The sequence below is a fragment of the Aureimonas sp. Leaf324 genome, assembly GCF_001423245.1.
Lineage (GTDB): Bacteria > Pseudomonadota > Alphaproteobacteria > Rhizobiales > Rhizobiaceae > Aureimonas.
The window spans coordinates 1-55,622 of sequence record NZ_LMOH01000002.1; the positions used below are offsets into that span (position 1 = coordinate 1).

A 55,622-nucleotide genomic window follows, 5' to 3' on the forward strand; every position below is an offset into this window, starting at 1 on the left:
TCCGATCTCCGCTCCGCCTACGGCTCTACGGAGATCGGAACCGCGGCCGCACCCTCACGCCTCAGGGGTCAAAGTTGGACGCCGATCCGGGGTCAGTTTTGCAGGCCGTTTGACACGATACGCCCACGAGGGGATCGATCTGCCGCTCTCGACGCTGGCCGACTAGGTCGGCGCCTGCGTGCACGCTCTTCGGCCGCTTCACGACCTCATCGCCGCCCACGTCCTCGCCGCCGAGCGCCTGCACGGCGACGACACGACCGTGCCGATCCTGGCCAAGGGCCGGACTGCGACGGGCCGGATCTGGACCTATGTGCGCGATGATCGCCCTTTTGGCGGTCCGTCGCCACCGGCGGCCTTGTACTACGCTTCTCCAGATCGCACCGCCGAGCAGCCCGAGGCCCATCTGAAGGACTGGGCTGGCATCCTGCAGGCCGACGCCTATTCCGGCTATGGACGCCTTTACGCTGCGGGGCGAAGTCCGGGACCGCTGACCCAGGCTCTGTGCTGGGTACACTCCAAACGTAAGTTCTTCGAGCTTGCCGACATCGCGAAGAACGCCCGGCGTGGAAAGAGCGCGGCGTCGATCTCGCCCATGGCGCTGGAGGCGGTGAAGCGCATCGATGCCCTGTTCGCCATTGAGCGTGAGACGCACGGCTTGCCTGCCGCCGACCGTCTGGCGATCCGCCTGGAGCGTTCCACGCCGCTCCTTGCCGACTTCGAGGGGTGGATGCGCACCGAGCGGGCACGCCTGTCGCGCCATGCAGACGTGGCCAAGGCAATGGACTCCATGCTGATCCGGTGGGATGCCTTCACCCGCTTCACAACCGACGGACGCATCTGTCTGTCGAACAACGCGGCCGAACGAGCCCTACGTGGCATCGCGCTCGGTCGACGCTCATGGACCTTCGCCGGCTCGCAGCGTGGCGCTGATCATTGCGCCTTCATGCTGACGATGATCGCCACCGCCAAGCTTAACGATATCGACCCGCACGCCTGGCTCGCCGGCGTTCTCGCCCGCATCGCAGACATGCCACAGGCTCGACTGTCAGAACTCGTGCCGTGGAACTGGGCCGTAGCAACCCATCAGGATCAAGCCGTCGCTGCCTGACCGCGGCCTATGCCGGATGCGTACGAGGAGCCAGCCCGCGCTGCAAGAGTGTAGCCGAAAGCGGCTTCAGCCTCGCTCGTCATGCTGTCACTCATAACTAGCTCGAAAAAAAGGGTTTGTAACACCCGCTGACATTACCCGATCCAGTGTCAGCTGCGATTGCACTTCAGTTTCTCGATACATGTAATTCTTTGTCCGCGCACTACCAAGATTTATAAGCCTGCGAGTGATCTTGCTCTCACCGCATGTACCATTCAATGGAGCCAGTCATGATCCTCCTGCCGCAGATCAATACGACCACCGTGAGCAACCTCATCAACCCAATCGCAGGCGTCGCCAATGCCGGGCTTGCGAACGTTTTGAGTGCAGACAGCGGAACGGTTCTGGATGCAACACTCGGCAATCAGCCCTCTCTCCTCAACGATACGAGCCTGCTGAACGATCTCACGAATACGATTGCAGCCATCACTGACACCAGCGTTACGAACGTTGTGAATGTCATCGGCGGTGTAGTGCTTGAGGGGGAGACGATCCTCAGCAATCAGTCTCCGATCCCGACTGGTCCGGACCTATTGAATGAGCTGACCAACTTGGTCACTGGCGTTTCGGATGCCGGCCTCGCGGACGTGGTAAATGTGGTGAATGGAACAGCGCTAGAACTAGAGGCAACGCTAGGCAACCAAGCCTCGGTTGGGACTGATACGAACTTTTTAGCAAACCCAGTCAGCACGGTCGCAGTCCTTGTCGATGCGGACCTTAGTGACGTCGTGAATGGGGTAAGCGGAACAGCGCTAGAACTCGAAGCAACGCTCGGCGGTCAGATCCCAATTATCGATGCCAACGTTGATCTTCCAAACTCGGCTGAGTCGACCTCACCACTGGTTGGCATTGATCTAGGGCTCGGCAGTGCACCTAACACGGGCTCGCCAACCGCCCCCACATCGGGCGAGCCAGACAGCACTGCATCCGCTGGCACGACTATCTCCGTTGGTGTCGGGAGCACAGGCAGCGTTGACGCGTCGGCTGGCACGGGCGGTACCCCCAACACGCCACCCACAGGTGGTACGCCGAACGTGCCGTCCACGGGCGGCACTCCAAGCGTGCCGACCACGGACAACGTTCCGAACCTGCCGACGACTGGTGGCGTGCCGACCACTGGTGGCAATTCGTCGCCGACGACGCCAGTGACGACCCCCCATTCACATCTGCCTGGCGGCCATGGTGGTTCAGTCGGGTCGGAGAGTGCAGCTCATCTCACCAGTTCGGGCGCGTCTACCGGCGGCAAGATGATTATGGGACATGCCGGCGAGGGCATGCTTATGGGTGGCAACCAGAACGATATGTTCTTCGGTCACGATGACGGTCATCTGTTCCTCGGCAACCAGGGCAATGACATGGAGTTCGGCGGTGCTGGCAACGACGTTTTGCGGGGCGGCAAGGGCGACGATTTCGTTTCGGGCGGCCATGGCGATGATCATATCTGGGGTGATCTCGGCGACGACATTCTCGAAGGTGATGACGGCGCAGACACCTTCTATTTCACCCTGAATTCGGGCAACGACATCATCTCGGATTTCACCTACTCGGAAGGGGATCGCCTCGATCTACAGGGACAGAGCTACACCATGCACGATGTGGGCGGCTCGGCGGTGGTGCATCTATCAGGCGGCGGATCGATCACACTGGCTGGCGTATCTTCGGTAACCCTCGACGCGAATGCGTTCGCCTGAGACCTTCATCGTTAATAGAGGCTTAGTAGGCCCGCCCAGATCACCCAGGCGGGCTTATTCTACCTAGGCGGCCCTGCATCTTCAGAATGTAGGGCGCTTTCTGAGAATCGAAATCGAAGAGCGATCTGCATGACGTGCTGCTTGAGCTTGGAGCTCTCGGCCCCGAATCATGTCTGGGAGAGCAGTAGAGCGCGACGTCAAACACCGGCGGAAAGCCAAGCCATCAACCAATATCCCAAGGGAGCTTGGAGCGGCTTAGTGATTTTGGAGGCCTGCAGTTCGGGGTCCGTTCACTGGCTCTTCAGTTCGCGAATGACACACGAAGACCTATCAACACGATGATGATCTGATCCGCGAACAGCAGACGGCGAAGGGACGCAACAGTGCAGCAGGTTCGCGAATACGAGCAAGCGGATGGGGTCATCTCGCTGGCCAACCTCCTGGGGGCGCTGAGCTATGCCTTGGACCTTACCGAAGGCCAGCCGGTCGGCCACTGCCTTCGCTCGACCTGGATCGGCATGCGCATCGGCCGGGCGATGGGCCTGCCCGACATGCAGCTCTGGGAGCTGTACTACACCGTCATGCTGAAGGACCTCGGCTGCTCCAGCAATGCGGCGCGGATCTGCGAGCTCTACCTCTCCGACGACATCGCCTTCAAACGAGACTCCAAGACGCTGGGCGACAGCCTTCCGAAGGTCCTCGGCTTCATCCTGTCGCATACGGGCAGGCGATCCAAACTCGGCGATCGCCTGCGCGCCGTTCTCAACATCGTCCAGAACGGCGAGGCGATCGTCGACGACCTCATCCAGACGCGATGTCACCGCGGCGCCGAGATCGCGGCCAGCTTGCGCTTCCCGCCATCCGTTTCCGACGGGATCCAGGCGCTCGACGAGCACTGGAACGGCGAAGGACGGCCGGATCGCCTCGCGGGGCCCACCATTCCGATCTACAGTCGCATCGCGCTTCTCTCGCAAGTGATCGACGTCTTTCACACGGCCGCCGGCCCGGAGGCGGCGATCAGCGAAGCGCGGGCCCGATCGGGGACCTGGTTCGATCCGCATGCGGTGGCATGCTTCGAGCGCGTCGCGGCCGAGCCGGACTTTTGGGCGACGCTTGCATCCAAGGGTGTTGCGGATGCCGTGCTCGCGCTGGAGCCCGGCCGCAGTCTGATCGCCGTCGATGAAGCGTATCTCGACGACATCGCACGAGCATTCGCGCAGATCATCGATTCCAAGAGCCCGTTCACCTCCGGTCATTCCGAGCGCGTGTCGATCTACGCCGACATGATCGCCGCCGAGCTGGGATACGCGCCCGACCGCCGGCGCTGGCTGCGGCGTGCTGCCTTGTTGCACGACATCGGCAAGCTCGGGGTCTCGAACGCGATCCTCGACAAGAACGGCAAGCTCGACGAGGAGGAATGGCGCGAGATGCGCGCCCATGCATCGCTATCGGAAAGCATATTGTCCCGCGTTCCCGTGTTCCAGGAGATGGCGCGGATCGGCGGGGCCCATCACGAACGACTGGACGGGAAGGGCTATCCGCGGGGCCTTGGGGGAGAACAGATCGAACTCGACACCCGTATCGTCTCGGTCGCCGACGTCTTCGACGCGCTGACCGCCGATCGGCCGTACCGCGCTGCCATGTCCGTCGAGAAGGCCCTGTCGATCATGCACGCCGATGTCGGCGCGGCCTTCGATACGTTCTGCTTCGAAGCGCTGGAGCGGGCGATCGAGGCGATCGGAAGCGATCTGACACGCGCTAGACTCTCAGTAGCCACCGAACCTGAACTCGCTGCATAGTTCACAGTCGGGCTCGCCTTGCAGGTTTCCGGCAGATACGAAGGGGCAGCTATTGGCTGCTAGCCTTTCTGCCAACGGGATAACCCCTCAATCGCCGTATTTCATGTTTGGAACGGCCGATAGCCAGCTATCAGCGTCGTGCCGATCGACGCCACCGCTGTTTCCAGGGAATCACCTCACTGACGCCTCGTTCTCCCCAAGCGAAGAACGTACGGAAAGATACGACCTCCGCATCGTGTTTAGGAACTCTCAACGGGCGAGGGCGAGGGCTCGCCGACACCATGATAGCCGTCAACATATCCTGTGGTTGAGTGTTTACACCTAGTTTGAATGTGCAGATCATACTTAGACGGGTGTCAGCTAAGATGATCAGCCAATCATGGAAAAGAAGCACATCATCGTCGTTGAAGACGACGCTCTCCAGCGGGAAGTCATTTCTGAATACCTCTCCCGCTCGGGGTTTGACGTTTCGCAGGCGCCCGATGGCGCCGCGTTTCGTGAGCTCGTGCGTCAACGCGCCGTTGATTTGGCTATCGTCGACCTTCAGCTCCCCGATGCCGACGGTTTCGATCTGATCCGCCTGCTTCGAGACACTCAGCGCTGCGGCATCATCGTGCTGACCGCGAATGACGATCCAACGGACAGAGTCGTCGGACTCGAGGTCGGTGCCGACGATTTTGTCGTGAAGCCTCATCCTCCAAGGGAGCTTCTGGCACGCGTGCGAAGCGTTCTGCGACGCATCCCTGATACGGAAACGATTGCGACGCCACGCTTGGCTGCTGAACCACCCATTATGGATTTCGGAGGTTGGACCCTAGACGTCATGGTGCGCGGACTCCGTGGTCCCGCTGCCGAGCAGATCGACCTCACCGTCAGCGAATTTGCGCTTCTCAAGGAGTTGCTCGCCCATCCTGGCGAGGTAATGGAGCGAGATCAGTTGATGCGAAACGTGTTCCATCGGCCTTGGAGCTATGAGGATCGCAGCCTCGATGTCCTAGTCGCGAGGCTACGTCGCAAGCTTGAGCCAGCAGCAGGATCCATGCGGATCGGGTCGGTACGGGGGACCGGCTACGTCCTGAGCGGTTCGACGCTTCAGTAGTCGCCAGCCATCATCCGAAAATCAGCCAGCCAGCTGTTCCGAAGTGAGCTCCCTATCCCGGAATGCTGCGAGATCGGACGCTGCATGAAGGCATACGACGGAAGCTTGCCCGATCGCAGCCAGCGCAGCATTGAGTTCTCCACCTGTCTGGCATGCTTTTTCGAGACCACGACACGCCTCGGCGAGTGCCGTGAAGCCAAGAACTCCGGTCATCGATACGAGCGCGTGTGCCTCTTTCCCCAAGACCGCGTGGTCATCGATCATTCCTGCCAAGCTCGATAGTCGCTCGGCAATTTCATGGAGCGACTTCTGAACTCGCGCCACGCCAAGGAGGTCGATGACCTCTTCGAATGTCTCACGATCGAAGATGTCGGAATTGGGGGCCGCCGGCTCAGAGAGGCTGTCGGGGGAGAACGCCATCCATTGTTCGACCTTGGCCAACAAGGCTAAACGGTTGATCGGCTTTGCCAAATAGTCGTCCATCCCAGCTTTCCGAAAGGCCTCGACCCGATCGGACATCACGTTTGCCGTAAGGGCGATGATCGGCGTTGCCGGGCCGTCGCCCATCCTGCGACGCAGCTCCGTAGTTGCCGCTAGACCATTGAGACCCGGCATCTGGATATCCATCAGGATAAGTCCAAACCTCTCTCGTGCAGCGAGTTCGATGGCGCGGTTGCCGCTCTCCGCCTCCACAACGCTGTAGCCCGCCTTTTCCAGAATGGTTGTCGCGACCTCCCGGTTGACCGCCAGGTCCTCGACCAGGAGGATGCGACCTAAGGGCATGCCATGCTGCCCCTTAACTCGCGAAGACAGCTTCTGGTCTGTCAGCAAGGCGTGAGAAGCGTAGAGATCAGTGACCGGCTTCTGGATCTCCTTCATTGGCAGCGCCAGCTTGAAAATCGATCCCCGCCCCAACTGGCTTGTTGCCTCAAGGGTCCCGCCCATGAGCTCGGCTAGGGAGCGGGAGATAGCTAGCCCAAGCCCGGTGCCACCGAAACGCCGTTCAATGGAGCTGTCCGCCTGATGGAAGCGGTCGAATAGGCCGCCAAGCTGTTCTGGTGAGATACCGATGCCGGTATCGCAAACCTCGATCGTGAGGCCAGTATGGCTAGCGTGCGATGCCGCCAGGGTAACCGACCCAGCATGCGTGAATTTCACTGCGTTGTTCAGAAGGTTGAGAACAATCTGCCGCAAGCGAGCCATATCTCCCTGCACGAAGAACGGTATATCGGCATCGATCGACAGGTTGAGCTGGAGTCCTTTGGAATGAGCCTGCACCTCGACAAGCTCCAGCGTCGTCGAAAGAAGGCTTGAAGGATCGAATACGTCCTCGTTGAGAGTGACTTTGCCGGCCTCGATCTTCGACCAGTCCAGAATGTCGTTGATGACGGTTGTAAGCGCAGAACCTGCACTGTGGATCAGATTGATCCGACGGGACACATCGGGGGCTAGGTCGGGCTCATCCAAAAGCAGGTCGGCGAACCCGATGACGCTGTTGAGTGGGCTGCGGATCTCATGGCTGACGGTTGCCAGAAAATCGCTTTTGGCTTGTGCGGCTTTCTCGGCGCGTGCTCTCGCCTCCTCTAGCTGCTGGGTCCGGAACAGCACCCGATCTTCAAGGAGCGTATTGACCGTAAGAAGCTCTTCCGCCTTCTGGTCCCGGGCTCGAAAGGCGGAAGCAAGAACATCGGAGAGGGCCTTCACCTCGATGAAACGTGAGCCCGTTTCAATGCAGGAGATATCCGCTCCATCGCGCACTGCCGCAGCCTGATCCGCCAACCGAGAAATGGGACGTGCGATGGCGGTAGCGACCTTGCCTCCTACAAAGGCTGCGAAGGCAGCTAGGAGGATGCCCATCAGCGAGATTGCCCAAGTGAGCGCCGTCACAGGCAGGAAGGCCACCGTAGAGGGCTGGCGAGCGACGACTGACCATCCCAGCCCCTTGAACTGCGCCATTCCAGCTGTCGGTGCCGTAACCGTCACAAAGCCTTGCTGACCAGGATCGAAAACAGACCCCAACTCCGATCGAGGTCCGAGAAGGATCTTGCCATCATGCGAGATCACGAGAAGCTCGGAAGCATCCAGATCTGAAATCGTCGAGAGAACGGCGCGTCGAACTTCGTCGACCCAATCCCAACTCAAATGGGCTGCCAGCACTCCGATGAAGCGACCCTCGTCGTAAACGGGCGCGGTCACGTCGACGAACCGAAGCATTTCCGTCTTGTCCGGTGCCAGATAGCGCTGGAGCAGTTTGGCCTCGTGAACGTCGAGGGCAGCCGCGCCCTGTCGCCCTGCTGCGAACCAGGGTCGTGACGACACATCCTCTCCTTCGAGAAGACCACTCGTCGATACAAGAACGCGGCCATCCGGTCCCGCCAGGCCAATCCAGGCATAATTTGGCACGGCTCGCTGCAAACGCTCGAGGAACGCGCGCTGACCATCTCTGTCCTCACCGCTGAACAGGGTCTTCATTCCTGCCGCCGTGGTGATGTCGCCCAGGCGTTCGAACATGTGCAGATCGAGCCGTTCGCTCATCTGGTGCGCAGCCTGCGAAAGCTGACGCTCTGCAGCCTCCCTCAAAGCTGTCGATGCGCTTATAACCGTTGCACATCCGAGAACCGTCACCAGAACGATCGCGAAACCTGCAAAGATAAGAGAGAGGCGAATGCGGAGCGACATACGGAACCGGCCACACGTGAGAATAGAGCGTGCACAATGCCACGTTCTACCCGATGCGAGCCTTACGATCTGGCTGCGGTCACCCCTGCGGACGCCACCCCTCACAATCTATGACTGATCGATGTTGGATGCTAAGGCGGACCCATTCGCAGAAACCTCGAAAGCGTTACATGCAGTTACATTCTCGTCAAAACGTAACATATCGGCGGAAAAGGTGACGAGCGCATCATTGGATTTCAAAGTGAAACATTCCGGTCACTTGATGTCTTAATTTCCGATTTTTGCGAAAAGCATCACTTCATTCGCCGTTTGCATATTCGAATTCAGCAAACGATGCGAACGGAGACGACAATGGCTGGCTTGCTTCCGACGGGTACGACGACCTCGCCTTCACTCTTCAAAGTCGCATCTGCCACGACCTCGGCCGTTCAGGCATCTGGTTCGTCCTTTACGTCGACGATGACCTCTTCCGGCAATGTCGTTACTGCTCTCCAGACGTCGCAGCAGACCTTCAGCTCGTCCTTCACTCAAGCCCTTTACGGTGTGCAGGCGGGCCAGTCGTCCACGTCGACCTCTGGTGCAACTTCGCCGTCGACTACTTCGACTTCCCCAACGGGCACGACTGCACCTACGCCCGGCACGACCTCGACGACAACGCCGACGTCTTCGACGGCTCCTACCTCAACCTCTTCAACTCCTACATCGGGTTCTACCCCGACGGCCACGCCATCCACGTCGACGTCTACTGCTGCACCGGCCCAAAGCTCCACGACGTCCACAGCGCAGTCGAGCACCAGCGCGACGTCAAGCGGTACGGCCACAAATCAGAACTCTGCTGCGGCGCCGACTTCCTCTTCGTCCACGCCTTCGTCGACGACCTCGACCGCACCCCCAAGCACCACGACAAGTGCGCCTACGAGCGATGCGTCGACGAGCCCATTTTCATCTACCGCCTCGACCTCCGCGGCAGCTTCTTCGAGCACACCGACGAGTTCGTCGCCCACATCGTCGACTCCTATGGCTTCATCGACGCCGACGGCTGCTCCGGCTCCAACTTCTACCAACTCGACGACGGCTACTACTACGAGCACTTCACCCGCACCCGCTACATCGTCGCCGACTACCTCAACGGCGCCTGCGCCTTCGTCGAGCACGGCGTCAGTTGAGACTGGCACGTCGGCTCCGTCCTCTACGACCAGCTCGGCGGCTCCGGTTCCGGAACCCACCAGCTCGAGCCCGACGCAGCCTTCTGCTCCCGCATCGTCCACCCCAACGTCGCCGCAGACTTCCGCACCAACACCTTCTGAGCCGTCCTCCGCATCCGCGCCAGCAGCCCCTGTCTCCACTTCGGCCCGATCATCAGAAGCATCAAATCCCACTCAAGCTCCGCCCGCAGCGCCGGCAAGCGAAGCGCCGCCGGCAATTGCGCCAACGAGCACCGAAGCGCTGCCAATAGTGGGTGCTGTCAACGCCTCGGCGCCAGAAGCTTCGGCAGCGCCAGAGCAATCTGCGCTTGAAACCGCTCCCACTGCTTCTGCGAATAAACCCGCAGCTGTCGACCCCCTAGTAACGGCGCCGACGCGTCCTGAAATTGAGAAGCCGAAGGCGATCAGCGCTACGGTGCGGGCGATCCTCGACCAAATTTCCAAAGTGAAGCAGAGCAGAAAGCTGGAAAGTGATACGGAAATGGACCAGCTGCGCAGTATGGCTCAGAAGGTCAATGACGACCTGCACAACGAAGAGATGATCCAGCGCATCGGTGAAGCGATGGAGGCTACTGAAGCTGGTGCGTACTCCGAGCCGGCTGCTACCAATCAGCAGGCATCTTCAAGCAACGTGTACGCTCCCAGCAATCGGTCAGCCTCTCTTTCAAACAACGCGGCATTCGCATCGCAGATGCAGGCTTACCGCGAGAACGCTTAAATCCACCCAAAAACTGCGACGAAGAGGCGTCCAACCCGAGCGGTTTGGGGGCCTCTGCTGCCTCAGCGCAACTTCTGGCCCACGTAACCCGCCGAGATCCGCTCCGCGTATGCCTCCTGGAGCGACCGCTGCCCGAGAATGAGCGCCTTGGTCGCCACCATCGGATCGCCTCCAGCCACCCGCAGCGCGTCGCCGGCAGCCTCGTCGAGATCGTCCTTCAGAGGCAAGTCCGTGATCCGTTCGGCCAGCTTCGACATCGCCCATCTCCATGCGACACGCTCTGTGAATGATGACTCCGAAGACGGTTGAGGGGAAGCTTCTGTTCCTATTTTGTTCTAGTTCGTAAGGAAACAAACCGGAGCCGCCCCATGCTCGACCGCCGCCTCCCCAAGCCCGCCACAGTCGACGCCGAACAACTCGCGATCGATGCTCTCGGCTATATCGCCAGCGAGCCCGACCTGATGAAGCGTTTCCTCGACATCACGGGCATCGAAGCCGACGGGATCCGCCAAGCGGCCAGCCAACCCAGCTTCTTCGTCGGCGTGCTCGACTTCCTGCTGGCGAACGAGAACGACGTCGTCGCTTTCAGCCATGCGACCGGGACGCCGCTCGAAGCGGTTCAGATCGCAAGGGACAAGCTGGACCGCGGCCCGGCTGGCTGACGCCGTGGTCCAGCCGATCCGCAGTCTCCGCTGTGGGTCCCAGCGCGCCTTTTGCTGTGTTCTCACGCCGTTGGCCCTGTGTGGGGCATGCCAATCCCGTCGAAAAACCGTTTCCTGCCTAAGCGCGAGACTTTGAAATGAGAACGCGTTCAGGCGTGTGTTGGAAATGCAGGCGGAGCGTCATCGACGATTTCCTCTGCGGTTACGACGAACCGCTTGAGCTCACTAGGGCCGAAGGTCAGCGTCAGAGGAACGTCAGCGGCGTCGCGACCGCGCGCAACTAGGACGCGGCCAATCCGTGGGCTGTTGTTGCGTGGGTCGAACATATGCCAGCGCCCGCCGAGATAGACCTCGATCCACGCAGCGAAATCCTGCGGCGCGTGCGGCGGCGGCAGCCCGATATCACTGATGTAGCCCGTGCAATACCGGGCCGGAATGTTGAGGCACCGGCAAAATGTCACGGCGAGATGGGCAAAGTCTCGGCAAACGCCGCGCCCTTCGTTAAAGGCCTCCCATGCCGTCCGAGTGCTGCGCGAATGCTCGTAGCCGAAGGTCAGGTGCCCATTGACGAAATCCACGACGGCCTGCACCCGCGCCCAGCCTAGCGGCTGATGGCCGAACAGCTTCCAAGCTGTCTCTGACAGGAGATCGGTTTCGCAATAGCGGCTTCCCAGCAGAAACTGGAGTGTCTCGGCGGGCAACTCGTGAACCATGGTCTGGCTCGCGGAGGTTTCCGCTTGCCCGCTGTCCCAGCGACCGCTGTCACGGATGACCGAGCGCGTTCGCAAGGACACCATGCCGGCCGGTGCGAGAAAGCGGTTGCACCAGTTTCCGAATTCGTCGCGGTATCCTTCGACACGAACGGAAGGTGAAACCGCCAGTGCGTCAGGCGCTTCCAGGTCCGAGACGCGCGACGAATGAACAGCCAAAAGCGCGACGACCGGTGTCGGTTGCGGAAACTCGAAGGTCAGTTCGCTGCCGATAAGGATGCGCATAGCTTGTACTCCTGTCGTCTGATGATCATCGGGACGTATGAAGGAGCTGGGCCAGTCCAGCGCATACGCCATCTAGCAGTGTCGTCTGGATGCGATCAATCCACCGTATGCGGTTGCTTACCCGCTTGCCGCGGATCGAGACCGAATGCCGGTCCTGCGGGAATCGCGTCACCTACCGGTGCTAGGACTTCGTCGGGTACATTCGGCCGGCGATAAGCCGTCCTCACCGTCCGGATTCATTTTCCGGGCATCGATGACCCTGCCCAACGGCACGGTGATCTTCTGGAAGCAGTTCGGCAAACGGGCCTTCAAAATCCCGATCGGTCCGGACGATGAAGGTAAGAAGCTAACTTCTTAGCTTCTATCTGACATCAGGAAGGGGCTGGGAAACTGGCCCCTTTTTTGTCATCACAACGCCGTTCTCCGCGTCGAGCTCGTCGGACCGCTTACCCTCGTCGTGCGGATCCAACGGCAACGGCCGCGTGAATTGAAGCTGAACGGACCGGTTCAGCCTACCGAGGGCTCGCCGAGCCTAGAACCGTCATCACCGAAACAGGAGCGGTGACGACGATGACCGACGACTTCAACGAAACGCCCACCCCGACACCCGCTGCTGCGCCCCCCGCAGGAACGACGACCGTAGGTCGCCAGCGCCTGACCTCGCGCAACGCGATCCTCGGCGCCGGCGCCCTTGGTGTCCTGGCGCTTGGCTTTGCCGGCGGCGCTGCCGCCTGGAGCGCGACGCAGCACCGCGAGGCCACGTTCGACACCAGCCTTGCTACGACCCCGATCTCTCAGCTTTCCAGCGCTTCCGCAGTCGGTATCGCCGGCCAGGTTGCCGAGATCTACGGCAACAAGTTCGTGGTGAGTGACGGCGCCGCGAAGGCACTGGTCGAGACCGGCCGGGCCGGCGAGGGAGGCAAGCTGGTGACGGCTGGCGAGACCGTGACGGTGCAGGGCCGCTTCCGCGACGGCTTCCTCCATGCCAGCGCCATCCAGCACGCCGACCAGCGTATCGACGAACTCGATCCGCCGCCCCCGCCCCATCATGGGCCGAAGCACGGTCCGCGCGACCTCGGTCCTGCTGGCCCGGATGCGCCGGACGAGGCGAACTGATCGCCTTCGTGGACTGACCCCATCTGGGTCGGATCAATCCCTTTCCCCAACTGTCCGGCGAAACAGCTGGGCAGACCTAGGCCCCTTTGGCGTCCGTCCTGGAACGGCACCATGGCTCAAGGCTCGATCCGAAAGGCGCCGGATCGGAGCATCTTGCTCAAGGATCGACATCTCATGATCAAATCAGCTTTGCTCGCAACGGCTTTTGCCGTCGGGTTCACCTCCTTCGCGGCGGCGCAAAGCGCCCAATCGCCCGATGCTCCGCCCCCGCCGCCGGCCGCTGCAGCGATGGCGGGACCGGATGGCAACGCCCGTCCCGCACCGGCCGACCTGCCGCCTCCGCCCCCGCCGGGCGAGGCGCCGCGTCCCGGCGATCACCGCGGACCGCCGCCCCCGCCGCCGATGGGCAAGGGCGTCGAGATCCGGCTCGGTCGCGATGCGGGCATCCGGGTCAACTGCGGCGATGAGCCTATGGAGGCTTGCATCGCAGCCGCCAAGCCGCTGACCGACCGCATTCCCGATCTTACGCTGCCGCCGGCGCCGCCCGCGCCGGTCGGGGCGCCGATGCCCTCGGCAAACTAAGATCTAAAGGCCGGACGGCGGGAAACTGCCGTCCGGTCTTCGCGTTCGGCAACACGATCGTCAGCCATCTGACGAAAGAGCTGTTTCCGGTTCTGTGCCAAGCGATCAGTTCGGCTCGGTCGTGCGTTCGTTGATCAACATCCACGGCCGCCAAAGCGGCTTGCGCACGAGATCCCGATGCAACGCTTCCTGTCCCTCCTGACTGCCACCTCCTTGTCCGCCTGCGTCATGCTGGGGGCGCCCGTCGCCTCGCGGGCCCAGGCAGCAGGAGCGAGCGTCGAAAAAGTCGCGGACTTTCCGCATCAAGTGACCGGCGTCACCGTCTCGGAGGACGGGCGCATCTTCGTCAACTTCCCGCGCTGGACGGAGGACTCGCCCGTCTCGGTTGCCGAGGTCGCCAAGGACGGCTCGATCAAGCCCTATCCGAACGAGGACTGGAACTCGTGGCGCAACGCGCGGAAGGACGAGCTGGCTGCCGGCGACCACTTCGTCTGCGTCCAGAGCGTCGTCGCCGACAGGCGTGGCGCGGTCTGGGCGCTGGATGCGGGCGCGCCGGCGCAGAGCCTTCTCGTGCCGGGCGCGCCGAAGCTGGTGCGCATCGACCTCGCGTCCAACGCGGCGACCAAGACCATCGCCTTCGACGAAAGCGTCGCTCCGCAGGGCTCATATCTCAACGACGTTCGCTTCTCGTCCGACGGACGCCACGCGTTCATCACCGACAGTGGCGCGAAGGGGGCGCTTGTCGTAGTCGATCTCGAAAGCGGGAAAGCGGTGCGCGTCCTCGACGGCCATCCTTCGACGCAGGTGAAGAAAGGCCTCGTCGTCGAAGCGGACGGCCAGCCGTTGCGTCGGCCCGACGGGCGTGGCGTCGAGTTCTCGGCCGACGGTATCGCGCTGTCGAAGGACGGGCAGCATCTCTACTGGCAGGCGATCAAGGGCGACACGCTCTACCGGATCGAGACCGCGGCCCTCGTCGATGCGTTGATCGGGGGTGTCGACGCCGAGGCCAAGGTCGAGCCCTTTGGCAAGAACGGCGTCGCGGACGGATTGTTGATCGGCCGCCAGAGCGGCGACATGTACGTTACCGCCCCACAGGACGATGCGGTGAAGATCCGCGATCTATCGGCGGAGGCTTCAAGCGAACCGCGCATTCTCGTGAAGGATGAGCGACTGCGCTGGCCTGACACGCTGTCCGAGGGCCCGGACGGAACCATCTATGTAACGACCTCGCGCATTCAGGACAGCGCCTTCTTTAAGCCTGACGCTCCGGCGGCGTTGCCGACGCAGCTTTGGCGCGTCGTGCGCTGACGCTAGGCATCGCCCATGGCAGCGGAGCGGTCTGGCGCACGGACCGCTCCGCTTGCCGAGTGAACTCGTCACCCTCTCACGTCCACTGAAAGTCATGAAACGGAGGTTGGCGAAAGTTGCATCCCTGACAGCGTGGTAGGTGTCAGGTTCGCCGCAGCCGCACGCCGGCCCCGCCGCCGTTCTCGGGGATGAACTCTACGCCGGCGTCCTCGAGCGCGGCGCGGATCGCAGCTAACGCGTCCTGGCTGCCCGCGTACTTCTCATTCTCGAAGTTGGTGATCGTGTTCCGGTGCACCTTCGCGGCGTCCGCGAGGTCCTGAAGCGACCACTTAAGGGCTGCCCTCGCCATTCTCACTTGTGCAGGCTTCACAACCCATTAACCTTGTGCTATCTGAACAAGTGCAGATTACACAAGCCGCCCGCAGGGAGCAACGAAAATGCAGAACGGCCGCACCGCGCCGACCGGCGAAGTCATGTCCGGATCCGACCCGCTATTAACCCTCGTCCATGCCTTCGAGGCCGAGGTCGCGCTGTTCAACGCCGACGACGATCGGCCGGACGCGATCTGGGACGCGCTCTGGCTGCAACTCGCGCACCGCACGCCCGATTGCACGTCCGACGAGGGCGCCTTCGCTGCGCTGGCATTCGTTGCCCGTGAGCTGCAGGAGAACCTACCGAACGAGTTGACCAAGAGCATCCTCCAGTCCGTCCTGGACTACGCGCATCGCCGGCAGTGCGACGCCTGAGTCAATCGAAGGCGCTTTGATGAAAGCGACGGTCGGTGCGATGTCGGTGCCGGCCGTTGTTGTCTTTGGATCAGAGGAAAGCGCCGGGATATCGCCTATTTCAGTCGGCCGCGTGCTCAACGAGTTTCCGAACGGCCATGGCCTCAGGGCTGCCGCCGCCGCGAGCCAGGAAATCCTCGATAGAGCTCTTAGTTTCCGTCCCGCCGGATGCCGGATTGGCACGATGGATCACGGCGACGACTTCACCTGTTGGAGCTCGTTCTACCAACCAGTCGTCTCCATTCGACGATCGGTATGCCGTTTCGATAGGTGCCATGATCGGGTTTCTCCTCAGCCTGCAGCGATCAATGGATTGTCGGGGCTTCGCTTTCGGCAAACGACCCGATGCCCTGAAACTGCTTCGTCAGCACGAACTGTCGATGCGCTTCCTCAGCTGTGGGGAACAGCTCTTCCCATGTCGTGGAGCCACCTTCATGGTCGACAACCTCCAACGCCCATCCGTCCGTGCTCCCGACGATGCGGTAGATGTGCACCTGGACCGTGATGCCATCTTCGGTGACAACGCCGCCGAGAGGCGAAAACTCGAGTTCGGGGTTGTCTTGGGTCATTGGGGCATTCCGTCATCAGGCAGTCCAATCTGCCAGTGTTCACCAGACGCAACCAAACGCAGCGTTACAAGCGGTCGGCAACCAGCCGGTCCTACCGCCGTGGGGAGACTATATGCGCGAACATGCGCAATTCGCTTCCCAAGGGTTCTATTCGCAGTCCTCAACCCATCTATCAACTTGCCTGAGACGGTTTGCGAACGATCGGGCAGGTGAGGGTGATCGCCTCGTCGTCAAGCAAATTGCGCCAGCGTCAGGCCGCCAATTAGAATGAAAGCCAGCAAGAACAGGTAGAGCTTCAGGCGCCCGAACAGGTTGTCCCCACGAAGAGAACCTTCCAAACTTTCAGTGCCCCCTGATCGTCGCTTTGCACGCTGTCCATTTGTCCGCTCCGTTCAGGACGGCATATGGGCCGTCACGGAAATGAAGAGGCTCAAGACCCTTATCGATCCGGGAATGTTCGTTTGCCGTCTGCCTTCGAAGCCGACGACGCGGAGCGCGATGACGCCGAGGTATCGGACCTTGCTGATACCGCGGGCGACAGATTGCGATGAAGCCAATTCCGATCGTTCGGCTGGTTACCGAGCCGCTGGCCATCCCGTTGATTGGCGAGATGGCCGAAATCGATCAGGCGTCGGCCTTGGCGCGGGCCTTTGCCGGCCGCTTGGCCTTCGGCTTGGCCGTGGGCTCCGGCACAGCTGTCGGTTCCGACGCCGCAGCTTCGCCCGCCTCGGCCTCTGCCGGTGCGACGCGCTTACGTCCCAGGCCCAACGCCTTGGCCACTTCGGCGCGACGTTTCGAATAGTTCGGCGCGACCATTGGATAATCAGCCTTCAGCCCGTACCGCTCGCGATAGGTTTCGGGCGTAAGGCCATGCGTCGCGAGGTGACGTCGAAGCGCTTTGTAGGGCTTCCCGTCGATCATGCTGATGATGATGTCAGGATCGGCCAAGCTCTTCCGCGCGCTGACGGCGCCCTGGTATTCTGCTGGCGCTTCCTCAGCCGCGGGCGCTGCTTCGACCGGCGGATCGATCATGCCGACGAGGGCGGAGTGGCTGTTCTTCAGGAAGGTATGGACGTCTTCCGGTGCTACCCGCGTGTTCGGGTTTGATAGCCACGCAGTCGTGATCTCGACGGCCAACTCGACGGCGTTTGACTTCTCTTCCACACCAATTCTCCACAACCTAAAAGCGACAAGCTGCAGTAGGGACCGAATCAGTGATCTGCAGCGAGATGATTGGTGATAGTCGATAGGTGAAGCATGGTGCCAGCACGAATATTTCTACAGAGCCAAACCATAGGGTCTGATGTATGACTGACAGTATGACATTGCACAACGGCTGCGCAGGTGGCGCGATGAATTGAATTAAGAGACGAGGTCGCGTTTGCGGGGCCAGCTTTCTTCGTCGCTTGAGACTAGACGGGGTGGTTTCCGGACGGTCCGCTCCCCGCTGCCCATGGGCGGAAGCAGACGCTCAAGTCCAAACGTGGCGCCGCTGCGCTAGATCCGTTAGCCAGCGCCAGGACCTCCCCGGGATGACTGTCTGATCGGCCGCACGGTACGCCCTATGTGCGCGGGACAGGCAAGTTGGCTGTCGAGTTTCTGAGCGTCCCGTTCAAACTGACAGGATCGTCAAATTGTCGGACGGTCGCTCTCCCGGGACGAAGGCTTCAAACTGGATGACCATGGCCGAGACAATCATCGATCACGCAGCCATCCTTGCCGGCATTCCTCAGCCCTACCTGGTCCTTGATGCGGACCTGACCATCGTAGCCGCGACCGACGCCTACCTCAGGACCACGGACCGAACGCGTGAGGACATCGTCGGCCGTCACATTCTGGAGGCGTTCCCCGAGAACCCCGACGCGGTTGGCACGGTCGAGCAAGGGCCGTTGGAAGTCTCGTTGCGCCATGTTCTGAGGACTGGCGAGCCACACGAGATGGCTGTGATCCAGTACGACATCCCGCGGCCGGCGAGCGAGGGCGGTGGCTTCTACCAGCGGTATTGGACGCCGATCCATACACCGGTGAAGGACATTGCCGGCACCGTCCGATACATCGTCCAGAACCCGATGGACGTCACCGAAAGCGTCCTGCAAACCCGTGAAGCCGACGCTCGGCTGCGCATCGCCCTTCATGCCGCCGACCTCGGATCGTGGGAGTACGAACCGGAAACCGACATCTGGCGGCGAAGCGCGACGGTCGATGCGTTCTTCGGTGTCGGCCCCGGCGAGGGTGGATCCGTCGCGGCGCCCTTCTTCGCGATGATGCATCCCGAAGACCTACCCCGCGTCATGGGTGCCGTTCAGGAGGCTCTCGATAGCCCCGATCAGACGACCCTGCGTTTCGACTACCGCGTGGTGGATCGTGTGACCGGGGAAACCCGGCACATCGCCTCCCGCGGCGAGGTCCTCCGCACGTCAACAGGGAAACCGCGGTTGATCGGCGTCATGATGGACGTGACGGCCGATCGGATCCGCGAGGCCGCCTTGGCCGACGCGCTGAAGGCGCAGGAGAGCCTGTTGATGCAGAAGGACCTGCTCCTTGCGGAAGTGAACCACCGCGTGAAGAACAGCCTTCAGCTCGTGATGAGCGCCCTCAGTCTCCAAGCGAGACGGTTGACCAACCCTTCGATGGAAGCCCCGTTCAGGCAGGCAATCTCCCGCGTCCGTGCGATCACCTCGGTCCACGAGCGCCTTTACCGGACCGACAACCCTCTCGTTGTGGAAATGGCCGACTATCTCGACGGCCTTTGCGCCGACCTCGCCGCCAACTCGGAACTGCGTGACCTTCTCCAGGTTGACGTCGAGCCCGTGCACCTGAGGACGGAGCGGGCGATACCGATCGCCCTTATCGTCAACGAACTGGTGACCAACGCCTTGAAGTACGCGTATCCCGAGGGAACGTCCGGTCCGATCGTTCTGTCGCTGAGGACAATAGCGGACGGAATGCTGGAACTCAGCGTCGCCGACCAAGGGATCGGCTTCTCGAGCGAGACCACGTCGCAAGGCCTTGGCACGCGTCTCGTCAAGACGATGGCGTCGCAGATCGGAGGCCGCGTCGAGACGCAGCCGACCGAGAGGGGCTACCGATCGGCGGTGATATTTCCGAAAGATGCCCCCCAATGAGCCTGTGCATCATGATCGTCGAGGACGAGATGCTGCTCGCCTTGGACCTGGAGGACATCCTCGTAGAAGCGGGACATAAGGTCGCCGGACAGGCCTCAGACATGCACCAGGCACTTGCCCTTGCCGAACGCTTCGGCGAGCAGATCGACGTCGCCATCATGGATGTGAATCTCGCGCGTGGCTCGAACGGTGTTGAGACGGCCGCGGCGTTGCGCCAGCGCTGGAACATTCCTTCGCTGTTCGTCAGCGGGAACCTCGACGAGAAGACACGTGCGCTCGCTCTCGAATGGCAGCCGGTCGGCTTTGTCGGAAAGCCGTACTCCGAACGCGAGGTGCTGGCGGCGATCGCAACGGTTGCCGCGTAGGCAAGCAGTCCGGATCCGTGACTTCCATCGCGATCGATTGCAGGAGACGAGGTCTACGAGGCTGGCGGCGATCCTGAGAGGCTGGTTGCGCAGTCTGCAAACGTCCGATGATGCCCGCCATGTACTGGCACCAACGGCAACGCTCTGTCGCACGGCGTTGTCCAGTCCGTGGATCTTGAACGGGCTTCGGGCGGTATCGCCAACTGGTGACACCCTGACGTTTTCGCGATAGGGCGATCTAGCCGTTCGGCAAGACGCTGCACGAGGCTGATGCGAGAACGAAGCGAGCGGCACGGTGCTCCAAGTCCAGACCACTGACAGGCATTCCAGCCGTATCGAAGCCCTTCGCCGCAGCGGGCTCCTGACGCGCTCGCACAAGGGTGAATTCGAGCACCTGACGACGCATGTGCGCGACGTCCTCGACGTGCCGGTGGCTATCGTCACGTTGGTCGACGAGGACCGGCAGGTCTTCGCCGGCCACAGCGGCCTGCCGTCCCCTTGGGATGCCCGCGGCGAGACGCCGATGACGCACTCCTTCTGCCAGCATGTCGTCGACCGCAACGCGACCCTGAACGTCTGCGACGCGAACCTCGACCCGCTCGTCCGGGACAACCATGCCATCTTCGACATCGGCGTCGTCGCGTACCTCGGCGTGCCGCTGGCGCTGCCGGATGGCGAGGTCGTCGGGGCTCTCGCGGCGATCGACACCGCGCCCCGGGTGTGGACCGATGCCGACGAACGCCGACTGCACTCGATCGCCCGCACCGTCGAGAAGGAGATGGCGGTCCGCATCTCGGAAGCGCGCTGGCGCTCCCTCTTCGAGGGCCTGCACGAAGGCTTCATTCTCGGGCGTGTCGTGCGCGACGAGGCCGGTCGCATCGTCGACTGGCTGTACGAGGAGGTGAACTCGGCTTGGCACGACCTGACCGGCGTCCCGCACGGCTCGGTCGTCGGCCGCACGATCCGCGAGGTTTTCCCCGGCATCGAGGACGAGTGGATCGACGAGTTCGCCGACGTCGTCCGGACCGGGACGCCGGCGCGGTTCACTCGCCAGGTCGGGACGCTCGGTCGCTGGTACGACGGCGTGGCTCAGGCGATCGGCAGCGACCGCTTCACCGTCATCTTCCTCGAGGTGACCGATCGGATCGAGCAGGAGCGCCGACAGAACGCCCTCCTGAAGCTCGGCGACGACCTCCGGAACCTGTCGACCATCGATGACATCGTGGCCGCGGCCTCGGAATGTGTCGCATCGGGGATCGAGGCGGATCGGGTCGGCTTCGGCTCTGTCGACGAGCGATCGGAGACGGTGGAGATCCGTCCGCACTGGATCGCGGCTGGCATGACGAGCATCGCGGGGCTCCACGACTTCCGATCGTTCGGATCGTTCATCGACGAGCTGAAGCGCGGCGAGACCGTGGCCATCGCCGATGTCGAGACGGACTGCCGCACAGCGGGCGCCGCAGGCGCATTCTCGGCCATCCAGATCCGATCGCTTCTGAACCTGCCGATCCTCGAGGCCGGCCGCATCGTCCTGGTGGTCTTTGCGCACCGTCGGAATGTCCTTGCCTGGACCGAGTCGGAGCTACGTTTCGTGCGTCAGGTCGGCGACCGGACGCAGGCCGCCATCGGGCGCCTTCGCGCTGAGGAGGGACAGCGCGTCCTCAACCAGGAACTCGCGCACCGGATGAAGAACTCGCTCGCCATGGTGCAGGCCATCGCGACGCAGACCCTGCGCCAGGCTCGCACGATGGACGAAGGCCGCGAAGCCATCACCAGCCGACTCTCGGCGCTGGCGCGGGCACAGGACATCCTGACGCGGACGGACTTCACCGAGGCCAACGTGCGCGAGGTCGTCGATGCGGCCATGGCACCGCACAGGTCCTCTCAGGTCCACATCGAAGCCTATGACGACCGGATCACGCTGACGGCCCAGCAGGCGCTGGGCCTGTCGCTTGCGATTCACGAGCTGGCGACCAACGCGGCGAAGTACGGCGCGCTGTCCTGCCTGGAGGGCAGTGTCACGATGTCATGGGGCGAAACCGACAAAGCATTCTATTTCAAGTGGATCGAAGAAGGCGGCCCGACCGTTGCACCACCCGAACGTCGGGGGTTCGGCTCCAAGCTGATCGAGCGGATCGTCGCTTCGTACTTCGATGGCGAGGGCCGCCTGGACTTCGATCCGGCGGGTATCCGCTTCACTCTGACCGGCGCCCCAAAGGCCGTCGAGACCGCTGCACAGGCCTGACCGCATACATGGCTCAATCGTTCGATCCCGCCCGCTATGCCGTCCTCGTCGTCGAGGACGATGCGCTCGTCCGATTCGGAGCCGTCGACCTTTGTGAGGAAGCTGGCTTCACGACCTACGAGGCGCGCAACGCCGAGCAGGCTATCCGGCTCCTCGAGCGCCATTCCGAAATCCGCGTACTCTTCACCGACGTCGAGATGCCGGGATCGATGGACGGCCTGAAGCTGGCGCGGGCGGTCCGCGACCGGTGGCCGCCGGTCTCGATCATCGTGACGTCCGGGCGCATGCAGGTCGGGAAGGAGGATCTTCCCGAGAACGGGCTGTTCTTTTCCAAGCCCTATCCGCCGCGTGGCATCATCAAGGCGCTGAACGACATCGCCGCACAGATCATGAACTGACTGGACCAGACAAGACGCCCCAGTATGAGTATCGCTTTCTTCGAAGACCCTGAGAACCGGGTCATTCTCCAGATCTGCCGGTCGGCGCCGGGCTACATTCCGGTTGTGATCGGTGGCACGCTACACCCTGTCCGCGAAGCAAGTACCGACACGCATCGCGTGTCGTCCGACTTGTCGGTGGAAGATTACGTGATCGGGCTCGAGGTGCTTGGCTGCAAGGTCACCCACGGCGAGAACGACGACACTATTGTCCGGGAGCCTACCCTGTTCAGGAGCGATGCCTGGCAGGCGCGTGCGCGCCAGATTCAGGCGATCTTGTTCGTTCACCACCGGGAGCGACTTCGTCCCGCCCTGTCCGACTACCTGCGCGGGCGCAAGCGAACGGCGGGCTGATCGAAGCCTAACGCAGGCGCCGCAGGCGTGCCGCCATCAGGACCGTCAGTTCCCTGATGTCGGACGGCCCCGGCACATCTTGGCCATCCGACTGCTGATGCGCCAATTCCCGGTCCATCTGCTCATGAAGATCGCGGATCTTGCCGATCATGTTCCGACCATCGTCCGTCAGTTCGACGAACGTTTGACGCCGGTCTCCTTGCCGACCGGTGCGAGCCGTGTATCCACACTCCGTCAGCCGATCCAGCATCTTCGACACCGTCGACGGTCGGACCGAGATGATCTCGGCCAGGTTGGATACGGACTGCGATCCGTGCTCGTCGAGCGCGAGAAGAAGTTCATCTTGACCGGAGCACAGTCCGATCTCGGCGAGCTTCAGGCCCATCAAGGCGCGCGTGGTCTTCCCAAGGTGCAGCAGGGCTCCGATCATCGAAGCCTTGGTGCCATCGGCATGCGCGTGTGTATTAGCATTGGACACAGTGACCTCCTCCGTCCATTGGGCATCAACCATTCCGCCAGCAAAGGGTTCAGACAGGTCGCGGCTAAGGGGGTGGGCAAATCCCTATCGAAGACGCTACGCCGCATAGAGCAGCGCTCGCTTTGGGGTATCTAGCACGGACCATTCAGAGGCGCGAATGGGTCGGAAACCGATCGACCGTCTCCATCTAACCGCTTCCTGGCTTCGCAGGCGCTCAGTCAGCCCTAGGCGAACAGCTAATCGTCAATCTCTTCAAACTATCGTCCGCCTTACGATCGGCCATTGGCGCCGTCGTTTCTCCTAGGATCCAGGGAGCTCAGGATGCCGCTCTCGGACTCGATCACAGGCGTTCGCAGGACGGGGAATGACGTGGCCTTTACACGTATCCTGAAAGCGCAAGGTCGGATGCGCGCCGCCTTCATTCGCACCATGCTTGGCTACAGCGGCCCTCTGGTCATACTCCTGCTTGTCGGCTTCGCCGTCCTTTACGGCACCATGGTGATGACGCTGCGCACGGAAGCGTGGAACAGAGCGATCGTTTCCTCGGACAACCTGCTGCGGTCCCTGGATGGCAACCTTGCGCGAAGTCTTGGGGAATACCACGACACGTTCGAAATCTTGGCGACCGAGTTGGGCACGGCCGAGCACAACAAGCTGGCGGGCGGCCACGAGAGTGTCGCGGTGCGTGCTCATGGCGCCCTGATCAAGTCGACGGGCGACCTCTTTCTGTTCGACGAGACCGGAACGATCCAGGAGCGCTCCCATAACCTCTTGGCACGCGAAGCCCTCAAGCACCGGGACTTTCTGGAGATCCACCGACGCGATCCGTCATTGGCGGTTCGCATCGGCGCACCTTTCCGGGATCGAGCCAGCGGCAACACGGTCCTCTGGATAAGCCGCCGACTGAACCGGCCTGACGGCCGTTTCGCTGGCGTCCTCGCAGGCACGCTTGATACCGGCCGTTGGCGACAGGCGTTCGAAAGCTACTCGATCGGCCCCAAGAGCTCGATCAACCTCTTCCATGCCGACGGCACCCTGATGATGCGCGCTCCCTTTGTGGCGGACCGTATCGGATCCAATTTGGCGGGAACCAACAACTTCAAGCGTTTCGCCGCCGAGCCGTCGGGCACTTTCGTCGGGAAGTCGGCCATCGATGGCGAGGAGCGCGCTTACCATTTTGTCCGCATCGACGACACGCCGCTGATCCTCAACGTCGCCACCTCGACCGCCGAGATCTACGCGGGGTGGTGGCGAGGCACGCTTGTCAGCGGCGTCGTCGTCGCGATTCTTGCAGGGTTGGCAGTCATGCTTAGGCTGGTCCTGTCCCGTGAGTTGCGCCTGCGTCTCGCAAGCGAGGCACGTTATCGCGCCCTCTCGGACGTCGACGGGCTGACAGGCGTCGCCAACCGTCGTCGCTTCGACGAGGTGCTCGTCCTCGAATGGGCTAACGCAGCCGCATCGGGGCGACCCGTGTCGGTGATCATGCTCGACGTCGACCACTTCAAGCTCTTCAACGACAGATACGGCCACCAAGCCGGAGACGCGTGCCTGCGCACCGTCGCTGCGGCTTTGCGGAAGGCAGTCGGGCGCTCGGAAGACCTTGTTGCTCGATATGGTGGGGAGGAGTTCGTCGTCCTACTTCCCGGTACGGACGCAACAGGCAGCGCCGTGGTGGCCGAACGGATCCGAGCAGCGGTCCAGGAGAGCGCCATCTCGCATGCCGGCAATCCGGAAGCGGGTGTCGTCACGGTGAGCCTCGGTACATCGACGGCGGATCCGTCCAGGGACCGCGGCACGGTTCCCTCGCTTCTGGTCTCGTGCGCCGACCAGGCGCTCTACCGGGCCAAGCGGGCCGGCCGGAATAGGGGCGAGCATCAGCCATGCCTGTCGACGGAGACAGATGTCCCCGTCCGCGAGGACGAGAACGCGCGCCTTGCGATCGTGGAGCGGCGGCGCTCACATCTGCCCGTCCGGTCGTCCGCCAACTTCGACGAATTGGCCCGGATCGCCGCCACCGCGCTTGAAGCTTCAGTGGCCTTCGTTTCGCTTGTTGGCTCAGAGCGACAGGCTTTTATCGGCAAGGCGGGCTCGGACGCCGAGGGCATCCCCCGCGAGCAGTCATTCTGTGCTCACGCGATTGCCGGCAACGGCGTGCTTGTCGTAGCGGACGCAGGGACCGATCCTCGCTTCTCTGACAACCCCCTGGTGACGGGTCCCATGGGAGTTCGCTTCTACGCCGGAGCCCCTGTCGTCGACCCCCAGACAGGGCACGGCCTCGGTGCCGTTTGCGTCGTCGACACGGCGCCGCGTGCGGGGCTGACCCCGTTCCAGGAGCGCCTCCTCACAAGCCTTGCGGACGTTGCGGCGCAAAGACTGGTGTCTCGATCCGGGCCGATTCTCCCCGCTGATACTCGGAAGGCCAACACCAGTTCGGTCACGCCAGCGGCAATGCAAGAGCGACACGGATGAGTGTCGAAGTCGTAGCAGGAGCAGCGATCTTCGGCATGGCAATCGTCCGCTTAGGGGTGACAGCCAAGATGTTATGAGCGTCCCGGAAGGGTCGATAGCGGGAATTGCCAAAGACGGCCTAAGACGCCTTCACGATCCGGAACCCGTCGACTTCCTCAACGACCGGCAGGTTCGGCCAGCGCTGCATATCATGCAGAATGACAAGTCGACCGAGGTCGCCGCCGATCTCGCGGTTGATGCGATCAAAGGTCTTGAGCTGGTCCCAAACGCTGCCCGTCGCGTTAGCGAGGGGGACATAGACCCCATCATGGTTGTGGCCGCAGATGTTGCGCTTGGAGTAGACGCAGTCGCCCGAGATCACGAGCCGCCCGCGCGTCGTCTGGACGATCACGAACTGCTGGCCGACCGTGTGGCCGGCGCCAAGCCGAAGATGCAGGCCCGGCAGGAGGTCGTCGACGTCGCCCTCGACCAGGTTCAGACGGTGCTCCAGCGAGGCGTCGAAGGCGTGGCGCAGATCGTCCGGGTTGATGATCTCGGTGAGGTAGCCGAACTGGCGGGGCAGGGCGAGCGCCTCGATCCAGGACAGGAGCTCGGACTTCTGGATGTGGAGCCGAGCTTTCGGAAACTCGTGGATCGAGCCCATGTGGTCGAAATGGGCATGGCTGAGGACGATGTCGGTGACGTCGTTCGGCGCGACGCCGAGGGCGGCCAGCATGCGCAGCGGCGAGACCCAGGAGGGCACGCCAAACTTCTCGCTCATGGCCTCGCCCGAGCCCTCCTTCATGAAACCGGTATCCACCAGCACCACGTGGGTCCCGCTCCGTGCGAGCACAAAGGAGAAGGGAACGTCGACCGTACCCTCGTCGTAGGCGCCATGAACGAGGCCGGCGACAAGCTGGTCCTTCGAGCGGGCGAACTCGATGACGTGGACGTCCCAGTTCGGGCTATCGGTGTCGGGCATGGGGTCAGCTTTCCGCGATCGAGCGGCCGAGGCTCGAAAGCCCGACAGCTAGGATGAGAATGGCACCTTGCAGGACATACTGCGAGAAAGTGGGCGCACCGAAGATGTTGAGGCCGTTGAAGCCGAAGGCGATGATCAGCGCGCCGATCAGCGTTCCGAGGATGTGGAACTCCCCATCCCGTAACGTGGCGGAGCCCAGGAACACAGCGGCAAATGCCGTCAGGAGGTAGCTGTCGGCGGCGCTCGCCGTGCCACTGCCAAGGCGTGAGGCGAGGAGGATACCGGTCAGTGCGGCACAGACGCCCGAGATCGCGAAGCCGAGAATCTTGATGCGGTCGACATCGATGCCAGCGAGCCGCGCGGCTGCCGGATTGCCGCCGACTGCCTGGATCTCCTGACCAAGGGCCGAGCGCTCCACCAGAACCCAAAGGCCGCCAACCACGAGCGCCATGATGACGATATTGTTCGGAATACCGAAGAGCCAGCGACCCAGCGACAGCTGGAGGAACGCTTCCGGAACACCCGACACGATGGGTACGCCGGCGGAATAGGCGAAGGCGAGCCCTGTCAGGATCGTGCCGACGCCGAGCGTCGCGATGACCGAGTTGACCTTGATCTTGGTGACGATCAGTCCGTTGACGAGACCGATCAGGGCACCTGCGCACAGGACGATCAGGATCGCGAGCGGGATCGGCAAACCGTTGGAGACGATGAGGCCGGTCACGAGGATGCCGTGCAAGCTCGCCGCAAAGCCGACGGACAGGTCGAGTTCGCCGACCACCACTGCGAGCGTCAGCCCGGCCGCGATGATCATTGTGAGCGAGGCCTGGTTCAGGACGTTGGTGAAGTTGTTGAGGGTGGGAAAGGCCCGCGGGGAGAGAACTGCAAACGCCGCGATCATGACAAGGAGGCCGATGATCGTCGCATACCGCGCGAAGATGCCGAGCGCGGTCTTCGCCTTCGGAGACAGGCGGCGGGTGGAGACGCTGGTATTGGTCATGGTCTTGTGTCTCCGGCGTTGCGCCCTTCGGCGTAACTCGCCTCGATGATGGCGTTGCGGGTGAGGGCGGGTCCCGTCAGTTCACGCACGATCCGACCTTCCGCCATGACCAGCACCCGGTCGCAGAGATCCGGCAGTTCGTCAGGCTCGGACGATACGACGAGCACCGCCATGCCCTGGAGTGCGAGGTCGCGGATCAGGCTATGGATCTCACCACGGGCGCCGATGTCGACGCCGCGCGTCGGTTCGTCGAGGATCAGGATCTTGGGCTTGCGCAGCAGCCAGCGGCCAATGACGACCTTCTGCTGGTTGCCGCCGCTGAGACGCCCGACCGGCGCATGCCGATCCGGCGTCCGGATCGCCAGTTCGCGGATCATATCGTTGGACAACGTGCGCTGCCGGGCGGAGCTGATGAGCGGCAGGAGATTGCCCGAGACGATCCGAGACAGGCTGGACAGATGGAGGTTGAAGGCAACGCTCTTCGTGAGAATCAGACCTTCGCTGCGCCGCTCTTCGGGCACGAGGCCGAACCCTGCCTTCACGGCGTCCGTGGGGCGGCGAGGCGCGAACTGCCGCCCCTCAAGCCGCATCGTGCCGCCATCCGGTCGGTCGGCGCCGTAGATAAGGCGCATGAGTTCGGTCCGCCCGGCGCCGACGAGACCGCCGATGCCCAGCACTTCGCTACTATGAAGCTCAAGGCTGACATCGCGTACGCGCGGGCTCCGCGTCAACCCGGATACGGCGAAGACGACCTCGTTGCGGCGGATGTCGCCTATGGGCTTTTGGAGGTTCTCGACGGCGCCGCCGACGATCGCCTCGACAAGTGCGGACCGCGTCAGGTCTGCGCCCTCGAGCGTTGCCACTGACCACCCGTCGCGGAACGCCGTGACGCGATGGCAGAGGCGCAGAATCTCGTCGAGACGGTGGGAGACGTAGAGCACCGCGACGCCCGAGCGCGACAGGTCCTCGACGATGCGCAGCAGCGTCTCGGCCTCCGTCGCCGACAGCGAAGCGGTCGGCTCATCCATGACGATGAGGCGGGCCTTTCGCACAAGGGCGCGACAGATGTTGATAAGCCACTTCTCGGCGACCGACAGGCTTTTGACGCTGGAGAAGAGTGGCGCAGCGAGGCCGACGCGCCGCGCCACCGGCTCGACCTCGCGGGCGATCGATCGCCAGTCCACCATGCCAAAGCGCTGGCGTTTGGGCAGTCCAAGCATGATGTTCTGGAGAACCGTCATGCCGGGCACAAACGCCAGTTCCTGGTGGATGAACGTCATGCCGAGATCGGCCGCACGCTGGGGCGCGGAGATTGCGGTACGCTCGCCGTCGACCGCGATCCGTCCCCGGTCGGGCTGCGTCAGCCCGGCCAGGATGCGGATCAGCGTCGACTTGCCTGCCCCGTTCGCACCAACGAGGCCATGCACTTCGCCCGGCCGCACGGCAAGCGAAACGCCCTTGAGCGCCTGAACGCCGCCATAGGACTTGGCGACGTCCTCTGCGACGACGAAGGGCTCGGCATCGGCCATCGGTCGTCGCTCGGCCGGGCGCGGCGCGGCCTGCGGCATCACTTGCCGAGCGCCTCGGGGTGCTGCTTGACGAAATCGGCGACGGTTTCCTTCGTGACGAGAATGGCTGGCACCTCGGCAGCCTTCGGCGTCCAGTCGGCGCCGGCCTTCTTGATCTCGTCCAGCATTTCCACCATCCGCTGGCCTTCGGTGAAGCTGTCCTCCCAAGCGGTCGCGGTCATGTGGCCGTTCTGGACGTTCTCGATCGCCTGCGCGTTGCCGTTGACACCGTAGACCTTCACATCGTCCCGGCCCTGCTGGCGCAGCGCCCCGATCGCTCCGATCGCCGGATCGTCCCAGCAGCCCCAGATGGCAAGGTTGCCGTCGCCGGCCGGGTGAGAGGCGAGCCAGGCGTTCGCATACTGCGCGCCGTCTTCGAAGTAACCTGGAATGCGCACCTCATTCTTGGTGACGGTGATGCCGGGGCTGGCCTTCAGCATCTCGTCGAGAAGAACTTCGCGGTTCCGGCAGACCTCTCCGGTGCGATAGGTCAGAGCGAGGAGACTGCCTTGGCCACCGAGATCGGCAATCATCTTTTCGATCACGGGCTGGGCGATCGGCGCGCCCGATCCATTGGTCGCGGCGACCGATGAGCCGAGACCACCGCCCCAGGTGACTACGGGGATGCCCGCATCCTTGGCCGCGGCCAGACCCGCGCCGATCGACGAATAGGGAAAGACCATGTCGATGATGGCGCCGGCGCCGCGACCGGCGAAGTTCTGGATCGCTGAATTCGCCTGATCGGCACTGCCGGCGGCGTCGATGACGGAGACGGTCCAGCCGGCTTTCTCGGCGGCGGCGGTCGCGCCCGCGATATAGCGCACGTTGTTCGCTTCCGTGGCCGAGATCGAGACGATCCCGAGCAGCGGCTTGTCCTGCGCGACGGCAGGGGCGAGCGTCGCAGCGAGGCCTGCCGCGACAATAGCGATCGTTGAAGCGTTCATAGGATCCTCCCACAGTTGCTTCGGCTCCCGTTACCCTCCCGGCGAACAACAGCGAACCGTTTTGCCAATCTGTGCCGAATACGAGTGGCAATGCAAGTCCCATTGACGCCGGGGCGGCTTCAGATAACGGTATCGGACATGAGAGCGACTTCGGCGCATTGCTGAAACGGTTAGCTGCGGAGCATGTTTGGCAACAATCCGAGACGTCGCAAAAGTGGCTGGGGTTTCTACGGCAACCGTGTCGGCGGTGGTCAACGATACTGCCTATGTCAGTCCCTCGTTGCGGGCCCGTGTCCTGGCCGCGATCGTCGACCTCGACTACGCCCCGATGTCGGCCGCCCGCAATCTGAAGCGCGGCCGCAGCCAGCTGATTGCGTTGGCCGTATCGGATTTGAGCAATCCGTTCTTCGCCCGCATTGTCTGCGCCGCCGAGGCGGCGGTGGCCGACTGGGGTTACTCGCTGGTTCTCTTCAACAGCGATGAGAAGCCGGAGAACGAGCGGCGGATCCTCGCTCGAGTCCGAGCCCTGTCGTGCGATGGGCTTATGTTGGTTCCGATTGATGCGAGCCTGCGCCTTGATGGCCGCGATGGGGAAGGCGGCCGGATCCCGACCGTCCTGTTCGGGCGACGCGTTGCGGACGATCGCTGTGACACTGTTACAATCGATAATGTCTCGGCGGCTCGGCAGGTCGCCAACTACCTCCTTGATCTTGGTCACCGCCGCATCGCGACGATCACCGGACCGCTTCATCTAACCACGGGGCGAGGGCGTCTCGACGGCCTCCTGGAGGGAATGGCGGCACGGGGTCTGGAGCCTGAGCCTTCGCATATCCGCAACGGAGCGTTCCGAGAGGACGTCGCTTATTCGGTGGCTCGAGAGCTGCTGACGAGTGCTGACCGTCCCACCGCGATCTATGTCGCCAACGGTGTCATGGCGCTCGGTGTCATGCGGGCGCTTGCTGACCTTGGGTTGTCGTGCCCGAACGACGTGTCCATCGCGTCCACTGACACTATTCCGGGCATCGGCGGGCTGCGTCCTCGCCTGACGCGAACGGAACATCCGATTTCGGACATGACCAACGAGGCGCTGCGGCTGCTTGTCGACCGTATCGAACGGGGGCCGGCCGCAGATCCTCGGAACGTCGTGTTCCAGCCAGCTTTGATCCTAGGTGAAAGCTGCGGGCCGGTGCAGCAGACCTTCGGCGCTTCAGCATCCGTTTTGTAAACCGAAGGTCGGGGGTTCAATCCCCTCAGCCGGCACCACCCTAACCTACTGACATCATTGTGCAAATTCGATCGGATCGACACCATAACCGTGTCGCGGCGTGTTGCATGTATTTCCATCGGGTTTCGTTGATTTTCAGGGGTTCTCGCCGAGTTGCGGCTTGTTCGCGCGACATGGATGCGACACGTCGCGCCGGTCCGGGTAGCAAAATGGTAGCAGTACGTTCTCGGCGTGTTCCCGGTAGCGTGCACCGGATCAGGCACGTAATCTTTGTGGCGAACGGAGAGGGATACCCATGAGCCTGAGAGCAAGAGATGGCGACCGAACCGAGACGATCCAGCTTCGGGACGACGCCTCCCTCGACAACGTCCGTGAAGCCTTCAACGAATTGATCGCTTCTGCGGATGGCGCGGAGTTGCGTGGAATCGAGGTCAGCCAGTCGATCTGGCATCGCGGTATCGGCGATGAGTACCAAGGTGTTCCCTTAGCGCCTGCAGACGACCTTTATCCAGAAGTCGCTGTGCGCTCCGTGTTCGTGGGCAACGGTTGACGACAACCGAGGGAACTAGGCATGCTGAAATTCGCCGCCGGCGCCATCGTTGGTGCGATCCTTACAGCCACCACTGGCGCCCTAGCTGTGGTCCATGCTGAGGTGAACACGAACGGCGTGTTGAAGGGCTACATCGTGCAGGACAAGCGCGGGCGCGCGGTCTGCCGCGATCCGATGGTCTGGAACCAGTTCCGCGGCCCCGAGAGCTACATCAACTGCCAGTAGGAATTTCGACGTCACGGTACGATCGTGTAGGCCAAGTACGCCATAGCGCTTACGCGCTGCTCGGCATCAGCTGTTGTGCCCTCCTGTCGGCCAACCTTGCGGAGGCGGCGCCAAAGAACGCCTACGATGCCTGTGTTAGCCGCCTGTGCAATTCAACGACGCAGCGCGACTGCTGGGTGAAGGCTGGGGCGGCTATGTGCGATAGCGACCAGATCCAGTGCAAGGAACTGCCGGATCACGCGCCCGCAAAGGCGCTGCGCCACGTCGGCGATCGCTGGCAGGTCCAGACGAGCTATGGCAAAGGCTACGTGAGCGACCGCATGATGATGCTCGACGGCCGATCCTGTCCGGCGCTGCTCGACTGATTTTCCTTATGCGCGCGGCTCGGCGACGTAGATTGGACAGAGGCAGACCATGCCGGTCAAGCGGCTTCCCTGGCGCAAGTTCACGCCGGCGCAGATCGCGCTGATCGAGCGGCTGAGCGCGGCCGGCGGCAACGTTCTTGTCGACGAACTGCAGTATGGCGAGCAGCTGGCGCTGAACGAACTACGGCAGCTGAAGCTTGCTGAAATGCGGCTCGGCGCCTACTCGAAGCTCGAGGCGGTGCTGACCGCTGCCGGCGCCGCTCTACGCGACAAGGGGTTCACGACCGACCGCGTCGTTCTTCACGTCACGCCATCGCAGGCTGAGCTTCTGCGCTTCCTCGACGATGGCTGCCCCTCTGAGGAGAGCATCGGCAGCGAACCGAACAGCATGTCGGGGCAGATGAAGGACGTCTGCCGTCGTATGTGCCTTCGCGGTTGGGCGGAACGACACGGCGGGCGGGACGGCTTGCGCTGGGTCCGGCTCACGCCAGCTGGCCACGAGGTCCTGGCTGCCGTCAACGAGTGGGATCAAGCGATCCGGGAAGCTGGCGCAATTGAGAGGCATCAGCTTCACTGACCCTTACGCTCGATCGAAGATGCAGGCCTCGAGTTCACGATAAACCGCCATTTCCGGCGTCATGTGCTTAGACAACTCGATCTTAAAGGCGTCAGCGGTAATGCTGCCGACGATTCCGCAGATGCTCCGGATTCGGTTCGTATCATCCTTCAGGTTCTGGTTTGCGATATCCTGCACGAATGCGTCATAAGCCTCCTCGTTAAACTGCTTCTGGTTCGCCGCGCAGAAGGCTTTCAGCACTTCCTTATCGTAGAGGTAGTTCTCAATTTCCCAGCGCTTCAGGACACGATGATTTTGCCCATTCGTTCTCAGGTAGATTTGTCGATCGTTCTCATTGGTATCCCTGCCGGATGCCATGTCGCGATCCTTCAAAACCCAGATGTCGACGGCTGGGAACACCTTTCCAAGGACTGCCAAGGCGATGGCGCTCCTTTGATCGGGCTCAGTATTGCCGCCGCTCGATGTGAAAAAGGCTTCGGGCCGTCCCCTCGCGAAGATGTTGTTGAAGACCTGCGCATCCATGCCGCGCTCACGATTATTTGGGCCTGGTTCTGCCCGGCCTTCACAATAAACGATCGTTGAGGGGCTGATGAGGTGAGCGAGATCGTCGAGCGCGATCGAGAATAGGTCGCGCCAAGTACCCGGGCCAACCTCGACAGGGCGCAGCACGTGGGCTTCCGACGCTAAGCTATGTTCTGGCTTGAATTGAACTATCTGACATTTGTCATGCAACTTGAGCTGCAGGGCACGGATGAAGCCAATGCTGTGCGTCGTAATCCAAAGCTGACACCTCTCTCCAATGAGACGATCGATCTCAACAAGAAGATTACCTTGAATTGACGTGTTTATATGTAGCTCAGGCTCATCGATTAAAAAGACGGTATCATCGTAATCATCTTTGCGGAGATATAAATCAAGTAGAATGTCCACCACCTCCTTTTCGCCATATGATAGCACATTGAATTCAAATTCGTGCGGATGATCCGGCTTGGAAAAATACAGAGTTCCCTGACTTCCTTCAACGTTTCCAATTCCTGAAATTTCTAGATCTAGGCAGTTCTTCAGAGATTTGTTCAAATCACCGATGATCTTAGCCTTCGCCTCGCTTGGCTTGAGATCGTTGTCATCCCGATATTTATTGTACATCGCGTATAGGAGGCGGTAGTTTGCCTCCATTTTTCCATCGATCGCACCAGCATACGCTGCTCCGTACTGGTTTTGACGGATCGGATCGACAGCTCTCGTCTCAGTAATCTTGAGATTATTGTTGTATCGATATGGACTTCGAAAAGAAAATATGGTGTTTCCTTTATTCTCTTCGGCGCGTCTATGATATTGGGCTCCATAGTCCCCTGTTGTGAACATCACCTCTACGCTGGTTGCGTTGATAATGACATCTGAGCGCATCGAGTAGTAACTGTTTTCTCTGTTGAAATGTGTTCCAACATGGTTCCATTTGCTTGCGTGATGCATGAGCCCGTCTAGGACGCTACTCTTCCCGCAACCGTTTGGGCCGACTAGCGCAACAATGCGTTTTGGATTTTCGCCCAAATCGATAGTAAGGTCGTGGAAGCGCTTGTACCCATTCTTTAAACGAATCGATTTTATGAACATGAGATAGAATCGCTGCGACTTGAGCTAGGGTGCCCACAACCCTGGCACGAACGAGGGCGCCGCGAAATCGAACCAGGTAGAAGGTTCGTTTCATCGACAGGTTCGTACTAGTTATACCCACTCAGCACCTTGAACTCTAAGACATCCCCTTTCCCCCAGACCTGAGGAAAGCTCACACCTCTCTCGGCCGACCATTCGGCCGCACGACTATCGCAGGGTTCCGGTGCAGCCCGCCCTTCGCCATAGGCACCTCGCGGAACGTGAAGAAGATGTCGGCCTCGGCGTCGAAGCGGGTTGTGGCCACTGCGGCGATCGCCGCATAGACGCCTTTGGGCGCCTGCTTGGAGCGGGCAGGCAAGCCGTCCTTCGGGTCCAATTTCACGCCGTAGGGTACGTCCGAGGCGATCACGAACTCGGCCGCGTCCGGAATGTCACCGCCCGAGCCGAGCTGGATCAAGCGGCCGTCGGCGTACACGCTGTGTGAGGCGCGATAGGCGCCGGTCAGCCGTGGCGACTCCAGCTCGAGCTGTCGCAGGATCCACCGGAGCGCTGTAACTTCGGTGTTGAACTTGGCGACGATCGTGCCGTCCGGCTTCACGCTGCCAAGTGGCGCGCCCTGGCGGCCGTCGACCGCGATCTTCGGCTTCCCGCTCGTCCGGCCGGCCGCCGCCTCGTTCCTCGCCTTCGTGACGGCGATCTCTTCACGCGCGAACGACGCCAGCATCCGAGACCGGGCCGTCGGGCTCTTCATCTCGTCGACGAGAAGGGCGAGCTCGCGCGTGAAGGGATCGCTCACCCTCAGACGCTCGTAGGCTGGTGCTCGGGCAGCAGCGCACGGACCGCGTCGAAACGCTCCGTTATCGCCTGACGCCAGGCGTTGTCCTTGGGGTCCACGCCGTAGCCCGGGAAGACGAAGGCCACGACGAGTGTGGACAGGCCCTCGAACATGTCGTTCGGGATCGCGTCCATGCCGACTACCTTGCCGATCTCTCGGAGAAGCCGGTCGGTGAGGATCAACACGCGCGCCGCGTACTCGCCGCGGGCGGCGGTCCAGTATGCGAACCCTGCGTCTCGTCCTTCAGGGCCGAAGACCGCCGCCACGTTCGACAAGTACGCCTCGCAGGCCTCGCCGAACCGGGTCAGGTACAATGGGATGTTGTCGGCCAGGTCGGGCGTGTGACCGATCTCGAGGTCGTGCTCGATGACCTTCACCATCAGCTCGAACCAGACGCCGCCGTGCGCCTTGCCCATCTCGCGCGCCTCGGCGATCAGCCGCAGCCCTTCGGCGCGCTGCCGCGCCTCGAGGATCTCCGAAGCGCCGTCCAGCGACCGAGGCGGATTGAACTGCCCATCGGAGCAGCCCGTCCGACGCTTGGCCCGCACGACAGGCCCGGCCCAGCCGGAGAAGGAAGCCAGCGGCGGGGCTCCGACCATGGAGGATCCGAGCAGGCTGTTTTTGAGACTGGTCATCAGGCAGCGACCTTTGCCAGCTTGGCGGCCTTCCGGGCGCGCTTGGCAGCGGCTCGGTCGAGTTCCGGTGAATGGATCGCAGACTTCTGGAAGGGCTCCGGTTCGATCGGCACACCCGGTTCGTCCGCCCAGCGATGCACGACGCGCTGCGACACGCCGTCCTTCGAGACCTCCGTCAGCGTGATGTGCCCGCCGACGAGGGATATCGGCGTCGTGCCGGTGAACGCGCTCCCCATGTCCGCGGGATCGACCATCATGCGCCGTTGGGCCTCCATGATCGGGATGCCGTGACGGATCGGATCGAAGCGACGGACCGCGTCGTCGCCTTCGAGGCTGGCGCCGAGCGACCGGAGGTTCACGAACCATTCCTCGCCGGACGGGTATGGGCCGACGGTGAACTCGTCGATCTGCTCGACTTCGCCGACGGCATAGTCCGTGCCTTCAGCACGGGTCATGAAGTTGAGCGCCTTCACTCGCTGCTCATCGTCCGACCAGCCGACGACATAGAGATCGACGTCGGCCCAAGACGTGTAGCCGGCGTCGCGCGCACGCAGATCCTGCCACTCGCTGAGGTCGTCCTGAAGCCGAGCGGCGAGATCGTCGAAGGAGCGATAGCGAATGGAGAAGTCGAGCGCGAACTCGGCGACGACCTTCTGCAGGCCGCGGACGGCGATCGCCGCGTTCAGGTTCGGGATCGGCATCGCCTTGTTGCCGAAGCCCACGATATGGCCATCCGGCAGATAGAATGCGCCGTCGGTCATCAGGAAGGCGCGGTCAGGCCGCACGAAGACGTTGATTGCCGTCATGATCGAACTCCATTGCCCGCTCACGGTGGGCCTTCGGATTGGATTTGCCGCCGCCGATCGGCGACGCGATGATGCCGACACCGGCACCGAGTGCCATGCCGACCGGGCCAGCTGCCGAGCCGAGACCGAGCGCGCCACCGAACTGGCCGGCGAGCTCATAGCCGCCCATCAGGCCCGAGATACCGCCCATCAGCGGATTGCCCGATGAGTAGGCGTTGCCCGCGATGCCGGCGAGGCCCATGAGGGCGCCGAAGCCCGCCTGGCCGCGCGACATGCCGGGCGTCGCGCCCTGGCCGGCGTAGCCTGTGTCGAACCGCCCGGCGCCGTAGCTCTCGATGCCGTCTTCGACACCCTTCGACACGCCCTTCGCGAGATCGCGCGTCGTGCCGCCGAGGATGCTGTCGGCCTTCGCGAAGTGCGAGGCGAACTGGTGATCGACCTTGTCGCGGACCGAGCCCCACGTCCCGCCGTTTGCGGCGTCCGACGCGCCGTAGCGCCCCGGGCGGCCGGCGTTGATCGTCGAGTACAAGTCGTAGATGTCCATGCCGGGCTTGAAGCCGCGGTCCTGGAGATAGCCGACGACCGCGTCCATCTGGTCGGAGAGCGTCTGTCCGATCGCCGCGCCGTAGCGCTTCTGCTCGGTCGGGCCGAACTGAATCAGGCCGATGTGACGATCGCCCGCACCACCGCGGATGCTGGTCGAGAAGCTGCCGCCGGTCTCGAATGAGATAACGGCCGCTAGGTCGCGAGCCGTGGTCCCGATCCGGTTGGCACCATCCTTCAGGACGTCGGCGAGCGACGAACTGGCACTCGTCATCTTCGTGGCGGCCGCGGTCGCCGCCGGCAAGGCGTACTTGTCCGCGTAGGGATAGCTCGGCGACTGGTAGGCCGGGCGCGCCGTCGGGATCGGGACGTTCTGGTTGGCAGCGAGGCCACCGAGGATCGACACGACGTTGTTCCGGCCGGTCTGCCCGTCGCCGAACAACCCGCCGAACAGCCGCTCGAAACCGGCCGAAGCGAGCTTCTGCCCGAGGCCGGACAGTGCCTGCGCCAGGTTGTCGACAAGACTGCCGCCCTTACCGAGCGCTTCGATGATGCTGCCGAAGACGTCTGAGGCCACTTGGCCCATATCGGCCATCGCGTCCTGCTGGGCGCGGACCGAGTCGTTGAACCGCATTGCGGCGGCGAGCCGCTGCCCCTCGAAGCTGTCGAAGTCGAGATCGAGATTGCGGATGGTCTGGCGGATTTCCTGCTCGCTGTCCGTGAAGCCGAGGATCGACCGCTCGAACTCGACGTCGGCAGTGAACTCGGCGATGCGCTCGCGCTGACGCTTGGCGTCCTCGGCCGCCTTCTGCCGCTCGCGCTCGGCCGAGGTGTTCGTGCGGATCTTGTCGGTCAGCCGGCCGATCTCGTCGGCCTCCCGGTTGATCTGGTCGACGAGGGCCGGATTGATAGCGCCGGCCTTCGCGTCGTTCGCGGCGCGCTGCGCCTCGGTCATCGCGTCAAGCTTGAACCGGGCAGCGGCGATGGCGCCCTCGCTCTCGCCGTACATGTCGACCTGAAGCCGCAGCTCGGCGACGGACTTCTCGATGCTGGCCTTCTGTTCGGCCACGGCATCGGAATAGGACCGGGTCGCGGTCTCGGTCTTCGTCAGCGCGGCCGCCTGGTCCTCAAGCTGCTTGCGCAGATCGTCCGTCACGTCCGGGTTGATCCGGTCGCCGAAGCGACGCTCGAGCGCCGCGTTGTCCGGCCTGTCCTGGGCGGCCGGCTTCGGCAGGCGCGAGCGCGAGTTGACGATCGCATCCATGGCGGCCTGAAGAGCCTGCGTGTTCGTGGCGGCGTTCATGACGTCGGTGCCGAGACGGCGCATCTCGCCGGCCAACGCTTTGACCTCGTCGCTGGCGCCCGGCTTGATCTGGATTTGCGCCATGCGCTCGACGAACGCCTTGGCTTGTATCTCGCCCCGGCTGAACTGCCCGTAGAGCTCGCGGATCTCGGCCTGCGCGTTGCGGACCTCGCCGTTGAAGAGGTCGAGCACGGCCTTCGCGCTGCCAAGTGTGCCCATGTCGAGCCGGACCGCTTCACCACGGCCGAGGTTCTCGACGGCGCCCTTCAGTTCGTCCTTCGCGACCTTCAGACTGTCGACGAGTTGGCCGACCGCCATGCCCTCTGTGAGCTTGGCGCCGGCCGAATAGACGAGATCAGCAGCGCGACCCGCTTCGCCGAAGCTGTCGCGAACGGCGTCGACTGAGCGCTTAAACTCGTCCATCGAGTTCTTCGCGGCCTTGGCCTCGGGGCCATCCGACATGAGCCACAGCGCGCCGGCCGCCGCCGTCGTGGCGCCGAGGGCGATGCCCACCGGGCCGAGGGACGTGACGAACCCGCCAACCGCTGTCGCGATCGCGCCGATGCTGGATTTTATACCGCCGCCTTCCTGCAGCACTTGCGCGACCTGACCGGCCTGCGAAGCCAGGATCTGGAACGGCGACGCGCCCATCGCGAGCATCGTGCCCATGTCGTTCAGCTGGAAACCGAGGCCCTGCACCTGGCCAGACGTCAGCTTCACGTTCTGGTTCGCAGCCTCGGCGCCTTTGCCCATCTGGTCGAAGCGTTTGGCCGCGGTCGCGAGGATGACGTTGCCCTGCTCGGTCGTCAGATTGCGAAGGCCGATCTGGTGCGCGACGTCCTGTTCGACCTTCAGGTATCGGGTGGCGTTGGCGTACGTGTCGTCGTAGGCGCGACGGAGGTTTTCGGCACGCTTCATCTCTGCCGAGGCCAACTTGTTGACCGCCTCGGCAGCCTTCAGACTCTCCGTCTGCTGCTTACGCAGCGCGTCGCCGAACGGTTTCAGCTCGGCGGTCAGCGCCTTCGTCATCGAGGCCATCTGACGCTCGGCCTCAATGGCTGGCTTCATGCCAGCGGCCAGCGACTTGTAGGCGGCTGGGTCCATCTCGGCCTTCATCCGCTTCAGCGTCGCGGCCGCGCCCTCGGTCTGCTGCCCGAATGCCTCGACGTCGCGCGCACCTTTCTAGATACCGGACGTATCGGCGGTGACGATGAGCTTGCGGGTGACTGTCGCTGCAGCCATTAGCTGCGCCCCCCAACCTGCCGATCGTGGCTTCGGCCACTATCTGCACGCGAAACGACGCCAGCGTCGAAGTCGCCACGGCGGAAGACGCCCGGGAACGTTTGACCGGCCCGCGCGAGTTTCTCTGCCGCCGCTCGAATGGCGAACTCGTTCGGCGTCACGCCCGCACGGTTGGCGGCGTCATGAATGGCTTCCCGGAAGCCACTGGTGACGCGCGCACCGCTGAGAAAAAGCTGAGCTGTTGCCATGAGCCAAGACCTTCGTTCTGTTGAAAGTCATATGGTGGTGGCTGTTGCTATCGATTACTGGACATGTGCGGACATTACTATGCAATGGCACGCGAGGCAGAGCGATCAACAACTGATGCCAAGCGACAGGAAGTAGCGCGTAAGTGCTGGAGAGTCCCGGTGCCCCTCGCGAAGCAGGTCGAGCGCCTGCCGATCCCCATATCGCTTCGCCTCGAGCGCCACAGCAGAGATCTCCCATGGAGCGCCCAGCGATGAGCGTCGACCAATGCCATCCTCCTTGCACCAACGTCGGATCGTTTTCTCGTTTTTACCGGTGCGATAGGCCGCCTCCTTCAGCGAGATAATCTCTTCCGGGCGCATCAGGACAGGCGAGGGGAGCGTACTGGTGGTCATGGAGGGAAACTCTCCAGATGTTCGGGGGACAGATGCAGGTGCGGGCATGGGCAGCCGAACGCGCCAGCGGGCTAAATTCTTACGAGCAAAAAAAATCTGCGAATGAGGCCCCTGTCGGTAGACACCCCCACGACCGCCCTGACTTTCGATCCCCCCTCTCGTCGGGGTCGATCGATGGGCATCGACAGAGGGTGGCGGAGCTTCGACGACGGACGACATTGGAATCTCATCCGTCGTCGTCCGTCGGTCGTCCGTCACATCAAGGCACTGTTCTAATTGGGTTTTCGCCGTGACGGACGACGACGGACGACATTTCCCTACCTTCTCTAGGCAGTGCTCCTGTACGTCTCTACCGATCGCCCAAACAGCATCGTTCAAAGAGTTGTTGGGATGTCGTCCGTCATTTGGTCGCCCGAGCCCACGGAATGTTCCCGCGACGGTCCTTCTTCTGCCTCGTCCAGCCAAGGCGTGTCATCGCAGCGGTGATACGTGTCTGTTCCGCACGCCCTAGGCGCGACGTCGCTATGAAGAGCGCGTCCCGCGCCACGTCGCCGACAAGGACGGAGCCGGGCTGCTCGTCGAGGAACTTGGCAAGGTTCGCCTCCCAAGCGTCCTCTTCAAATCGAGCGTCTTGTTCCGGCGCGATGTGCTCGCGCTCGAACGTGGCGTCCGGCCACCACGGGTCGCCGGCTTCGAAGCGCACGACCGCTTCGGCGAAGAGCTGATCACGATCACGTGCCAGCGCGTCGATGTCGATCGCGCCTACGCCTACCGGCCAGAACCGACGACCTCCGCTCTCGTCCCGCAGATAGACTGAGGCGTTGGTCGTGCCGATGAAGATGCACTGCCTCGGCTGGTCAACCTCGAACTTTCCGTAGGGCGGACGATACCGTTCATGGGTGCGGGTGATGAATGCCTTCAGGGCGGCATGATCCGCCTTGCCCATCGCGGACATCTCGGCGACCTCGATCAGCCATTTCCCCGCGAGATGGATCGACGCATCTTTGCCCTGCCGAATGTCCGGAAGAGCGTCCGAGAACCAGGCGCCTGCCAAGACGGCGCAAGCCGTGGACTTCTTCGCACCTTGTGCGCCCTCGAGCACGAGCATGTGGTCGGCCTTCACGCCCGGCCGGCGGATACGTGCCACGAGTGCGATCAGGAACATTATGCCGATCGCATCGATGTACGGGCTTCGCGACGCGCCGAGGTATCTGCCCAGCCAACCGGCGAGCCGAGACGTACCGTCCCAGCGCAGACCGTTCAGATAGTCGCGGACCGGGTTGAACGATCGCTCCGACGCACGCATCGCCATCCCGCGCGTCGTCACACCCTCGCCAATGCCGCGCAGTCCTTCGCTCTGCAGGTAGCATTCGAGGACAGAGATGTCGGTATCGACGACGGGGCGCGGGGCAGCAAGGTCTGGCTCGTCCGGCAGGGCACGCATGAGCATGGGCCGCGCCTGCATTTCGTCGAAGGCGAAGCAGGCGCTGATCTTCGGATCCAACCGAAGGGCCGTGACGACATTCTTCAGGATTGAAAGTGGTTCACCGTTCTTGGCCTTGATAGCTGCGGCGAGCCACGCTTTCCGAGGAGCCGTAGAGCCCTCGACGTCCTCGAAATGTGCGGCGGGGTCGACTGGACCATCCAGCTTCGGCCATGCATCGTCGAGCGTCTTAGGCCAGCTGTCCCGGTCCAGGTACTTTTCGGCGACGCTATCAGGGAACGCCTCCCAGATCGCTCGCGCTTCCGCCTTGCTGAACCCGGCTCGCTTTATCTTTCCCGTGCATGAGAACCAGTGACTGGACCTGTCACGACCGGCCGGGAGGTTCTCGATGTCGTGTCGGACGTGCTTCGGAAGCCGCTTGAGGACGGCATCCGTCTCGTCGATCGTCAGTCGAACGTTGTGGCCTTTCACCGGCTTCGCAGCGACCGCGTCCGTCGTGCTTGGCACGGCAGGCAGCAGACCCGCAAACGCGTTCGGATCGAACGCAGCTCCCAGCGACACGATGTAGGTTGGGCTGTCGGTACGGCCGTGCCGCTCTCTCTTATCCTGCGAGGGCATATTCTGCGTGCCAGCAAGCCGGTACGGCTGCACGGGATTCCCCGTGTTGGCATCACCCCCCAGCTTCCGCAGCCGATCGCCGATGTCCTTCGCATTCTTTGCAGAAAGCAGACGATCGAAGACGAACCAACGATGTTCGTTGTCCGGCTCCGAGGATCGCACGACGAGTGAGGGAACAGCGAACGATGCCGGTCGCTCGCCATTGTAGGCGTCGACGTCGATGACGAGAGCAAACACGCCGATCGTGTCGCCTTCGGCTTGCCCGCGTTCCTTCGGACCTAAGCCGGGCCGCACGAGGCGCGGCTCGACGTAGCAGTTCCAGCCTTCCTGAGAATGGCGCACGGCAGCGCGGATCATCTGCTCGCGCTCACCCAGCACGAACCGTTCGAGGACCTGGAACAGCGGCTTTCCTTTAAAGTCGAGCCTGGTCCGATGCTGGCCGGTGATCTGCAAACGTCCACCGCAAGCGCCGTCGCTCGCCGCGGCTCTGGCCACGTCGTGGATCCAATGAACGAAGGCCGTAATCTGCTCGACGTCGGGCGTCAGCGCCTTGGCAACGCTCGCCGGGTAATCCATAATAAGTGCGGACAAGGGGTGTCATCCTCTCGCCGCCGCAACTCGTTGCGGCTGCATGTCTCGATTGGATGCCGAAGGGCAGCTTGGCGGCCTTCCCCTTCGGCGATAGCGTTCGGATGACGATCGCGTCTCCTGGGTTGAACTGACGGCTTTCCCAAGGGAAACCGTCAGTGGGTTTCCTAGAATTGGTTACACGCATAGGGCCGGGGTGGTAGTCGCCCCTCTGCTGACGTATCGACCTTTCAGGAGTCGTGGGGATCGAACGCCCGAGCGATCAGTCCTTGGGCACGGTGTCGCAGCAGCGGGAAGCTCGTATGCTGAACGATCATCTCCAGATCATCGACCGCTTCCTTTATCCCGTCGTAGTCATTGGTGGTTCGCGCAACGGCTAGATCGGTATGCACACGGTGCAGTAGGTCTCGCTCGGCGGCGAACTCCATCACCTTGGTCATCGCAACTGTTCCCGTGTGAGATTGTCGAAGAACCTCTGGGCTCTGAGCACCGCACGAGCACCGTGCGCATAGGTGCCACCGTCCAAGCGTTCAGCGCCCGCTTCGTCCAGGATCAGCGAGAACGTCCCGGACGGCATCGCTCGGTCGTTTTCCATTGCGACGAGCCCGCGGCACACGCCTACAAGTAGACCCTGCCGCTGATGCGAGTTGAGGTTCGGCACACATGCCTCGTCGGGCCAGCCAACGAGCGCGCGGAAGGCGTCCTCGAGATCTGTGCGACAGGAGCTAAACCCCGCTCGGTGGAGGTTGGCGATGAGGTCGGCTGCAGCCGAAGAACGACGGACCGCGCTCATGCCGTCACCTCGTCGCCCTCGATCTGCCGGCGAGCCACCTCGTCGACAATCTCCGTCAATCTTGCCCGAGCGCGCTTGCGGACGCTTTCGAACTGCGAGAGCCGAATGACATGCTCGAGGTCGTCGGTCGTTTCGATAAGGGCGCGCCGGTCGTAACCGATAGAGCCGATCCGACGCAGCCGGAGCTGCTGCATGGCGCGGGCTTCGGCGCGCTCGAAGATCCGTACCTCGTTGTCGTAGGCGGCGAGACGGCTCATGCCGCATCTCGGCAGTCCGATGCGAACAATTGCGCGGTCTTCTTGCCCTCGGTCGCCATCCGACAGCGGAACAGGTCGAGCAGGTATCCGCAGCCGAGATCGTTGAGCTCTCGCTCATCCAGCCGGGCGCGCATCAGGCTTATCTCGTCATCGACGAGCTCGGCGATGTCGTCAGGTCTGAACCGGTGGCGCAGGAAGCGATCCAAGATGCGGCCGGCCGCCGCCTTCGCGGCGCGATCGACAACCATGGCGCCGACGAGAGCCGACAGGCTTATGCCTCCTAGAACGGTGATCGCGCCCGGCTCGGCGGCCGACCGCTCGTTACTTCCGTTGTCGTCCAGAGACGCCAGCAGCGCCTCGATATTGGTGAAGGTTGGGCCGCCGCGCGCCTCGGGATCGGCGTCCCATTCAGCGATCTTGACGGCGTCTTGGTCACCTAGGTGCGTGCCGTTGGCGCTCATGCCGCCACCTCGTCGAAGAAGCGCTCCAGCGCCTCGCGTTTAGCGACCCAGCGGTGGCCGATCTGCCGTGCCGGCAGGGCACCGGACGCCAGCATCCCATACGTCTGGCGATCGGTCCGTCCGATCACCTTGGCGATGCCACTGATCCCCCAGACGAGATCGAATTCAGCGTCCACAGCTTTGCTCATCTTACACCTCCGCTTTCCTATGGTTGCGACTTGCACCTATTGTTAATAAGCGTGCGCTATGTTGATTGCAAGTCGCACTCACGGGATTTATGTTGATGAGCGATCGAGAACGTTACCCAAGCGAAGCGGCTGACAGGTTTCAGGTCCGAATGACGAGCGGGTTGCGCGATCGAATTCGGCAGGCCGCAGAAGCGAACAATCGTTCGATGAACTCTGAAATTGTCGCGACTCTTGAGGAGAAGTATCCAGCCCCAGAGCCGGCTACGATCGAGGAACTGGAGGCGGCAATTCGAGGGATCACGGAGCTCCTCGATCGAGCCGGGCCGAACGGCCAGGACGAGAGGATTCAGGAACTTGCTCGTCTGCTGGTGGAGCGTTGGTTCGAGCCACCCGAAGAGGCCGCCCCCAAGAAGAAGCGTGGGGAATTGGATCGAACCTGAAGAGGAGTGTGCATATGGCCGGCGTTTCGAAGCGAACTTGGAAGACGTCGAGCGGCGCACCGCGGCACAGCTGGCAGGTCGATTACGCCGACGAGACCGGCGCGAGGCAGCGGAAGCAATTCAAGCTGAAGAAGGATGCGGACGCCTTCCGCATCAAGGTCGAAGGCGGCCTCGCCGAGGGGACGTACCGCAGCAAGGCAGAAGGCACGACGGTTCGAGATGTCGTGCTCGCCTATCTCGAGCACGCCGAGGGCCGCAACGAACGCGGCGAGCGCTTCACGAAGGCGCACCTGCTCGTCGTGACCGGGCACATTCACAACTACATCTGCCCGAACCCGGAGCATCGCGCGAAGCGTAAGGTGAAGACCCAGGTCCGTGAGTTCGATGCTGGTCTCGCGACCATTCCTCTGTCGAAGCTCACGGCGGGTACGATCGGCGATTACCGCGATCGGGTTCGGGCTGCCGGCGTCGGGGTCGTCACGACGCGAAAGATCCTTACGACCCTCTCCGCGGTGCTGGCCTTCGCGGTCTCTAAAGACCTCGTCGCCTTCAACGCTGCGACCGGCGTTCGTGTGATCGGCCGACGCGATGAAGGAGCCAAGAAGATCGTCCCGCCTAGCAAGGCGGCCATGCGCTCGTTGATTGAAGCGGCTGGTCCTGACTTCAAGGTGCAACTCGTCTTCGCTGCTGCATCGGGTCTGCGGGCAGGGGAGCACCATGCGCTGCGCTGGCGCCATATCGACTTCAAGGCGAGAGAGGTCACGGTCGAGACCCGCGTGGACGCTTTCGGCAACGAAGACACGACGAAGACTGCCGCCGGCGTCAGGACCGTGCCCCTGGCCTCCACTGTCGTCACGATGCTGAAGGAGTGGCGCCTACGGTCGAAGTTCGCGAAGGACGACGATCTCGTTTTCCCGAGCCGGTCAGGCAGCTACGAAGGTCATCCGAACCTCGTGAAGCGTCGCTTCAATCCACTTTTCAAGAAGCTGGCAGCATCGCACGCGGCGGACCCGGAGAAGCATCCGCCGGCGCCCCAACGCTTCAACTGGCACGCTCTGCGACACTTCGCGATCTCAGGTTGGATCGAGGCAGACTTGAAGCCGAAGACGGTCCAGACCTTCGCCGGTCATTCGAGCCTTCAGGTGACCATGGATCGATACGGGCACATGTTCAAATCCGACGACCATGGGGCGGCGATGGATCGGATCACCAGCGGCCTGCTCTGAGCTCTACGGCACAAAACCGCCACACGGTACAGGTCTACGCCCTGTGGCACATAGGCTGCGATACGGGCTCATAACCTGAAGGTCGCAAGTTCAAATCTTGCCCCCGCAACCAAGTTCAAGCCCGCTGGATCAACCGTCTCGGTTCGATCCGGCGGGCTTTTTCGTATGTGTCGTCCGCTTCCGCTCCGTGGGCCCCGTTCGGGGCCGGGCGTCAGGCCGCGCCGATCGCCAGCCGTGCCGGATCCGGCCGTGTCTCCATCGAAGCGTTCGAGAACACGACGCGCATCACGAGGCCGGGCGCGGCGTCGCGCACCTCGATGTGCGCCCCGTGCAGTTCGGCGATCGAGGCGACCAGCGCCAGACCGAGGCCATGGCCGGGCGTCGACCGGCTGCGGTCGAGCCGGTAGAGGCGGCGGAAGATCTTCTCGCGCTCGGCGAGCGGCACGCCGGGCCCGTCGTCGGCGACTTCCAGCACGGTCTCGTCCGCCTCGCCCCGCACCGCCAGCGTGACCTCGCCGGGGGCGGGGACATGGGTGATCGCGTTCTCCACGAGGTTGGCGAGGAGCTGTGTCAGGAGATCGGCGTCGCCCTGAACCGTGCGGCCGGGGTCGATCCGGGTGAGGAGACGATGGCCGGCGTCGACCGCCACCTCGCCATAGGCGTCGGCGACGCGCTCGGCGAGGTCCGACAGGTCGACCGGCCGGAAGCGGGCCTTGCGTGCACCCGCGTCGATCTGGGCGATGCGCAGGAGCGCGTTGAAGGTCTCGATGATGGCGTCGGTCTCGGTGACGGCGGCGTCCACCGCGCGCTCCAGCCCGGCCCGGTCGTGCGTGCGACCGATCCCCTCCAGCCCCTGCCTCAGCCGCGCGAGTGGTGTGCGCAGGTCGTGGGCGATGTCGGTGGAGACCTGCCGCAGGCTTTCCACCAGCGTCTCGATGCGCGCCAGCATGACGTTGATGTCGGTCGCCAGCCGGTCGAGCTCGTCGCCGCGCCCGGACACCGGCAGGCGCAGGTCGAGCCGCCCCTCGACGATCCGCCGGGTCGTGGCCGCGATCGCGTCGACGCGCCGGCTGGGCCCGAGCCCCACCACGACGCCGCCGACCAGCGCCAGCGCCACCGTGACCATGCAGCCGGTGAGGATCGCCGAGAGGAGGATCGAGCGGATCATCTCCAGGATGTCGGAGCGGCGCGCCGCCATCACCCGGTAGTCGCCGAGCGTGATGCCTTCGGTGTAGAGCGTGTCGCCCCGCGCGCCCTCGGTGGCGTCGGGCGTGACCGGGTCGAGACGTGCGGCGCTCGGCCCCGGCGCCCAGGCGGACGCCGGCAGGTTGCCGACGATCCGCTGCCCGTCGGGCCCCAGCAGCAGGAAGAAGCGGTCGTCCGCCGCGCTGTCGATCCGCTCCTTCACCTCCTGGACGAGCCCGCCCTCGCCGCCCTCGCGAAAGCCGTGGCGGAAGAGCGCGAGATCCTCCGAGATCGAGGCGCGCACGATCGACTGCATCTGCGTGCTCGCCGCGACGTAGGTGACCGCCATGATGGCGACGGCCGACAGGCCGAACAGCAGCCCGTAGCCGACCGACAGGCGGAACGAGATGGTGCGGAAGCGGTCAGGCAGGCGCATCGATGAGATATCCCGATCCGCGCACCGTGCGGATCATCTCGGAGCCGAAGGGTCGGTCCACCTTGGCGCGCAGGCGGCTGACATGGGTCTCGACGACGTTGGTCTTGGGGTCGAAATGGAACTGCCAGACCCGCTCGAGCAGCATGGTGCGGGTGAGGACGCGGCCCCGGTTGCGCATCATGAACTCGAGCAGCCGGAACTCGCGCGGCTGCAGGTCGATCGCCTGGCCGGCGCGCGCCACGGTGCGCGAGATGAGGTTCATCTCGAGGTCGGCGATCGCCAGCACCGTCTCCTCGCGCCGCTCCGGGGTCGTGCGCCGGGCGAGCGCGTTGAGCCGCGCCATCAGTTCGGAAAAGGCGAAGGGCTTGAGGAGATAGTCGTCGGCACCCGCCTCCAGCCCCTCCACCCGGTCGTCGACGCCGCCGACCGCGGTGAGGAAGATCGCAGGCGTGCGCTTTCCCGCCGCGCGCATGGCTTTCAGGAGCGACAGGCCATCGAGGTCGGGCAGCATGCGGTCGACCACGGCCGCGTCGTAGGGCCGGGTCAGCGCCAGTTCCAGGCCGAGCGCCCCGCGCCCGGCATGGTCCACCTCGTGGCCCTCTTCGCGCAGGCCGTTGCAGACATAGGCGGCGGTGGACGCGTCGTCCTCGACCAGAAGCACCTTCACGCCGACGAACCCCTTTTCACGCGCGTGTCTTAGCGGGCTTCGCGCCCGGCTTCACGCAACCGTTTCACACTATACGAAACTGTATAGTCCCGGCGACGTCCCGCGGATCCGGCGGGTCTATGACGGCGCGACGACAGAGGCCCACCCCCGGACAGACGCCCATGAGACTTGCCAGACCTACCATCGGCAGCCTGCCCCTTGCGGCGCTGGCGACGGCCTATCTCCTGTTCGCGCTGAACGGGACGTTCTGGCGCAAGGGCCTCCTCTACTTCGCCGATCATCCGCTGCACCTCGCCGCGCTCGGGGTCGGCCTCTTCCTCCTGATGTTCTCGATCCTCGCGGCCGTCTCGCTGCGCTTCCTCCTGAAGCCGCTGGTGATCGCGCTGATCCTGATCGCGGCGGTCGCCTCCTACTATGTCGACAGCTACGGCATCCTGATCGACCGCGACATGATCGCCAACGTCGCGCAGACGACGCGGGCGGAAGCCGGGCACCTCCTGACCGTCGGCTTCCTTGTGCATCTCGCGCTGTTCGGGCTCGTTCCGGCCGCGCTGGTCGCCCTCGTTCGCGTGCGCCACCGCCCGTTCTGGCAGAAGGCGCGGCGTAACCTCGCGGTGATCCTGCCGAGCCTCGCGCTGACGGCGGTGATCGTCCTGTCGTTCTATTCGAGCTACGCCTCGACCTTCCGCACGCATCGCGACCTGATGGCGAGCCTCAATCCGGTCGCCTCCGTCACCGCGCTCGTCAAGTACGCCCAGCACTGGGACGGGGAGACGGTCTATGTCGTCGCGCCGCTCGGGACCGACGCGGTGCCCGGCCCCCGCGTCGCACGGGCCGACAAGCCCGTCGTCGTGGTCCTCGTCGTCGGCGAGACGGCGCGGGGCCAGCAGTTCTCGCTGAACGGCTACGAGAAGGACACCAATCCCGAACTCAGGACGCGCGGCGTCGTGTCGTTCTCGGACGTGTCGAGCTGCGGCACCTCCACCGCCGTCTCGGTGCCCTGCATGTTCTCCAACCTGACGCGCGCCGGCTATTCCGACGAGAAGGCGCGCTCGGTCGAAAACGTCCTCGACGTCGTCAAGCGCGCCGGCTTCGACGTGCGCTGGATCGACAACGACACGGGCGCCTACCATGTCGCCGACCGCGTGCCCTACACCTACCTGCCGGATGCCGGCGACCCGCGCTTCTGCGAGGGCGGCGAGTGCCATGACGAGATCCTGACCGACCGGCTCGACGCCGCGCTCGAGACCGTCACCGGCAACACCCTGATCGTCCTCCACCAGCTCGGCAGCCACGGGCCGACCTATTTCAAGCGCTACCCGAAGGCGTTCGAGCGCTTCACCCCGGCCTGCCAGACCGCCGAGTTCGCCAACTGCCGGCGCGAGGAAATCGTCAACGCCTACGACAACACGATCCTCTACACCGACCACAACCTCGCCGAGACGATCGACCGCCTGAAGGCGCGCACCGACCTCGACACCACGATGCTCTACCTTTCCGACCACGGCGAATCGCTTGGCGAGAACGGCATCTACCTCCACGCCATGCCCTACATTCTCGCGCCCGCGACGCAGACGCAGGTGCCGATGATCGCCTGGTTCTCCGACGGCTTCGCGCGGACGATGGGCGTCGACGCCCGCTGCCTCGAAGCGCGCCGCGCCGAGCCGCTCTCCCACGACAACCTCTTCCACACGCTTCTCGGCCTCACGGACGTGAAGACCAGCGTCTACGACACAGCGCTCGACGCCTTCGCGCCCTGCCGTTCCGCGGCGCCGGAGGTCTCGGCCCTTGCCGGGAGCGCCCGATGAGCCTCGAGGCCCCCGTCCAGCCCCTGCCGCCCGCGAAACTGCGCGGGCTCGCCCATCTCTTCGCCTCGACCCGCTACTCGCTGGCAGGCTTCCTGAGCCTCCTCGCCGAGCCCGCCTTCCGTCACGAGATCGTGCTCGGCCTCGTTCTCCTCGCGGCCCTCGCGCTCGCGGGGGCCACGACGCCGGTGCTCCTCATCCAGGGCGGGCTCCTCCTCGCGCTGGCGGCGACGGAGGCCCTCAATACGGCGATCGAACTCATCGTCGACCGGGTGTCGCCGGAGTTCTCGGCGTTCGCGGGACAGGCGAAGGACCTCGGCTCGTTCGCCGTGTTCTGCCTTCTCCTGGTCAACCTCGGTTTCGCCGGCTGGAGCCTCCTCGCCCTCGTCTGAGGTGGGGCGGCGTCCCGCCGCGGGATCGAAGAGCCCGGCTTCGTCGTTGCCCCGCCAAACCTTAAGGGTTCGAGGACGGCGGATGGGCATGCACGGGAGACGGGCCGTCCTGAAGATGGGGGCGCTGGCGCTGACGGTGGCCGCATTCGGCCGGCGCGCCGACGCGGCGCCGGTGGTTCTGACACGCGATCCGCGCCTTGCCGACGTCGTCGATCCCGATGCACGCCTCCTTGAGCTCTACGGCGAGGGGCGGTGGTGCGAAGGCCCCTGCTGGGCGCCGGCGCTCGGCGGCCTCGTGTTCAGCGACGTCCGGCGCAACCGGCTCCAGGTGCTGCACGACGACGGCACGGTGGACGCGCTGCGCGACCCGTCCGACAACGCCAACGGCAATGTCCTCGACGCCGAGGGACGCCTCGTCACCTGCGAGCATCGCACGCGGCGCGTGGTGCGGCGCGAGGCGGACGGCAGCCTGACGGTGCTCGCCGACCGGTTCGACGACAAGCCGCTCAATTCGCCCAACGACGCCGTGCTCGCGCCCGACGGCGCGATCTGGTTCACCGATCCCGTCTACGGCATCCGCCAGCCCGACGAGGGGCTGATGGCTGAACCCGAGCAGACCGCGCGGCGCGTCTATCGCATCGATCCCGGCGGGCGTCTCGACGCCATGATCGACACGATCGACCAGCCGAACGGCATCGCGCTCTCGCCGGACGGGCAGACGCTCTACGTCGCCGAATCCGGCGCGGCGCTGAACCCCGAAGGCCCGCGCGAAATCCGCGTCTTCGCGATCCAGGCCGACGGGCGGCCGGACGAGGGCCGGGTCTTCGCCACGCTCGACAGCGGCGTGCCGGACGGGCTGGCGGTGGATTCCACCGGCCGGCTCTACGCCGCCTGCGAGGAGGGCGTTCGTATCTACGACCCGGACGGGACGTGGCTCGGGCGCATCGCGACGCCGGGCCCCGCCGCCAACGTCGCCTTCGGCGGTGCGGAGCGCCGCCGGCTCTTCATCGCGTCCGGCACCTCCATTCACGCCATCGACCTGAAGGCGCGAGGGCTCGCCCTGTGACGCAGCCCCCACGGGAAGGATTCCCTATGACCATCGCCCGCCGACGCTTCCTCGTCTCCGCGCTCGCCGGGGCGGCGACGCTTCCGATCATCGGCCGTGCCGTGGCCCAGACCTCGCCATCCCCGGCCCCGGCCGCCCGAGGCGGCGCCGCGGCCGAGGCCGCGCGCGAGGCGGGCGCGATGGAACTCGCGATCCTTGCCGACGCGCCCTCGACCCCGACGGGCCTTGCGATCTCGCCGAAGGGCCGCGTCTTCGTGATGATGCCGCGCTTCACCGGCCGGGAGCCCTACACGCTCGGCGAGGTGGCGCCCGACGGCTCGGTCACGCCCTATCCCGACCAGGGCACCAACACGCTTGATCCCGAGCGCCCGCAGGCGACCCTCTTCCACGTGCCGAACGGCGTCTTCGACCGCGCGGGCAAGCTGTGGCTTCTCGATGCCGGCCTGCCCAACGGCTCGGGGCCCCCGGTGCCCGGCGGCACCAAGCTCGTGCAGATGGACATCGACACGGACGAGGTCCTGCGCGTCGTGCCGCTCGATCCCGGTGTCGAGCCGACCTCGTCCCTCAACGACCTGCGCATCGATATCGCGGACGGGCGGGCGCGCGCCTTCGTCACCGACCAGGGGCAGGACGGGCAGGGGGCGATCCTCGCCGTCGACCTCGACACAGGGCGCGTCGTGCGCCGGCTCGGGTCCCACGCCTCGACGCGTTCGCAGAAGGGCGTCCAGAAGTTCGTCGAGCACCGGCCGGTGCTGCGCGACACGGGGAGCGGAAAGCCGCAGCCTGTCCAGGGCGGGGCGAACGGCATCGCGCTCGGGCCGGACGGGCGGCGCCTCTACTGGGCGCCGCTGATGGGGCGCCGGCTCTACGCGGTCGACACCGACAGCCTTCTCGACGCCGCGCAGACCGACGCCAACGTCGCGGCCGGGGTCGAGGACCTCGGCGAGAAGGGGATGACCGGCGGGCTCGGCGCGGACGCAAAGGATCGCGTCTACCTGACGCTGCAGGAGCAGAACGCGCTCGGGCGCCGCCTGCCCGACGGCACCATCGAAGTGCTCGGTTCGGACCCGCGGCTGATCTGGGCCGATACGATCGTGATCACCGAGGACCGGTGGCTCTACGTGTCGGCGGCGCAGGTCAACCGCCGGCCGGAATACAATGGCGGCACCGACCTCCAGAAGCCGCCCTATGCGATCCTCCGCATCCGCATCGACGCCGGGCCCGCCTGATCGGTCCGGCACGGGCGCGGGAGGCCGCGAGGCCGCGAAGACCGATGCCGCGTCAGCCCTGGCGCCGGAGCCGCGTCGACAGGATGATCGAGGACTGGGTGCGCTCCACCCCGTCGATCGCCCCGATCTCGTCGATGCGCCGGTCGAGTTCGGCGATCGAAGGCGAGGCGACGATCGCGATGAGGTCGAAGGCGCCGCTGATCGAGTGAAGCTCGGTCACGGCCTCGACGCGCTCGATCGCCGCGGTGACCTGCGTCAGCGACTTCGGCGCGATGGTGATGAGGATGTGGGCGCGCACGAGGCTCGACGCATAGGCGTCCGACAGGCGCACGCCGTAGCCGGCGATGACACCGATGCGCTCCAGCCGCTCGAGGCGCGCCTGCGCGGTGGTGCGCGACACGGCGAGCCGCTTGGCCAGCGTCGCCACGGGCAGGCGCGCGTTCTCGGACAGGAGGGCGAGAAGGTCGCGGTCCTTTGCGGTCAGGTCCATCGAACTGGTCGCCTTGCCTATTCCTATCGTTGATATGCGTAGGATGTTGCGGCGGATTGCGCAATCCGCCGCTCGTATCCGCCGTCCCCGCCTTTACACTGCCTTGATGTCGAAGAGGCGAGGATGGGCATGATGAAGCGGGTGATGGTGATCGGTGCGGGCAAGATCGGCGGCGCGATCGCCCTGATGCTGGCGGCGACGGGCGACTGGCAGGTGATGGTCGCCGACCGCAGCGCCGAGCAGCTCGCCATGCTGGAAAAGCATCCGGCCATCGAGGGCCTCGCGCTCGACATCCTCAACCACGGCGAACTGGTCAGCGCCCTGAAGGGCCGCTTTGCCGTCCTGTCCGCCGCGCCCTTCCATCTGACGGGCCGGATCGCGGAAGCCGCGCGCGAGGCGGGCGTCCACTATCTCGACCTCACCGAGGACGTGGCGACGACGCGGATGGTGGAGCGGCTCGCGGACGGGGCGACGAGTGCCTTCATCCCGCAATGCGGCCTCGCGCCCGGCTTCATCTCGATCGTCGCCAACGATCTCGCCGCGCGCTTCGAGACCCTCGATTCCGTGCGCATGCGGGTCGGTGCGCTGCCGCAGTATCCGTCCAACGCCCTGAACTACAACCTGACCTGGAGCACGGACGGGCTCATCAACGAGTACATCGAGCCCTGCGAGGCGATCGTCGAGGGGCGGCTGATCGCCGTGCCGGCGATGGAGGAGCGCGAGGAGTTCTCGCTCGACGGCGTCACCTACGAGGCGTTCAACACGTCGGGGGGCCTTGGCACGCTTGCCAAGACGCTGGAAGGCCGCGTGCGGACGATGAACTACCGCACGATCCGCTATCCCGGCCATCAGGCGATCATCAAGGCGCTCCTCAACGACTTCAACCTGAAGAACCGGCGCGACGTCCTGAAGGACCTCTTCGAGAACGCGCTGCCGGCGACGATGCAGGACGTGGTGGTGGTGTTCGTCACCGTCTGCGGCTGGCGCGACGGGCGCTACCTGCAGGAGACCTACGCCAACAAGATCTATGCCGGGGTCGTCGCCGGGCGGCGCATGAGCGCCATCCAGATCACCACGGCGGCCGGCATCACGGCCGTGCTCGACCTTCTGGCCGAGGGGCGCCTGCCCCAGTCCGGGTTCGTCCGCCAGGAGGAGATCGCGCTTCCCGACTTTCTCGCCAACCGCTTCGGCCGGGCCTACGACCCGGCGGCGGGCGAGTTGCGCAAGGCCGGCTGACGACCTGCCTCAGCTGGCTTGAACAAGCGCCGCCTTCATGCGGCGCACCGCGTCGGCATCGGTTCGGCGCCGGCTCCCGCCGAAGCCGAGCCGCTGCGCGTTGGCGTCGCCGGGGCCGACGGTGGCCGAGCAGGAGCCATGGACCTCGCCGAGTGGCACACGGGCGAGAAGCGCGGCGACGTTGTCCGCCGACAGGCCGGACCCCGCCATGACGGCGAGGCGCCCGTCCGCCAGCGCAT

General features: G+C 63.8%; 56 protein-coding genes and 1 pseudogene (1 of these 57 running past the window's edge). 29 read left to right on the forward strand and 28 right to left on the reverse strand.

Features of this window, described 5'->3' with window-relative positions; translation table 11 throughout:
* The 4 genes and pseudogenes from ASF65_RS03150 to ASF65_RS03165 form a co-directional block, all read left to right on the forward strand.
* Positions 1-1,108 (forward strand): annotated as a pseudogene (locus tag ASF65_RS03150) (IS66 family transposase); the annotation flags it as partial.
* Positions 1,109-1,377: 269 nt separating this feature from the next.
* Complete coding sequence (locus tag ASF65_RS21165; protein ID WP_156369141.1) at positions 1,378-2,838, forward strand: hypothetical protein; 1,461 nt, start codon at positions 1,378-1,380, stop codon at positions 2,836-2,838.
* Between the two features lie 383 nt (positions 2,839-3,221).
* A complete protein-coding gene (locus ASF65_RS03160) occupies positions 3,222-4,637 on the forward strand; it encodes an HD-GYP domain-containing protein (protein WP_055885084.1) in 1,416 nt (471 codons plus the stop codon).
* A gap of 379 nt (positions 4,638-5,016) precedes the next feature.
* A complete protein-coding gene (locus ASF65_RS03165) occupies positions 5,017-5,736 on the forward strand; it encodes a response regulator transcription factor (protein ID WP_055885088.1) in 720 nt (239 codons plus the stop codon).
* A gap of 21 nt (positions 5,737-5,757) precedes the next feature.
* Here the strand turns inward: ASF65_RS03165 and ASF65_RS03170 are convergent, their stop codons facing one another.
* Positions 5,758-8,415 carry an ATP-binding protein gene (locus ASF65_RS03170; RefSeq protein WP_082505139.1) on the reverse strand — a complete coding sequence of 886 codons (2,658 nt, stop codon included), beginning with the start codon at positions 8,413-8,415 and terminating at the stop codon, positions 5,758-5,760.
* A gap of 281 nt (positions 8,416-8,696) precedes the next feature.
* On the opposite strand from ASF65_RS03170, the gene ASF65_RS03175 reads away from it, so the two are divergent.
* A complete protein-coding gene (locus tag ASF65_RS03175) occupies positions 8,697-9,581 on the forward strand; it encodes a hypothetical protein (RefSeq protein ID WP_055885093.1) in 885 nt (294 codons plus the stop codon).
* A 289-nt stretch (positions 9,582-9,870) separates the two neighbouring features.
* The gene (locus ASF65_RS21170; protein WP_156369142.1) at positions 9,871-10,338 is read left to right on the forward strand and encodes a hypothetical protein; all 468 of its coding nucleotides are present in this window, start codon (positions 9,871-9,873) and stop codon (positions 10,336-10,338) included.
* A 62-nt stretch (positions 10,339-10,400) separates the two neighbouring features.
* Here ASF65_RS21170 and ASF65_RS03190 read toward each other — a convergent pair whose 3' ends face one another.
* On the reverse strand, positions 10,401-10,595 hold the full coding sequence (locus ASF65_RS03190; RefSeq protein WP_055885100.1) for a hypothetical protein: 195 nt from the start codon (positions 10,593-10,595) through the stop codon (positions 10,401-10,403).
* 111 nt (positions 10,596-10,706) lie between these two features.
* On the opposite strand from ASF65_RS03190, the gene ASF65_RS03195 reads away from it, so the two are divergent.
* Positions 10,707-11,000 carry a DUF3572 domain-containing protein gene (locus tag ASF65_RS03195; protein ID WP_055885103.1) on the forward strand — a complete coding sequence of 98 codons (294 nt, stop codon included), beginning with the start codon at positions 10,707-10,709 and terminating at the stop codon, positions 10,998-11,000.
* A gap of 149 nt (positions 11,001-11,149) precedes the next feature.
* Here the strand turns inward: ASF65_RS03195 and ASF65_RS03200 are convergent, their stop codons facing one another.
* Complete coding sequence (locus tag ASF65_RS03200) at positions 11,150-11,995, reverse strand: transglutaminase family protein (protein WP_055885106.1); 846 nt, start codon at positions 11,993-11,995, stop codon at positions 11,150-11,152.
* A 570-nt stretch (positions 11,996-12,565) separates the two neighbouring features.
* Between ASF65_RS03200 and ASF65_RS03205 the strand changes: the two genes are divergently transcribed.
* From ASF65_RS03205 to ASF65_RS03215, 3 genes are all read left to right on the forward strand, one after another.
* Positions 12,566-13,111 (forward strand): hypothetical protein, encoded by a 546-nt coding sequence (locus tag ASF65_RS03205; RefSeq protein WP_162239444.1) that lies wholly within the window; start codon positions 12,566-12,568, stop codon positions 13,109-13,111.
* A 174-nt stretch (positions 13,112-13,285) separates the two neighbouring features.
* The gene (locus ASF65_RS03210; protein WP_156369143.1) at positions 13,286-13,693 is read left to right on the forward strand and encodes a hypothetical protein; all 408 of its coding nucleotides are present in this window, start codon (positions 13,286-13,288) and stop codon (positions 13,691-13,693) included.
* 228 nt (positions 13,694-13,921) lie between these two features.
* On the forward strand, positions 13,922-15,001 hold the full coding sequence (locus ASF65_RS03215) for a major royal jelly family protein (RefSeq protein ID WP_244486552.1): 1,080 nt from the start codon (positions 13,922-13,924) through the stop codon (positions 14,999-15,001).
* 142 nt (positions 15,002-15,143) lie between these two features.
* Here the strand turns inward: ASF65_RS03215 and ASF65_RS03220 are convergent, their stop codons facing one another.
* The gene (locus tag ASF65_RS03220; RefSeq protein ID WP_055885116.1) at positions 15,144-15,350 is read right to left on the reverse strand and encodes a helix-turn-helix transcriptional regulator; all 207 of its coding nucleotides are present in this window, start codon (positions 15,348-15,350) and stop codon (positions 15,144-15,146) included.
* Between the two features lie 88 nt (positions 15,351-15,438).
* Here ASF65_RS03220 and ASF65_RS03225 point away from each other — a divergent pair, with 88 nt between their 5' ends.
* Entirely contained in the window at positions 15,439-15,747 is a 309-nt protein-coding gene (locus ASF65_RS03225; RefSeq protein WP_055885118.1) for a hypothetical protein, read from the forward strand.
* A gap of 100 nt (positions 15,748-15,847) precedes the next feature.
* On the opposite strand, the gene ASF65_RS21175 is transcribed toward ASF65_RS03225, so the two are convergent.
* The 3 genes from ASF65_RS21175 to ASF65_RS03235 all read right to left on the reverse strand — a co-directional run bounded on the left by ASF65_RS21175 (position 15,848) and on the right by ASF65_RS03235 (position 17,519).
* Complete coding sequence (locus ASF65_RS21175; RefSeq protein ID WP_156369144.1) at positions 15,848-16,063, reverse strand: hypothetical protein; 216 nt, start codon at positions 16,061-16,063, stop codon at positions 15,848-15,850.
* 28 nt (positions 16,064-16,091) lie between these two features.
* Positions 16,092-16,355, reverse strand: coding sequence for a hypothetical protein (locus ASF65_RS03230; RefSeq protein ID WP_055885121.1), 264 nt, complete (start codon positions 16,353-16,355; stop codon positions 16,092-16,094).
* Between the two features lie 624 nt (positions 16,356-16,979).
* Entirely contained in the window at positions 16,980-17,519 is a 540-nt protein-coding gene (locus tag ASF65_RS03235) for a MucR family transcriptional regulator (RefSeq protein ID WP_082505140.1), read from the reverse strand.
* Positions 17,520-18,037: 518 nt separating this feature from the next.
* On the opposite strand from ASF65_RS03235, the gene ASF65_RS03240 reads away from it, so the two are divergent.
* From ASF65_RS03240 to ASF65_RS03260, 5 genes are all read left to right on the forward strand, one after another.
* The gene (locus tag ASF65_RS03240; RefSeq protein ID WP_162239445.1) at positions 18,038-19,480 is read left to right on the forward strand and encodes a histidine kinase dimerization/phosphoacceptor domain -containing protein; all 1,443 of its coding nucleotides are present in this window, start codon (positions 18,038-18,040) and stop codon (positions 19,478-19,480) included.
* The gene (locus ASF65_RS03245; protein ID WP_055885129.1) at positions 19,477-19,845 is read left to right on the forward strand and encodes a response regulator; all 369 of its coding nucleotides are present in this window, start codon (positions 19,477-19,479) and stop codon (positions 19,843-19,845) included. Before ASF65_RS03240 ends, ASF65_RS03245 begins: the two co-directional genes overlap by 4 nt.
* Positions 19,846-20,140: 295 nt before the next feature.
* Positions 20,141-22,090, forward strand: a complete 1,950-nt coding sequence (locus ASF65_RS03250; RefSeq protein WP_055885132.1) for an HWE histidine kinase domain-containing protein — start codon at positions 20,141-20,143, stop codon at positions 22,088-22,090.
* A gap of 8 nt (positions 22,091-22,098) precedes the next feature.
* On the forward strand, positions 22,099-22,488 hold the full coding sequence (locus ASF65_RS03255; protein WP_055885136.1) for a response regulator: 390 nt from the start codon (positions 22,099-22,101) through the stop codon (positions 22,486-22,488).
* 24 nt (positions 22,489-22,512) lie between these two features.
* The gene (locus ASF65_RS03260) at positions 22,513-22,881 is read left to right on the forward strand and encodes a hypothetical protein (protein ID WP_055885138.1); all 369 of its coding nucleotides are present in this window, start codon (positions 22,513-22,515) and stop codon (positions 22,879-22,881) included.
* 7 nt (positions 22,882-22,888) lie between these two features.
* Here ASF65_RS03260 and ASF65_RS03265 read toward each other — a convergent pair whose 3' ends face one another.
* Complete coding sequence (locus ASF65_RS03265) at positions 22,889-23,359, reverse strand: MarR family transcriptional regulator (RefSeq protein WP_162239446.1); 471 nt, start codon at positions 23,357-23,359, stop codon at positions 22,889-22,891.
* Between the two features lie 321 nt (positions 23,360-23,680).
* On the opposite strand from ASF65_RS03265, the gene ASF65_RS03270 reads away from it, so the two are divergent.
* Positions 23,681-25,828: a diguanylate cyclase gene (locus tag ASF65_RS03270; protein ID WP_156369145.1), complete on the forward strand. Its 2,148-nt coding sequence runs from the start codon at positions 23,681-23,683 to the stop codon at positions 25,826-25,828.
* A gap of 118 nt (positions 25,829-25,946) precedes the next feature.
* Here the strand turns inward: ASF65_RS03270 and ASF65_RS03275 are convergent, their stop codons facing one another.
* From ASF65_RS03275 to ASF65_RS03290, 4 genes are read right to left on the reverse strand one after another with little or no spacing between them, the layout of a single operon-like run.
* The gene (locus ASF65_RS03275) at positions 25,947-26,789 is read right to left on the reverse strand and encodes an N-acyl homoserine lactonase family protein (protein WP_055885146.1); all 843 of its coding nucleotides are present in this window, start codon (positions 26,787-26,789) and stop codon (positions 25,947-25,949) included.
* Between the two features lie 4 nt (positions 26,790-26,793).
* Positions 26,794-27,789: an ABC transporter permease gene (locus ASF65_RS03280; RefSeq protein ID WP_055885149.1), complete on the reverse strand. Its 996-nt coding sequence runs from the start codon at positions 27,787-27,789 to the stop codon at positions 26,794-26,796.
* Positions 27,786-29,318 (reverse strand): sugar ABC transporter ATP-binding protein, encoded by a 1,533-nt coding sequence (locus ASF65_RS03285; protein WP_244486546.1) that lies wholly within the window; start codon positions 29,316-29,318, stop codon positions 27,786-27,788. Before ASF65_RS03285 ends, ASF65_RS03280 begins: the two co-directional genes overlap by 4 nt.
* Positions 29,319-29,356: 38 nt before the next feature.
* The gene (locus ASF65_RS03290; protein WP_055885154.1) at positions 29,357-30,301 is read right to left on the reverse strand and encodes a substrate-binding domain-containing protein; all 945 of its coding nucleotides are present in this window, start codon (positions 30,299-30,301) and stop codon (positions 29,357-29,359) included.
* Between the two features lie 187 nt (positions 30,302-30,488).
* On the opposite strand from ASF65_RS03290, the gene ASF65_RS20690 reads away from it, so the two are divergent.
* The 5 genes from ASF65_RS20690 (at position 30,489) to ASF65_RS03310 (ending at position 33,243) form a co-directional block, all read left to right on the forward strand.
* Positions 30,489-31,526, forward strand: coding sequence for a LacI family DNA-binding transcriptional regulator (locus tag ASF65_RS20690; protein WP_082505156.1), 1,038 nt, complete (start codon positions 30,489-30,491; stop codon positions 31,524-31,526).
* A 295-nt stretch (positions 31,527-31,821) separates the two neighbouring features.
* The gene (locus tag ASF65_RS03300) at positions 31,822-32,076 is read left to right on the forward strand and encodes a hypothetical protein (RefSeq protein ID WP_055885156.1); all 255 of its coding nucleotides are present in this window, start codon (positions 31,822-31,824) and stop codon (positions 32,074-32,076) included.
* 21 nt (positions 32,077-32,097) lie between these two features.
* Positions 32,098-32,301: a hypothetical protein gene (locus ASF65_RS03305; RefSeq protein ID WP_055885157.1), complete on the forward strand. Its 204-nt coding sequence runs from the start codon at positions 32,098-32,100 to the stop codon at positions 32,299-32,301.
* Between the two features lie 194 nt (positions 32,302-32,495).
* Positions 32,496-32,666 carry a hypothetical protein gene (locus ASF65_RS21180; RefSeq protein WP_156369146.1) on the forward strand — a complete coding sequence of 57 codons (171 nt, stop codon included), beginning with the start codon at positions 32,496-32,498 and terminating at the stop codon, positions 32,664-32,666.
* Between the two features lie 49 nt (positions 32,667-32,715).
* Positions 32,716-33,243 carry a hypothetical protein gene (locus ASF65_RS03310; protein ID WP_055885160.1) on the forward strand — a complete coding sequence of 176 codons (528 nt, stop codon included), beginning with the start codon at positions 32,716-32,718 and terminating at the stop codon, positions 33,241-33,243.
* Positions 33,244-33,246: 3 nt separating this feature from the next.
* On the opposite strand, the gene ASF65_RS03315 is transcribed toward ASF65_RS03310, so the two are convergent.
* The 12 genes from ASF65_RS03315 to ASF65_RS03370 form a co-directional block, all read right to left on the reverse strand.
* Positions 33,247-34,857 (reverse strand): AAA family ATPase, encoded by a 1,611-nt coding sequence (locus tag ASF65_RS03315; protein ID WP_055885163.1) that lies wholly within the window; start codon positions 34,855-34,857, stop codon positions 33,247-33,249.
* Positions 34,858-35,029: 172 nt separating this feature from the next.
* On the reverse strand, positions 35,030-35,581 hold the full coding sequence (locus ASF65_RS03320) for a hypothetical protein (RefSeq protein WP_156369147.1): 552 nt from the start codon (positions 35,579-35,581) through the stop codon (positions 35,030-35,032).
* 74 nt (positions 35,582-35,655) lie between these two features.
* Entirely contained in the window at positions 35,656-36,327 is a 672-nt protein-coding gene (locus ASF65_RS03325; RefSeq protein ID WP_055885168.1) for a hypothetical protein, read from the reverse strand.
* Complete coding sequence (locus ASF65_RS03330; RefSeq protein ID WP_055885171.1) at positions 36,327-37,133, reverse strand: hypothetical protein; 807 nt, start codon at positions 37,131-37,133, stop codon at positions 36,327-36,329. Before ASF65_RS03330 ends, ASF65_RS03325 begins: the two co-directional genes overlap by 1 nt.
* On the reverse strand, positions 37,102-40,083 hold the full coding sequence (locus ASF65_RS03335; RefSeq protein WP_162239447.1) for a phage tail length tape measure family protein: 2,982 nt from the start codon (positions 40,081-40,083) through the stop codon (positions 37,102-37,104). The genes ASF65_RS03330 and ASF65_RS03335 overlap by 32 nt, the downstream gene beginning before the upstream one ends.
* 491 nt (positions 40,084-40,574) lie before the next feature.
* Positions 40,575-40,862, reverse strand: a complete 288-nt coding sequence (locus ASF65_RS03340) for a hypothetical protein (protein ID WP_055885175.1) — start codon at positions 40,860-40,862, stop codon at positions 40,575-40,577.
* 400 nt (positions 40,863-41,262) lie between these two features.
* A complete protein-coding gene (locus ASF65_RS03345; protein WP_244486548.1) occupies positions 41,263-43,515 on the reverse strand; it encodes a virulence-associated E family protein in 2,253 nt (750 codons plus the stop codon).
* Between the two features lie 227 nt (positions 43,516-43,742).
* Positions 43,743-43,952 carry a hypothetical protein gene (locus ASF65_RS03350; RefSeq protein WP_055885178.1) on the reverse strand — a complete coding sequence of 70 codons (210 nt, stop codon included), beginning with the start codon at positions 43,950-43,952 and terminating at the stop codon, positions 43,743-43,745.
* Positions 43,949-44,305, reverse strand: a complete 357-nt coding sequence (locus ASF65_RS03355) for a hypothetical protein (protein ID WP_055885180.1) — start codon at positions 44,303-44,305, stop codon at positions 43,949-43,951. The genes ASF65_RS03350 and ASF65_RS03355 overlap by 4 nt, the downstream gene beginning before the upstream one ends.
* Complete coding sequence (locus ASF65_RS03360) at positions 44,302-44,562, reverse strand: hypothetical protein (protein WP_055885184.1); 261 nt, start codon at positions 44,560-44,562, stop codon at positions 44,302-44,304. The genes ASF65_RS03355 and ASF65_RS03360 overlap by 4 nt, the downstream gene beginning before the upstream one ends.
* Positions 44,559-45,023: a hypothetical protein gene (locus tag ASF65_RS03365; RefSeq protein WP_055885187.1), complete on the reverse strand. Its 465-nt coding sequence runs from the start codon at positions 45,021-45,023 to the stop codon at positions 44,559-44,561. Before ASF65_RS03365 ends, ASF65_RS03360 begins: the two co-directional genes overlap by 4 nt.
* Positions 45,020-45,211: a hypothetical protein gene (locus tag ASF65_RS03370; RefSeq protein WP_055885192.1), complete on the reverse strand. Its 192-nt coding sequence runs from the start codon at positions 45,209-45,211 to the stop codon at positions 45,020-45,022. Before ASF65_RS03370 ends, ASF65_RS03365 begins: the two co-directional genes overlap by 4 nt.
* 95 nt (positions 45,212-45,306) lie before the next feature.
* Here ASF65_RS03370 and ASF65_RS03375 point away from each other — a divergent pair, with 95 nt between their 5' ends.
* Positions 45,307-45,651, forward strand: a complete 345-nt coding sequence (locus ASF65_RS03375) for an Arc family DNA-binding protein (RefSeq protein WP_162239448.1) — start codon at positions 45,307-45,309, stop codon at positions 45,649-45,651.
* 14 nt (positions 45,652-45,665) lie between these two features.
* Positions 45,666-46,877 (forward strand): site-specific integrase, encoded by a 1,212-nt coding sequence (locus tag ASF65_RS03380; protein WP_055885198.1) that lies wholly within the window; start codon positions 45,666-45,668, stop codon positions 46,875-46,877.
* A 211-nt stretch (positions 46,878-47,088) separates the two neighbouring features.
* Here the strand turns inward: ASF65_RS03380 and ASF65_RS03385 are convergent, their stop codons facing one another.
* A complete protein-coding gene (locus tag ASF65_RS03385) occupies positions 47,089-48,498 on the reverse strand; it encodes a HAMP domain-containing sensor histidine kinase (protein WP_055885201.1) in 1,410 nt (469 codons plus the stop codon).
* Positions 48,485-49,165, reverse strand: a complete 681-nt coding sequence (locus ASF65_RS03390) for a response regulator transcription factor (RefSeq protein WP_055885204.1) — start codon at positions 49,163-49,165, stop codon at positions 48,485-48,487. Before ASF65_RS03390 ends, ASF65_RS03385 begins: the two co-directional genes overlap by 14 nt.
* A gap of 161 nt (positions 49,166-49,326) precedes the next feature.
* On the opposite strand from ASF65_RS03390, the gene ASF65_RS03395 reads away from it, so the two are divergent.
* The 4 genes from ASF65_RS03395 (at position 49,327) to ASF65_RS03410 (ending at position 53,657) form a co-directional block, all read left to right on the forward strand.
* Complete coding sequence (locus ASF65_RS03395; RefSeq protein WP_055885206.1) at positions 49,327-50,973, forward strand: phosphoethanolamine--lipid A transferase; 1,647 nt, start codon at positions 49,327-49,329, stop codon at positions 50,971-50,973.
* Positions 50,970-51,362, forward strand: coding sequence for a diacylglycerol kinase (locus tag ASF65_RS03400; RefSeq protein ID WP_055885209.1), 393 nt, complete (start codon positions 50,970-50,972; stop codon positions 51,360-51,362). Before ASF65_RS03395 ends, ASF65_RS03400 begins: the two co-directional genes overlap by 4 nt.
* 82 nt (positions 51,363-51,444) lie before the next feature.
* A complete protein-coding gene (locus tag ASF65_RS03405) occupies positions 51,445-52,428 on the forward strand; it encodes an SMP-30/gluconolactonase/LRE family protein (protein ID WP_244486549.1) in 984 nt (327 codons plus the stop codon).
* 26 nt (positions 52,429-52,454) lie between these two features.
* Positions 52,455-53,657: an L-dopachrome tautomerase-related protein gene (locus tag ASF65_RS03410; RefSeq protein WP_055885211.1), complete on the forward strand. Its 1,203-nt coding sequence runs from the start codon at positions 52,455-52,457 to the stop codon at positions 53,655-53,657.
* 52 nt (positions 53,658-53,709) lie between these two features.
* Here the strand turns inward: ASF65_RS03410 and ASF65_RS03415 are convergent, their stop codons facing one another.
* Positions 53,710-54,147 (reverse strand): Lrp/AsnC family transcriptional regulator, encoded by a 438-nt coding sequence (locus ASF65_RS03415; RefSeq protein ID WP_055885214.1) that lies wholly within the window; start codon positions 54,145-54,147, stop codon positions 53,710-53,712.
* Between the two features lie 132 nt (positions 54,148-54,279).
* On the opposite strand from ASF65_RS03415, the gene ASF65_RS03420 reads away from it, so the two are divergent.
* A complete protein-coding gene (locus ASF65_RS03420; protein WP_055885447.1) occupies positions 54,280-55,383 on the forward strand; it encodes a saccharopine dehydrogenase family protein in 1,104 nt (367 codons plus the stop codon).
* 9 nt (positions 55,384-55,392) lie between these two features.
* Here the strand turns inward: ASF65_RS03420 and ASF65_RS03425 are convergent, their stop codons facing one another.
* Positions 55,393-55,622, reverse strand: the 3' end of a protein-coding gene (locus ASF65_RS03425) for a copper homeostasis protein CutC (protein ID WP_055885217.1). It continues 496 nt past the right edge of the window; only the last 230 of its 726 coding nucleotides appear in the window; its start codon lies off the right edge, out of view; it ends in the stop codon at positions 55,393-55,395.

What these genes read in the sequence shown, in the direction of transcription:
- ASF65_RS03420 (WP_055885447.1), top strand. Translation starts at nt 54,280, where the DNA reads ATGAAGCGGGTGATGGTGATCGGTGCGGGCAAGATCGGCGGCGCGATC.
- ASF65_RS03300 (WP_055885156.1), top strand. Translation starts at nt 31,822, where the DNA reads ATGAGCCTGAGAGCAAGAGATGGCGACCGAACCGAGACGATCCAGCTT.
- ASF65_RS03215 (WP_244486552.1), top strand. Translation starts at nt 13,922, where the DNA reads ATGCTGGGGGCGCCCGTCGCCTCGCGGGCCCAGGCAGCAGGAGCGAGC.
- ASF65_RS03380 (WP_055885198.1), top strand. Translation starts at nt 45,666, where the DNA reads ATGGCCGGCGTTTCGAAGCGAACTTGGAAGACGTCGAGCGGCGCACCG.
- ASF65_RS03325 (WP_055885168.1), bottom strand. Translation starts at nt 36,327, where the DNA reads ATGACCAGTCTCAAAAACAGCCTGCTCGGATCCTCCATGGTCGGAGCC.
- ASF65_RS03290 (WP_055885154.1), bottom strand. Translation starts at nt 30,301, where the DNA reads ATGAACGCTTCAACGATCGCTATTGTCGCGGCAGGCCTCGCTGCGACG.
- ASF65_RS03305 (WP_055885157.1), top strand. Translation starts at nt 32,098, where the DNA reads ATGCTGAAATTCGCCGCCGGCGCCATCGTTGGTGCGATCCTTACAGCC.
- ASF65_RS21175 (WP_156369144.1), bottom strand. Translation starts at nt 16,063, where the DNA reads ATGGCACCTATCGAAACGGCATACCGATCGTCGAATGGAGACGACTGG.
- ASF65_RS03195 (WP_055885103.1), top strand. Translation starts at nt 10,707, where the DNA reads ATGCTCGACCGCCGCCTCCCCAAGCCCGCCACAGTCGACGCCGAACAA.
- ASF65_RS03310 (WP_055885160.1), top strand. Translation starts at nt 32,716, where the DNA reads ATGCCGGTCAAGCGGCTTCCCTGGCGCAAGTTCACGCCGGCGCAGATC.
- ASF65_RS03375 (WP_162239448.1), top strand. Translation starts at nt 45,307, where the DNA reads ATGAGCGATCGAGAACGTTACCCAAGCGAAGCGGCTGACAGGTTTCAG.
- ASF65_RS03410 (WP_055885211.1), top strand. Translation starts at nt 52,455, where the DNA reads ATGACCATCGCCCGCCGACGCTTCCTCGTCTCCGCGCTCGCCGGGGCG.
- ASF65_RS03370 (WP_055885192.1), bottom strand. Translation starts at nt 45,211, where the DNA reads ATGAGCAAAGCTGTGGACGCTGAATTCGATCTCGTCTGGGGGATCAGT.
- ASF65_RS03275 (WP_055885146.1), bottom strand. Translation starts at nt 26,789, where the DNA reads ATGCCCGACACCGATAGCCCGAACTGGGACGTCCACGTCATCGAGTTC.
- ASF65_RS03335 (WP_162239447.1), bottom strand. Translation starts at nt 40,083, where the DNA reads ATGGACCCAGCCGCCTACAAGTCGCTGGCCGCTGGCATGAAGCCAGCC.
- ASF65_RS03395 (WP_055885206.1), top strand. Translation starts at nt 49,327, where the DNA reads ATGAGACTTGCCAGACCTACCATCGGCAGCCTGCCCCTTGCGGCGCTG.
- ASF65_RS03315 (WP_055885163.1), bottom strand. Translation starts at nt 34,857, where the DNA reads ATGTTCATAAAATCGATTCGTTTAAAGAATGGGTACAAGCGCTTCCAC.
- ASF65_RS03270 (WP_156369145.1), top strand. Translation starts at nt 23,681, where the DNA reads ATGCCGCTCTCGGACTCGATCACAGGCGTTCGCAGGACGGGGAATGAC.
- ASF65_RS03400 (WP_055885209.1), top strand. Translation starts at nt 50,970, where the DNA reads ATGAGCCTCGAGGCCCCCGTCCAGCCCCTGCCGCCCGCGAAACTGCGC.
- ASF65_RS03205 (WP_162239444.1), top strand. Translation starts at nt 12,566, where the DNA reads ATGACCGACGACTTCAACGAAACGCCCACCCCGACACCCGCTGCTGCG.
- ASF65_RS03200 (WP_055885106.1), bottom strand. Translation starts at nt 11,995, where the DNA reads ATGCGCATCCTTATCGGCAGCGAACTGACCTTCGAGTTTCCGCAACCG.
- ASF65_RS03355 (WP_055885180.1), bottom strand. Translation starts at nt 44,305, where the DNA reads ATGAGCGCGGTCCGTCGTTCTTCGGCTGCAGCCGACCTCATCGCCAAC.
- ASF65_RS03340 (WP_055885175.1), bottom strand. Translation starts at nt 40,862, where the DNA reads ATGACCACCAGTACGCTCCCCTCGCCTGTCCTGATGCGCCCGGAAGAG.
- ASF65_RS03240 (WP_162239445.1), top strand. Translation starts at nt 18,038, where the DNA reads ATGGCCGAGACAATCATCGATCACGCAGCCATCCTTGCCGGCATTCCT.
- ASF65_RS03405 (WP_244486549.1), top strand. Translation starts at nt 51,445, where the DNA reads ATGGGCATGCACGGGAGACGGGCCGTCCTGAAGATGGGGGCGCTGGCG.
- ASF65_RS21165 (WP_156369141.1), top strand. Translation starts at nt 1,378, where the DNA reads ATGATCCTCCTGCCGCAGATCAATACGACCACCGTGAGCAACCTCATC.
- ASF65_RS03165 (WP_055885088.1), top strand. Translation starts at nt 5,017, where the DNA reads ATGGAAAAGAAGCACATCATCGTCGTTGAAGACGACGCTCTCCAGCGG.
- ASF65_RS03230 (WP_055885121.1), bottom strand. Translation starts at nt 16,355, where the DNA reads ATGACCCAAGACAACCCCGAACTCGAGTTTTCGCCTCTCGGCGGCGTT.
- ASF65_RS03385 (WP_055885201.1), bottom strand. Translation starts at nt 48,498, where the DNA reads ATGCGCCTGCCTGACCGCTTCCGCACCATCTCGTTCCGCCTGTCGGTC.
- ASF65_RS21180 (WP_156369146.1), top strand. Translation starts at nt 32,496, where the DNA reads ATGTGCGATAGCGACCAGATCCAGTGCAAGGAACTGCCGGATCACGCG.
- ASF65_RS03330 (WP_055885171.1), bottom strand. Translation starts at nt 37,133, where the DNA reads ATGACGGCAATCAACGTCTTCGTGCGGCCTGACCGCGCCTTCCTGATG.
- ASF65_RS03350 (WP_055885178.1), bottom strand. Translation starts at nt 43,952, where the DNA reads ATGACCAAGGTGATGGAGTTCGCCGCCGAGCGAGACCTACTGCACCGT.
- ASF65_RS03285 (WP_244486546.1), bottom strand. Translation starts at nt 29,318, where the DNA reads ATGGCCGATGCCGAGCCCTTCGTCGTCGCAGAGGACGTCGCCAAGTCC.
- ASF65_RS03255 (WP_055885136.1), top strand. Translation starts at nt 22,099, where the DNA reads ATGGCTCAATCGTTCGATCCCGCCCGCTATGCCGTCCTCGTCGTCGAG.
- ASF65_RS03220 (WP_055885116.1), bottom strand. Translation starts at nt 15,350, where the DNA reads ATGGCGAGGGCAGCCCTTAAGTGGTCGCTTCAGGACCTCGCGGACGCC.
- ASF65_RS03260 (WP_055885138.1), top strand. Translation starts at nt 22,513, where the DNA reads ATGAGTATCGCTTTCTTCGAAGACCCTGAGAACCGGGTCATTCTCCAG.
- ASF65_RS03415 (WP_055885214.1), bottom strand. Translation starts at nt 54,147, where the DNA reads ATGGACCTGACCGCAAAGGACCGCGACCTTCTCGCCCTCCTGTCCGAG.
- ASF65_RS03225 (WP_055885118.1), top strand. Translation starts at nt 15,439, where the DNA reads ATGCAGAACGGCCGCACCGCGCCGACCGGCGAAGTCATGTCCGGATCC.
- ASF65_RS03365 (WP_055885187.1), bottom strand. Translation starts at nt 45,023, where the DNA reads ATGAGCGCCAACGGCACGCACCTAGGTGACCAAGACGCCGTCAAGATC.
- ASF65_RS03280 (WP_055885149.1), bottom strand. Translation starts at nt 27,789, where the DNA reads ATGACCAATACCAGCGTCTCCACCCGCCGCCTGTCTCCGAAGGCGAAG.
- ASF65_RS03190 (WP_055885100.1), bottom strand. Translation starts at nt 10,595, where the DNA reads ATGTCGAAGCTGGCCGAACGGATCACGGACTTGCCTCTGAAGGACGAT.
- ASF65_RS03170 (WP_082505139.1), bottom strand. Translation starts at nt 8,415, where the DNA reads ATGTCGCTCCGCATTCGCCTCTCTCTTATCTTTGCAGGTTTCGCGATC.
- ASF65_RS03210 (WP_156369143.1), top strand. Translation starts at nt 13,286, where the DNA reads ATGATCAAATCAGCTTTGCTCGCAACGGCTTTTGCCGTCGGGTTCACC.
- ASF65_RS03360 (WP_055885184.1), bottom strand. Translation starts at nt 44,562, where the DNA reads ATGAGCCGTCTCGCCGCCTACGACAACGAGGTACGGATCTTCGAGCGC.
- ASF65_RS03245 (WP_055885129.1), top strand. Translation starts at nt 19,477, where the DNA reads ATGAGCCTGTGCATCATGATCGTCGAGGACGAGATGCTGCTCGCCTTG.
- ASF65_RS03320 (WP_156369147.1), bottom strand. Translation starts at nt 35,581, where the DNA reads ATGCTGGCGTCGTTCGCGCGTGAAGAGATCGCCGTCACGAAGGCGAGG.